The sequence below is a fragment of the Bradyrhizobium sp. Mp27 genome (assembly GCF_029953005.1).
Classification (GTDB): domain Bacteria; phylum Pseudomonadota; class Alphaproteobacteria; order Rhizobiales; family Xanthobacteraceae; genus Bradyrhizobium; species Bradyrhizobium barranii.
This window is the reverse complement of sequence record NZ_JASAUS010000002.1, coordinates 227,538-281,771: the sequence shown is the minus strand read 5'-3', so window position 1 is coordinate 281,771 and position 54,234 is coordinate 227,538. Positions and strand designations below refer to the sequence as shown.

Genomic DNA, 54,234 nt, shown 5'->3' with positions numbered 1-54,234 from the left:
GACGAATTGGCGATGCGGATCGCCGGCCTCGTAGGGTGGGCAAAGGCGCTCTTGCGCCGTGCCCACCATCTCTCCACAAATCCGGAGGAACGGTGGGCACGGCGCGAAGAGCGCGCCTTTGCCCACCCTACGGCACCGTCAGCCGCTCACCCCGCATACGCCTTGTCCAGATCCGCGATCACGATCTTCCGCATCTCCATCATCGCCTGCATGACGCGGTTCGCCCTGGTGCGGTCGGGATCGCCGAGGTAGCGTCCGAGCGCTGACGGGATCACCTGCCAGGACAGACCAAATTTGTCCTTGAGCCAGCCGCAGCGGGATTCCTCGCCGCCGTCGGCAGTCAGGCGGCTCCAGAAGTAGTCGACCTCGGCTTGCGTCTCCACGCTGATGAAGAACGAGACCGCCTAGGTGAAGCGATATTGCGGCCCGCCGTTGAGTGCGTGAAAGCGCTGGCCTCCGAGTTCGAACACCGCCATGGAATCGCTGACGGTCTCGACTTTTGCGTTGGGGAACACCGCTTTGTAGAAGGCGACGGCTTCCTGGACGTTGTTGGCGAACCAGAGGAACGGCGTGATTGACGTCATGAAATTGTATCCTTTTCGTCCTGGACCGGACGCGCGACCATCGCTCCAAGGACGAGCGGCGGAACGCTGTTCCGACACGGGCGCTGGACTTTTTGCGACGCCCCTGTCGGAACCCGAGCCGGCCATTCGTCCTTTGAATGCAACGCCGATCACCCCGGAGCCGCCAGATGCCCACCATCACAGCCTTTGAAAACTCGCCCGACCGCGGCAAGGGGCAAGCGCGCGACATGCGCGTTCGCTGGGCGCTCGAGGAAGTGGGCCTCCCCTGCGACGTCCGCCCCGTGTCGTTCGCGGCGATGAAGGACCCCGCCCATCTTGCGCTGCATCCGTTCGGGCAGATTCCGACCTATGAGGACGGCGATCTCGTCCTGTTCGAGTCGGGCGCGATCGTGCTGCACATCGCCGAGCGCCATGATGGATTGTTGCCAAAGGATGCGAATGCGAGGAGCCGCGCGATCGCGTGGATGTTTGCCGCGCTCAACACGCTGGAGCCGCCGATCGTCGAGTTCGGGATGACGATGCTGTTTGAGCGCGACAAGGGCTGGTACGAGGAGCGGCTGCCGGTCCTGAAGGATCGCGTCCGTGTCAGGCTCGGCGAATTGTCGCGTCGCCTCGGCGAGGCCGAGTGGCTCGACGGCGCGTTCAGCGCCGGCGATCTCATGATGGTGACGGTGCTGCGCCGGTTGAATGCCTCTCGCCTGCTGGAGGAATATCCCGACCTCTCAGCCTATGTCGCCCGCGGCGAAGCGCGGCCTGCGTTCCGCCGGGCGTTCGATGCGCAGCTGGCGGTGTTCACCGCCGCATCGACCAGTAGATAGAGGCCGCGCCTCTCACCGAAGCCGGTACATCTCCGATCCCATACGTCGAACGGGTGACGCCGGGCGTCCTCCGATCGAATGACGCTGCGCACAATGCGCAAGACTGTTGCCAGCCCGTCGCTCCGGCGATACGACTTGAGATGGAAGAGCCTGATATCAACCGGCCCGCATCATCCCAGGAAGGCACCGCCATGAGCGACGATCTCTCCGGCGTCTGGGATGGCAGCTACATTCAACCGGGCACCGGAATGGTCACCTTCACCGCAACTCTGGTCGAAACCGGCGGCGCGATCAGCGGAAGCGTGACCGAGCCCTGCTCGAACCCGCGTTGCCCGCTGCGAACCCACAACGCCTCGATCGCGGGCCAGCGCTCCGGCAACGCGGTCTCGTTCGTCAAACACTACGAGCCGCCCGGCTACGGCTACGACACAGTCCATTACGAAGGCACGATGAACGCCGAGGCGACCGAAATCGACGGGCGCTGGCAGCTGCAGGGCTCTTCCGGCGCGTTCCTGATGATCCGCGCCAGCAAGGCCGCGCAAGCGGCCACGACGGAGCAACACGCCAAGGTGCCATCGCGCTGAAGGGAACAACCATGCTGACGCTCTATTCCTACCCGGAACTGTTCGGCGTCGCCGACAACAACGGCTACGGCCTCAAGGTCTACGCGTTCCTGAAGCTCGCAGGCGTGCCGTTCGTGCACGAGCATGTCTTCGATGCCTCTGCCGCGCCGCGCGGGCAGCTGCCTTACGTCGTCGACGACGGCGAGACCATCGGCGACAGCGAGACCATCATTGCGCATGCGATCGCCAAATATCGCCTGAGCATCGATGCCGCACTATCGCGGGACGCACGGCGGACCAATCATTTCGTCACCCGCATGCTGGACGATCTCTACTGGGTGATGTCGTATTCGCGCTGGAAGGACGATCGGTTCTATCCGGCATTCCGCGACGCCTTCATCGCGCAGCATCCGCAACTCAATGCCGAGGGACTGGAGAAGGCGAAGGCGTACAATTCGCAGCGCTATTATTTCCAGGGCATCGGCCGCTACACGCCCGAGCAGGCTTACGCGCGGGGCCTGGCCGATCTGGAAGTGCTGGCGGAGATCGTTCCCGCCGCGGGCTTCGTCCACGGCGCGGCGCCGACCAGCTGTGATGCCGGCATCTACGGCTTCATCGCCAACATCTATTATTTTCCGATCCCGACGCCGCTGAAGGCTTTTGTCGATGCGCACAAGAATCTCGTCGCGCATTGCGAGAGGATTCATGCGGCGGTGAGATCGTAGGGTGGGCAAAGGCGCGCTCATTGCGCGCCGTGCCCACCATGCATCCGCATTTGCGGCACGAATGGTGGGCACGCTTCGCTTTAGCCACCCTACGCCTGCACTCCGCGCCCTACCGCATCGTGATCGCGAGCCCGCTCAGATCCGCATTCGCCATCAGGCCGGTCTGGTAGCCCGACAGCTCCAGCACCGCGCCCTTCTGGTTGGTCAGCACGATGGCGCGGGCGCCGCGGCCGACGGCAAGGCCGGCACCGGCCGCACCATAGACGCCGGCGACGTCGGAGGGACGGTTGATGTTGGAGACCCGGCCACGCAGCACGGTCTTGGAGCCGCCGAAGACGAGGCCGTAGTCGAGCCCGCCGGTCGAGAGCCCATAGGAGCGGCCGCGGAAGTTCAGCACGCCCGAGCCGCCCGAACCGCCGATGATCCAGCCCGCCTTGTAGATCGTCAGCACCACGGTGCCGCCGTCGGCCATCGCCGAGGTCGAAAGGCCGGCCAGTGCGGCAATGGCGACCAGCGCGGCGCGGAAGGTGGTAGCGAGCTTCATGGGGCGTCTCCGGGCGTATTTTTCAAGGGAGGATTCGAATCAGATGCAGCGAATGTATCCGATGGATCGCGGCGGCAACATAATGGAGCGATGTGGGGCGCGCGCTGCAGCAGCGCATTCGACTGTCATCGCCCGGCTCGACCGGGCGATCCAGTACTCCGAGACGGCAATGAGATGCGGAGAAGCCGCGGCGCACTGGATGCCCCGCCTGCCGCCTACGCTAAAGCTTCGGCGCCCCTGGACCTCAGCCTCGGCGAAGCCTTGGCGTAGCCGGGTCGCGGGGCATGACGGCGGAGTTTGGGGCCGCCTGCCGACACCACCGCCATGATGCCATTCTGCCCCTGTTTTGCCCGACGGAGCAAGTGAATTGTTCGGCTATACCGAATTTGAAACACTGACGATTTCTACGGTGCATGGGGTTGTTTTCGCGTTTTTGTTTTGCCTGCCTTCCCCAATGCCGATTGCAACTCCCCCGCATGTCGCTACGCTCGTGCGGGCGACGCGACCGTTCCATCCGAGGTGATCCCATGTCGATCCAGCATTTCGCACCCCCGCCGCACGTCAAGGCGCCGCCGCTGTCCTTTGCCACGCGCGTCGGCGATCTCCTGTTCGTCTCCGGCATTCCCGGCTTCGACGGCAATGGCGCGCTGCCGGACGGTTTCGAGGCCCAGTTCGCCAACGTCGCCGTCAACATCAAGCGCGTGCTCGACGAAGCCGGTGCGACGGTCCGCGATCTCGTCAAGGTCAACGTGCTGCTCACGCGCGCTTCCGACGTCGCCGCGATGAACGCACTCTATGCCGGCGCGTTCGGTCCGCCGCCCTACCCGGCGCGCACCACCTGCGTGGTGCAGGCCCTGCCGGACCCGAAAATGCTGATCGAGATCGAGGCAGTTGCATCACTGGCGAAGTGAACCACGCTTAGCGTATGTGTCTTGGCGCATGTGTCTTGGCGTATGTGTCTTGCCGGGCACTCGGCCGAACCAAGTGCACGGCTCCCTCTGACATATCCGTGAGACGGCGGCCCCTCGGCTTGCCAAGGACCTGCTTTTACCGCACGGATTTTCGGGTCCCACTTCCCCACTAGGAGATTTTTCATGCGTCGCGTGCTCGCCCTCTGTGCCGTTGCCGGCATCGCCTCTTCCGTGTTTGCCGTGCCGGCGTCGGCAGCAGCCGGCTATTACGTGATCCGCTGGGACAACACCGGCATTTGCCAGGTCTGGAACGAGGACCTGAAGTACAAGCCGTTCCAGTGGGGCGCGTCGACCTACAAGGTCGTCAGCAAGCCGGTCCCGACCTTCACCGCGGCTTCGGATCTCCAGATCAAGCTGCGCTCGGAGCGCCGCTGCACGCTCTGAGCGTCACGCGACGAATTTGATTTTGAGGGCGGGCCGCGCGAGCGACCCGCCCTTTTCCTTTGCAGGCGCGCGCTGGTTTTTTCTGGTTCAAATGACGCGTTTCCTGCGCGCACGCTTTGAACCTGATCAGCCGGCGGAACTACTCACATCTTGTCCGGGGCGCATCCCCAAAAGCGCTCCACACCATGCCTCCCCGCCATTGTCGGGAGGTGCATCACATCTTTCATTTGAGGAGCTGATCATGCGTCGTATTTCCGTGCTGTGCGCTGCTGCGGGCCTTGCCGTCACCGCCTTCGTCGCTGCGAGCCCTGCCCAAGCCAGCTATCACCTGATCCGCTGGCAGGACACCGGCTTCTGCCAGATCTGGGACGAGAGCATCCCGACCGCGCCGTGGCCCTCCGACTACGCCCGCGTCAGCACGACCGTGCCGACCTTCGTCGATGCACTCGTGCTGAAGGATCACGCGTTGAAGAGCGGCCACTGCACCTGGTAAAATTTCGATCGGCGGACGACGAGCGGGCAAGGGCGCGACGCGTCCTTGCCCGCTCTTTTTTTGGCCTGCACAGAGCGGATCGGCGAGGCGCGGCGACAGCGCGCGCTCACGCGTCCTTGTGCGCGCCGGGATGGATGAGGAGGTCGCGCGCGGCGGCGAGGTCGATGAAGGCTTGCGCGCTGCCGCCCTGGTCGGGATGCTTGCCCTTGGCGGCGCGGCGGTAGGCCTGGTTGATGTCGTCGCAGGTGAGCTGCACGGCGAGCGGCAGGCCGAGCATCCTGCGGGCACGATCTTCGCTCGAGAGCTGCTTCGGCATGGCGTTGCGGCGGCCGAAGCGCGGCGCAGTGAGATCATGGACGACCTCGAGGATCACGCCGACGCGGCGCTGGGCCGCCAGCGTGGCGCTGTGATCGTCATTGTCCACGGCCTGGCGCAGCACCGGAAGCGCCTGCTCGGCCGCCTGGCGCAGCGTGGCATCCGTGCTCATGCGCACGATCTCGGCGACGAGCCGGCCCGCGTCGGCCCAGTCGGCCGGCTGCGCCGACCGCAGGCGTTCGAGAGCGAGTTTCCAGGATTCAAGCCGTCCCATCATGCGCGCAACGTTTAGCAATGAAGATCAGTATGCCAAGGCGGCCGTTTCCGACCCCTTAATTTCGAGTTAGCCTTTCATGAAACTTCGAAACGAATCCGGGAGGAAATTGTCATGGCATTGCTCGCAAACCACGTCGCCGTCATCACGGGCGCCGGATCCGGCATCGGCCGGGCGATCGCGGCCGGCTACGCCCGCGAGGGCGCGCAAGTGGTGCTGCTCGACGTCAACGCCGATACTGTCGCAGAGGCCGCGCAGGAGATCCGCAAGGCCGGCGGCAAGGCCGAGAGCTTTGCGCTCGATGTGACCAAGCGTGACGACTGCTTTGCGCTTGCCAGGCAGGTCGCCGACAAGGTCGGGCAGGTCTCGATCCTCGTCAACAATGCGGGCATCACCCGCCGCAACGCCTTCACCGCGGACACGGAGACGGTGGCGAAGGACTGGAACGACATCATCTCGCTCAACCTCAACGGCGTCTTCAACGTAACGCAGGCGTTCCTCGCGCCGCTGCGGGCCGCCAAGGGCCGCATCGTCAATATCGGCTCGATCCAGTCCTTCGTACATCTGCGCACGCCGAGCTCGGCGGCGTATACGACCTCGAAGCACGGCGTGCTCGGCTTCACCAAGGCGCTCGCGGCCGAGCTCGGCAAGGAAGGCGTGCGCGTCAACGCGATTGGGCCGGGCTTCATCGAGACCAACATCAACGCCAACGTGCGCGCGACCAAACCGGCGCTGGTGCAGGCCTTCGTCGATCACACGCCGCTGGCGCGCACAGGCAAGCCCGAGGACATCGTGGGCCCCGCGATCTTCCTCGCGTCGGATCTGTCGGCCTATGTCACGGGGACGATCGTGATGGTGGACGGCGGGTACCGGACGGTGTGAGCGGGCGCGCAAAATCGGCCCGCATCGCTATGCATCCCGTGCCAATCGCGGCACCTTCGCGGCAATCCCAAGGTCAATTGGTGCGATCGTCCGCGATTAACCACTCGTTAACCAAACCCGCCCACCGTAGATCTACGGCTAGGGGGCCGTTGGTTCTCGATCGCTTCCAGAGATGGAAGCGGGCGTTGATCGGGAGGTGTGTTGATGACCACTGTTCATGTCGCTGCGTCCGAACCGGGCGCGCAATTTCTTGCCCCTAACGAAATCGTTCCGCTGTTGATCGGCGCGACCGTCGACGAGGTCGAGCGCGAGCTCGTGCTCCAGACGCTCGCCCGCTGCGACGGCAACCGCACGCGCGCATCGCGCGTGCTCGGCCTGTCGGTGCGCACGTTGCGCAACAAGATCAGGATCTATGCGGCGTCCGGCATCGACGTGCCCGCGTATCACGACTAGCACGCGACGTGGGCACATTGGTGTTGATCAAGCCCGGCGCAAGGCGCCGGCGGAATTGCTGCTGTCGTCAAACGCCGCTAAGTAGCTTGCTTCCTTAGAGGGAGTAGTGGCGTGGCAGACGATCAGGGACGGCAGGGTCCGCGTGGGCGGCAGGGCGAGCCGGGACGGCCGGGACCGCAGGGTCATCCGGGGAAGCGAGGGCCGGACGGCCAGCGCGGCAAGCCGGGACCGCAGGGCAAGCCCGGGGCGGCCGGAAAGGCCGGCGCGCAGGGCAAGGCTGGCCTGCCGGGCAAGCCAGGCGAAGCCGGCGCGCGGGGCGCAGCCGGGCCGCAGGGGCCGGCGGGGCCGCAAGGCCCACGCGGCGAGCCCGGACCGCCCGGCCAGCTGCCGTCGATCGAACAGGTGCTGCCGTGGCTCGATCAACTCTTCGACGCCTGGGACGAGCGCCGCCGTCAGCGCGAGCGTGAAGCTGCCGAACGCGAGGCGCTGGAAGCCGCCGTGCATGAGGTTGAAGAGGCAATCGTCGATGACGAGGCCGACGACGGCGAAGGCGACGATCACCGGAAGAAGAAGAAAAAGAAGAAGCACGGCCACAAGGACTAGCCGGGCGGAAGTTGCTTCGACGCCCCGGAGGACTCATCCTTGCGCGGCAGCATGCCCATGCGCTCGAACTGCCAGCGCATGGCGCGGTACCAGAGATAGCCGACCAGCGTGCCGAGCAGCGTGAGGATGACGAGGTTGACGCTGCTGTAGGAGCCGCTCCACCACATCATCCATGCGGTCCACAGCACAGTGAAGGTGACGGCACCTGCTCTGAGAGGAATAAGGGGGCGGCTCATGGTCGTGCTCCGGGCTGTCAAAACCCCGGCAGACATCATCGCAAGTTGAGGCCGCTCTCACCGTGAGCCAGATCACGGAATGGACGCAGCACCGCCTAACCGAACCGCAGCCGCGAACGTTCCTTGGCCTTCTCCGCCTCGATCTCACGGTCCCGCGCCGGCGCATGGGTGTGCAGCGAAGTCAGGAGCTTTCGCGCAGCCGCCGACACTTCCGCGACCGCAAGCTCGAAGGCCTCTTCATTGGCCTGCGACGGCTTGTTGAAACCGGAAAGCTTGCGCACGAACTGGAGCGCGCTGGCGTGGATCTCGTCCTCCGTCGCGGGCGGCTCGAAGTTGAACAGCGTCTTGATGTTGCGGCACATGCAGGCTCTCCCGTAGCGGTGTTCCCCTGAGGACGATCGGCGAGGCCGAAATCCTACATCCCGGGCGCAGCCGTGTCATAGGCAGGACCAGCCATATCTGATCCGCAATTATTCCCCTTGCGCGCCGCACCATCGGGGAATGTTTTTCGGGGGGCGATGATGGGTCCGGTCTCGATCCTCCGTGACCAGCTGATAAGATCGCGTCCAACGCGGCCGACCATGAGCCGCATGGGGAGAGAAACATGAAAACGTCTTGCGCAGCGCTAGCGGCCATCCTGCTGTCCATCGCAACGCCGGTTATGGCCGCCGATTATCCAGCGCCTAAGCAAGGCGACTGGATCGCCAAGGACTTCAAGTTGCACACCGGCGAGACCATGCCGGAATTGAAGCTGCACTACACCACCGTCGGTGAGCCCTCAGGCCAACCCGTGCTGGTGCTGCACGGCACCGGCGGCTCGGGCGCGAGCATGCTGTCGCCCGCCTTCGCCGGCGAGCTGTTCGGCGCGGGACAGCCGCTCGACGCGTCCAAATATTACATCATCCTCCCCGACGCGATCGGCCACGGCAAATCGTCAAAACCGTCGGACGGCATGAAGACGAGCTTCCCGAAATACAATTACGACGACATGGTCGAGGCGCAGCATCGTCTCGTAAAGGAGGGTCTCGGCGTCAAGCATCTGCGGCTCGTGATCGGCAATTCCATGGGCGGCATGCAGACCTGGCTGTGGGGCGAGAAATATCCGCAGGAGATGGACGCGCTGGTGCCAATGGCCTCGCAGCCGACCGAGATGGCCTCGCGCAACTGGATGATGCGGCGGATCATGCTCGACACCATCCGCAACGATCCCGACTACAATGGCGGCAATTACACCAGCCAGCCGCGCTTGATGAAATACGCCATCACCGCCTACGGCATCGCCAGCATCGGCGGCACGCTCGCCTATCAGCAGCAGGCGCCGACCGCGGCCAAGGCCGACAAGATCGTCGACGAGCGGCTGGCGACACCGATCACGTCCGATGCCAACGACTTCCTCTACCAGTGGGGCTCCTCGCAAGACTACAATGCCGGCGACAAGCTGGAGCAGATCGAGGCGACGCTGCTGCTGATCAACTCCGCCGACGACGAGCGCAACCCGCCGGAGACCGGCATCACGGACGCCGCGATGAAGCGGGTCAAGAACGGCAAGCTGTATCTGATCCCCGCGAGCACCGAGACGCGTGGCCACGGCACCACCGGCAACGCGAAATTCTACGTCGAGCAGATCAGGCAATTGCTGCAAACCGCGCCGCAGCGGACGATGTGAGCCGAGCAGCAAGACAGTATGTCGAACGCTCGCTTTCGCAAGGCTGCGCTGGCGCTTCCCGGAGTCATCGAGGGCGCACATCACGGCCACGCCGACTTTCGCGTCGGCAAGCGCGTGTTCGCGACGCTGGGCTATCCCAATGAAAAATGGGGCATGGTGAAGCTCACTCCTGACCAGCAGGCCGTGCTCATCGACGCGGAACCGGAGATGTTTCGTCCGGTCCCCGGCGCCTGGGGCAGGAGCGGCAACACGAATGTGAAGCTGGCGAAGATCGATCAGGTGACGTTGCGGAGCGCACTCGAGATGGCATGGCGCAATGTCGCGCCGAAATCGCTGCTTGCATCGCTCGAGACACGATAGGAAGGATCGTACGCGCAAGTTCGCGCTGTGCGTCTGGCTGGCCGATCATACCGCAACGCATCATATGCCTCTCGCGCCGCATATTATTTGAGCATGCATTGCGCTGACAGCTCGGGCTTAATCGCGTCAACGATACGAATCGAACGCGACGGAGGATCGCATGCACAGGCTCGCGCTGTGCGTTTGGCTGGCCGCGACGATGGCGCAGACGAGCGCCGCGTTCGCGTTCGACAACGGCCAATACGACCATGTGCCGCCCGACATCCGCGCCTGGTTCAAGAGCGTGATTGCGCCGAACGGCGTGCCCTGCTGCGACATCTCCGACGGCCATCGCACCGACTACGATGTGCGAGGCGGCACCTATTGGGTACCGATCGAGGGACAGTGGATGGAGGTGCCCGAGCGCGCCATCATCCGCGATCGCGGCAATCCGGTCGGCCAGGCCGTTGTGTGGTACGTCCACCACCGCGGCGCGATCATCATCAGTTGCTTCGTGCCGGCCGATGCGGTGTAGGCCACTCAGGCCTTGAGGTCTCGCCTGGGCGAGGCCTCGACATATTCGATGTCATCGCCGAAATCGTCGAGCGCGGCACGAACGGATTTGGCGTCGGCCTCGGCGACGGTGAAGATCGCGGCCAGGTTTTGCCGCTTCTGTCCCGGAAACAGGCTCTCGGCGGCGTAGCCGGCATCGCCGAGCGTCTTGATGATCTTGCGCCGTCGGCGCCGATCGACATGGTCGTGGAATTTGAATTGCACGGACATGATGCAAAGCTAGCCGCTCGCGGCACCCGATCAAGGTCGCAGAATCTATTTTCGTCCCTTTCTCGCCGGCTTTGCCTTTGCAGCTTTCTTGGCAGTCTTCCTGCCCGATTTGCTTGCAGGTTTCGCGCGGCCGAGCGCAGCGGCAACATCCAGCAGGCCGGCGCCGTACTCCGGCGTAAAATCCTTGCCTCGCATCGCCGGCAATTTGGTCGCAGTCGCGATCAGGCGCCTGGCGACCGCAAGCCCTGCCGCTCTGGATTTCGTCTTGTTGATGTAGACGAGCGCGGCGGCGCCGGTCACATGCGGTGTTGCCATCGACGTCCCGGGCCAGGAATCGTAGCTGGTATGGTCGGCGAAGCTTGCCTTGACCCGGGGCACCGTCGACAGGATGTTGACGCCCGGCGCGACCAGCTTGATGTGCTTCCCCGTATTGGAGAACGAAGCGCGCCGATGGGACTCGTCGACGGCGCCAACTCCGATCGTGTCCGGGTAGCCCGCCGGGTATTCCTTCGGATTGCCGTCCTCGAACTCGTTCCCCATCGCGGTGGAGATGATGACACCGGCCTCGATCAGTTCGGCGAAGGCCGTCGCTTCCGTCTTTGAATGTTCCTCGCCGCCAATGCTGAGATTGATGACCTTGATGTTGGAATCGAGCGCGGCCGCGAGCGCCTTGCTGTAGAAATCGAAGTTGAAATTCTCATCGTCGCCTGCGCGCTTGGGATCGTCGAACACCTTCCAGCAGTGCAACCGGCAATTGGCCAGGCCTGCGATACCGACCGAGTTATTGACCACGGCCGCGATCGTGCCGCTGACATGGGTGCCATGACCGAGAAAATCACGCGGTCCGTTGCCGTCGTGCCTGTAGTCCTCGATCGCGTCCACGAGATCGGGATGTCCGGCGTCGACACCGCTATCGAGCACAGCGACATGAACCCGCCCCGCACCTGGCCGCGGTCGATCGAACCATCTGATGGCGCGAAGCCCCCACTGCCTGATCTTCATGGGATCGGCGGCGGCATTGAGCCACCGGTTGGGAACGGGCTCGACCAGATCCACCGCCCTGGAGGCACGCAGGCGCTTCAGGACGCCTGCATCGACCTTCCCGTCCTTCAACTGCACGATCTGAAATCCGGCCAACGCCTCCCGCGGCGGCGCCGTTGCGGAGCGTGCTATCGAGCGGTGAACCGCGGCCAAAGCCATCGCCTGGGGCTGCGCGGGTGCCTCATCGCCGCCGACCACGAACAGCGGCTTCATCGACTGAAGCCCGAAATTGTCGCGCAGGAAATCGATCGGACCTCTGACGTCGTCGGGCATCGCAGCCATCAGCGCGCGTGACGTTGTCGCCTGAAGCGAGGCTGCCGCGATCTGCCGGGCAGCGGCCGGCTTCAACCGAACGATCAATTGTCCCGGGACATGCTTGCGACGGCGTGGCCGATCGCCCGCGACCCGCATTGCCTGCGTTGGGGCCATGACGAATTCCTCGCTTGAAAAGCAACAAAATACGACACCCGTTATAAGCGAAATTTCTGGTCTACGCCACCTGCGTCATGCCGTGGCTACGCTGGGCCGCACCTGCTATTTCGGGGATAGCGATCGAGCCGGAGAATGCTATCTTGTGGCCCTCAATCAGGGAGACCTTCGTGACCGATCTTTGCGCCGAAGACCTCGCCACCATCTATGCCAAGCCGAGCCTGCGCGTGATCGCAAAGGCGCGTCCCGCGATCGATGCGCATGCGAAGAAATTCATCGAGATGTCGCCGTTCTGCGTGCTTGCAACGTCAGGCGTCGACGGCAGCGTCGATGCATCGCCGCGCGGCGGAGGGGTTGGCTTCGTCCATGTCGCTGGCCCCAACCAGGTGCTGATGCCCGACCGTGCCGGCAACAACCGGATCGATAGTTTTCGCAACGTCGTCGAAGGCTCGGGCTTCGTGCATCTGTTGTTCTTCGTCCCCGGCATCGACGAGACGCTGCGCGTCGGCGGACGCGGCACGCTCTCGGCCGATCCGGACCTGCTCGCATCGATGGTGGAATTCGGCAAGCCGCCGCGCGCGGTGCTGAACGTCGCGGTCAGCGAAGTCTATTTCCACTGCGGCAAGGCGCTGATGCGCTCGAAGCTGTGGTCACCGGAGAAGGTGCAGCGCTCGGTGATGCCCAGCATCGGCCAGGTCATTCACGACCAGACGGGCCTGGGGGAGCCGGAGAGCCAGGAGATCGTGGAAGAGCGCTACAAGACGCAGTTGTAGGCGAGAGCGTTCGCCGCTCAAAAGAACCGTCATGCCCGGGCGAAGGCCCGGGCATCCACGTCTTCGTCGCGCGGCCAAACGTGGATGGCCGGGACAGGCCCGGCCATGACGAAGGAGAGAGCCGGTGCCGGAGCTTAGTGCCCCTCGCCCTCGAGCCCACCGACGTGCTTCTGCGTGTAGAGTTCGAGACCGATGCGGCCGATCAGGTCGAGCTGGGTTTCGAGGAAATCGATGTGGTGCTCCTCGTCGCCCATCAGCTTCTCGAACAGGTCACGCGTGACGTAGTCCTTGGCGCCGTTGCAATAGCCGGCGGCCTCCTGGTACAGCGCCCGCGCGCTCATCTCGGCGGCGAGATCGCACTCGATGATCTCCTTGACGTTCTGGCCGATGCGCAGGGGATCGAGCACCTGCATGTTCGGGAAGCCGTCGAAGAACAGGATCCGCTCGGTGAGCTTGTCGGCGTGCTCCATCTCCTCGATGGACTCCTTGCGCCAGACCTTGGCCATGTCCCGCAGGCCCCAATTGTCGAGGAAGCGGTAGTGCAGCCAGTACTGGTTGATTGCAGTCAGCTCGTGGCGCAGCGCCTTGTTGAGATAGTCGATGACTTTTGCGTCGCCCTGCATGATGCACTCCAAATCTTGCGTCCAAATCGGCCCTAACCGACTTTAGAACGCTTCTAAATCAGTTTAAGGACGAGAGCAACCGGCCACGGGGACGCAGCCGGGGAAAAGCTCAGCCGAAATTGCGGAAGTTTTCAGCAGGCCGCGAGGGCGAACCTGGGGAGCTCGGCCGTCTCGTCATTGGCGGCCACGGCGTGGCTGTGCGGGCAGCCCGAGCAGCAGGACTTGGCGCAGGGGCCAAGCGTTTCGTCGATGATGGTCTTGATGGTACGGGCGCAACGGCCGCATTCGGCGCTACAGCCGAGGCATCCATAGACCTGCTTGGCATGACGTACGGCGTCGTCGGACTCGGCGACCGCGGCTCGGATGTCGTCATCGCTCAGCACGTTACAGGAACAAACGATCATGGAAGCGGCAGGCCCTTCGGTGATGCGTCATCATCGATATTTAAGGGGCCGTCCGGATGCAAAGGGAAAAACCGGTATTTGAAGCTATTCCAAACTAGCCTGGAAACAGCCTAGAACGGCTCTAAAATAGGGAGTTGCGCTGGATCAAGATCTTGGCGGACCTAGTCACCGCCACCGCCTCCACCACCATCGCCGCCACCTCCGCAATCCCCGCCACTGCTACCGCTATCGCTGCTGGAACAGCTGTCGCTCGAGCTCCCCGAGCTGTCGCTCGAAAACCAACTCCCCAGCGAAAAGCCGTCGCTGGCCCCTGAATAGCCGTCGCCGCCACTTCCTCCGTCATGGCCGGCAGCCGCGCGCAAGCGCCGCCCGCGGTTCTGGAGATGGGCGAACCAGCCATAGCCAATCGCGAAAATGACCCCGGCAGCGATCAGAGTATTCATCATCGCGTTGCCCATCGTCGTCTCCCTCACGAACCTGCGATCCATTAATTGGTCGCCCCCGGCGAAGGTGCCGTTCATTGATCATTCAAACGAAGTATGGAACTTTCCCCCCCAAAGAGTTCCCGCCTGTTCGTGCGAAAGGTCACGCCAATGAAGAAGTTTTTACTGACGGTTGCCGCCGTCGCCACCCTGGCCCTCACGGCCGGGACACCGGCCCACGCTCAGCGTGGTGTCGCCGCCGGCGTGGCCGCCGGGATCATCGGTGGCGCCATTGTCGGTGGCGCGCTGGCTTCTCCGTATTATTACGGACCCGGTCCGGGCTACTCCTATGGCCCCGGCTATTACCCGCCCCGCTACTACGCACCGGGTCCCGGCTATGTCGCCGACGACTATTACGGTGACGGCTGCGTCTGGCAGAGGCAGCGCTTCTGGGATGGCTACGCCTGGCGCGTCCGTCGCGTCAGAGTCTGTGGCTGAGGCGCGCTGAACCGGTTCACGACGGACGCGCCGTTCATCTCCGGGCCCGAAAAAGACCGCTTTTTCTCGTCACAGCTCCGTGCGCGTTTACTGTGGATTGACCAATTGCGCGCTTCCTAGCTGCACGGTCGATTTCATCAGAGTGTGCGTGAACCTTTGAAACCCGGATGCTCCTAACAAGGGACGTCCATCTCCCAGGAGAGCCAAGAGCATGAAGAAGACTTTTGTTGCCGCCCTCACGGTTGCGACGATCGCCGGTTCGCTGGTGACCGCCACTCCGCCTGCCAAAGCCGGTGACAACATCGGCGCCGGCATCGCGGCCGGCCTGATCGGCGGCGCCATCGTCGGCGGCGCGATCGCATCGAGCCGCCCGGCCTATGGTGGCCCGGTTTACGTCGCCGAGCCCGGCCCGCCGCCCCCGCCCTGCTACTGGCAGCGCCAGCGTTATTGGGACGGTTACGGCTGGGTCGTCCGCCCGGTTCGCGTTTGCTACTGATCTGATCGCAAGATCCGATCGCATGGCGCATCCGCGCCGCGATCGAAGCCCGGCCGAGCACCTCGGCCGGGCTTTTTCTTTGGCGAAGAGTTAAGGCCGCTACCGCGCCGCCTGGATCGAGCGCAGCACCTCTTCGCTCGGCCAGCAATCGACCTTGAGGCCTGCCGACTTCTGGTAGGCGCCAAGCGCCGCGCGCGTCTGCATCCCGGCCTTGCCGTCGATCTTGTCCTTGTAGAGCCCGACGCGCGTGAGCCCGCGCTGCATGGTCTCGACGTCCTTGGTGCGCAACTGCTTGGAGGCCGCCCATTGTGTCGCGAACGGCAGCGGGCTCGTCATGCGGTCGCCGAGATGGCCGACGAACAGCACGTAGAGGTCGGAGAAATTGTACTCCTTGATGACGAAGTAGTTCTTCGTCGTCAGGAACGACGGGCCGTAAATGCCTTCCGGCTGCAGCAGCGAGGCCGGCTGCGCCTGCTCGGCGGCGCTCAGCTTCTCGCCACGCACCGGCACAAAACCTTCGCGCAGCCACTGGCCGATCGGCTTCGTCACCTCGGGCACGCCGCTGGTGCAATCGACCTTGGCCGGCGCCTGGACCTCGTAAGCCCAGCGCACGCCGCTCTGCCAGCCCTTGTTGACGAGCTGCTGCGCGGCCGAGGCCAGCGCATCCGGCACCGAATGCCAGATGTCGATGCGGCCGTCGCCGTCGAAGTCGACACCGTGCTTGTAGTATTCGGACGGCAGGAATTGCGTGAGCCCGGTGGCACCCGCCCAGGACGAGCGCATGTCCTTGCGCGTCACCACGCCCTCGCCGAGGATCTTCAGCGAGAGGATGAACTCGTTGCGATAGGTGTCCTTGCGTCGCCCGACATAGGCCTGCGTCGCCAGCACGCGCACGAGATCGTAAGGCAGCGTGTAGCGGCCGTAATCGGTCTCGCGGCCCCAGATCGCGAGCATGGTGGTGGCCGGCACGCCGGATTTCTTCTCGATCTCACTCAGCGCCGGGCGATATTTTTGCAGCAGCCGCTGCCCCTCGCCCGCAAGCCGCGCGATCGAGGCTTCCTTGACGTAGTCGGCCGGCACCTGCACGAACTCGGCCTGCGACGGTGCGCCAGTGGCCGGCCGCCCGGGCAGGATCAGGTCGGGGAGCTTGTAATCGGGCTCGAGCCCGCGCGTCTGCTCATCGAATGTCGCGCGCGACACGCCGGCGGCCTGCGCCTCCGGCCAGAGCGAGGCGATGAACTGCGTGAAGGCGGCGTCGGCAGCGCGGGCGGGCGACAGGCCGCAGATCATCGTGATCACCGCAGCTATGAGCGCCCGCCGCATCATGCCCTCATCACCGCGTCAGCTTCTTGTACTTCACGCGGTGCGGAATGATGCTGTCCTGGCCGAGCCGGCGCATCTTGTCCTTCTCGTAGTCCTGGAAGTTGCCTTCGAACCATTCGACGTGGCTGTCGCCTTCGAAGGCCAGGATGTGGGTCGCGATGCGATCGAGGAACCAGCGGTCATGGCTGATGATGACGGCGCAGCCGGCAAAATCTTCCAGCGCCTCTTCGAGCGCGCGCAGCGTGTCGACGTCGAGATCGTTGGTCGGTTCGTCGAGCAGCAGGACGTTGGCGCCGGACTTCAGCATCTTGGCGAGATGCACGCGGTTGCGCTCACCGCCGGAGAGCGCACCGACCTTCTTCTGCTGGTCGGCGCCCTTGAAGTTGAACGACGAGCAATAGCCGCGCGAGTTGACTTCCTTCTTGCCGAGCAGGATCAGCTCGTTGCCGCCGGAAATCTCCTCCCACACGTTCTTGTTGCCGTCGAGCGCGTCGCGCGACTGGTCGACATAGCCGAGATGCACGGTCTCGCCGACCGTGATGGTGCCCTTGTCCGGCGTTTCCTGCTTGGTGATCATCTTGAACAGCGTGGTCTTGCCGGCGCCGTTGGCGCCGATCACACCGACGATACCGCCGGGCGGCAGCTTGAAAGTGAGATCGTCGATCAGCAGGCGATCGCCATAGCCTTTGCTGAGGCCTTCGAAGTCGACGACGTTGGCACCGAGCCGCTCGGCGACGGGGATGATGATCTGCGCGGTCTGGGTCTGCTTCTCGCTCGCCTGCTTGAGCAGCTCTTCGTAGCGCTGATAACGCGCCTTGGATTTGGCCTGGCGCGCCTTCGGCGAGGACGCGACCCATTCCTGCTCGCGCGCGATCGTCTTCTGATGCGCAGCGTCCTCACGGCCTTCCTGCTCGAGCCGCTTCTGCTTCTGCACCAGCCAGGACGAGTAGTTGCCCTCGTAGGGAATGCCCTTGCCGCGGTCGAGCTCGAGAATCCAGCTCGTGACGTTGTCGAGGAAGTAGCGGTCGTGGGTGACGATCAGGATCGCGCCGGGATAGTTGCGCAGATGGCCTTCGAGCCACGACACGGACTCGGCGTCGAGATGGTTGGTCGGTTCGTCGAGCAGCAACAGCTCGGGCTGGTCGAGCAGCAGCTTGCACAGCGCGACGCGCCGGCGCTCACCGCCCGAGAGTTTCGTCACATCGGCATCGTCCGGCGGGCAGCGCAGCGCGTCCATCGCCTGGTCGACCTTGCTGTCGAGATCCCAGAGGCCCTGGGCCTCGATCTCGTCCTGCAGCTTGGTCATCTCGTCGGCGGTTTCTTCCGAATAGTTCATCGCCAGCTCGTTGTAGCGATCGAGAATGGCCTTCTGCTTGGCGACACCCAGCATGACGTTCTCGCGCACGGAGAGCGCCGGATCGAGATGCGGTTCCTGCTCGAGATAGCCGACGCGGGCGCCCTGGGCGACCCAGGCCTCGCCGTTATACTCCTTGTCGAGGCCGGCCATGATCTTGAGCAGCGTCGACTTGCCCGAGCCGTTGACGCCGAGCACGCCGATCTTGGCGTCCGGGTAGAACGACAGATGAATGTTATCGAGCACCTTCCGGGTCGGGTAGCTCTTGGTCAGGCCCTGCATGAAATAGATGAACTGGCGCGCCATCGGTCCCGTGAAACCTTCGATTTGAGGAAATTTGCTTGCCGCCGATGTAACGATCCCGCCCCCAAAGGGCAATGTTTTCCCTCCGTTCACCACGGATCAATACGGAATGGACACCATCCGGCCGCCGATCCGGACAATTGAAACCATTTTTTAATAAAGTGGGCCAAAGCTCGTCGTGGCGCCGAAAAAGACGCCACCCGCGGCAGAAGCGGCGGGGAGAACAGCGAGGCCACACCATGGCTCTGATCGAGACCAATTCCATAGCCGTTCCGGCACGAGCCGGTAGCGCTTCCGGACTCGTCACGGAGATCAAGGGCTTCTGGAAGCGCTTCTTCGCCACCGCTTTCAACCCTTACCGCCCCGAGCTGCACTACATGCGTGGTCCCGGCCCCGCCTGGCGCGCCAAGCACGGCATGGACACGCCGTTCCGCCTCAAGCCCCGCGACCTCTGAGCCCTTCTCTCCTATCGGATCTCCTATCGGATTTTTGAACACGTCAGCTGCTTGCGCGCAGGCGTGATTGCGCGCAACCATGGCCAGGTTCCGACGATGGCGCCCTCCGCCTGGCGCCGACACCTCTCGCCATGGATAAAAGCTGATGACGCGGCTGCGCTGTGCAATTCTCGACGACTATTTCAACCTCGCCCTCGACGTCGCTGACTGGCAAAAACTGTCCGACCGCGTCGACGTCACCGTGTTCAGCCATCCCTTTGCCTCGGAGCAGGCCGCGGCGAGCGCGCTGGCCGATTTCGAGATCATCTGCGCGATGCGCGAGCGCACGGCGTTCCCCAAGAGCCTGTTCGCGTCGCTGCCGAAGCTGAAGCTGCTCTTGACCTCCGGCATGCGCAATGCCTCGATCGACATGGAGGCCGCGAAGGCGCAAGGCGTTGCCATCGGCGGCACGCAATACTCCCGCGATCCGACCGCGCCGCTGACCATGGGCCTGATCCTCGAGCTGACCCGCGGTATCGGCCGCGAGAATGCGCGCATGCATGCGGGCGAGCCCTGGCAGACCTTTGCCGGTGTCGAGATCGAGGGACTGACACTCGGCGTCGTCGGGCTCGGCAAGCTCGGCAGCAAGATGGCGGGCATCGCGAAAGCATTCGGCATGAACGTGATCGCCTGGAGCCCGAACCTTACGCCGGAGAAGTGTGCAGCGGCCGGCGTCGGCTACGCCACCAAGGAGGAGCTGTTCGCCAAGGCCGATATCATCACCATCCATGTGGTGCTGAGCGATCGCTCGCGCGGACTGGTCGGGGCTGCCGATCTCGCGCGGATGAAGCCGACGGCCTTCCTCGTCAACACCGCGCGCGGCCCGATCGTGGACGAGCAGGCGCTGCTGGAAGCCTTGCAGCAGCGGAAGATCGCGGGCGCCGGCATCGACGTGTTCTCGGTCGAGCCGCTGCCGGTCGACGATCCCTTCCGCAAGCTCGACAATCTCGTGCTGACGCCGCATCTCGGCTACGCCACCGAGGACGGCTTGCGCATCCATTACGGGCAGATGGTCGAGGCGATCGACGCCTTCACCGGGGGGCGCGAGCTGCCGCGCAAGCTGGCCTGAAACGAAAAGGGCGTGCCGACGGCACGCCCTTCACTGATCTGAATTGTCTCGCAGCGCTTAGCGCACGGTGACCGGCGCGGGCAGCGGCGGCACCACGGTCGGCTGGGTGCCCGGGACGGGGCCAGCCTGGGCAGCCATCGGAGCCGGACCGGCAGCGCCCGACGTCGGCGCAGCGGAGGCAGTCGCCGTTCCCGGCGGCGGGCCCCCCGGCATCACTACCACGCGGGTGCCGACCTTGACGCGGTCGAACAGGTCGGAGACGTCCTCGTTCAGCATGCCGATGCAGCCCGACGACACGAACTTGCCGATGGTCGAAGGCTGGTTGGTGCCGTGGATGCGGTAGACGGTCGAGCCGAGATACATCGCGCGTGCGCCGAGCGGATTGCCGGGGCCGCCGGCCATGAAGCGCGGCAGATAGGGCTGACGCTCGATCATCTCGGTCGGCGGATGCCAATCCGGCCACTCGGCCTTGCGGGTGATCTTCTGCACGCCGGTCCAGGTGAAGCCATCGCGGCCGACGCGGACGCCGTAGCGGATCGCACGGCCGCCTCCGAGCACGTAGTAGAGGTAGGTGTTCGGGGTATCGACAATGAGCGTTCCGGCCGGCTCCTTGGTCGCCAGCGAGACTTCCTGGCGGCGCAGGTTCGGCGACAACTGTGCCGGGGCAGCGTCGGGCTGCTCCTCGGGCGGCAGCGAAGCGATCGCCATCGGCCGGCCATCGTTGCCCACGGGCGGCTGGCCGGACTGAACCGTTCCGGTCGCGGCGGGACCACCGATGGCCTCCGGCGGACGCAGGCCGTCCCTGCCGGGTGCCTGACCCGGGCGATCGGCATAGATCACCGCGGGCGGGCCGGCGGGGCGGCCGTAGCGGGGATCGTCGGGTGACATCACGGGGCCCTGCGGCGGCGCCGCCGAATAGACCGGCGGAGCGCCAGCCGGACGGCCATAGCGCGGATCATCGGGCGACATCACCGGCCCCTGCGGCGGCGCGGCGGAATAGACCGGCGGAGGGCCAGCCGGGCGGCCGTAGCGCGGATCGTCGGCCGGACCGGGCGGCGGCAGCGACGCCTGCGGCATCGCGTCGTCTTCATCGTCCAGCGAGTCGAAATTCGGCGTGCGGTCGCCGGGGCGATATTCGGCTGGCGCGCCATAGCTCGGCGCCTGCTGGACCGGATAGCTCTGAGCCTGTGCGAGCGAGGTTCCCGCCGCAGCGACTGTTGCGGCAGCGCATATCGTCAGAAAATGTTTGATCATCATCGCTCTTGTATAGTCCCCGAGCCCATCCGGACCGTTAACGGCCAGATGACCGAAGATAGCGGCACATTCAAGACATTACAGGCTGATTTGTGCCTGAGTTAGCGATTTGTGATGCAGGTACACACAGTTGCCCCGTTGCATCACGGGGCGGAAATCGCATCCGGCCGTGGATTGCCGGAGTCTCCGGCCCGAATTTAAGGGAACGGCGCGGAGGCGTTGCGATATGTTCGAATCAGCCTGATTCGTCTCCGCTTTGAGCTTCCGTCCCGGCGCGGCGAACGGCAATCAGTACCGTCACCGCGTTCAGATGGCTCTTGGGTCCCGGCCGCCACCCGCCGGGGCGGAAATTCGTAACCCGTCCGATGCTTCCCGGCTTTCGCTTCCTGTTTGCCGCGATCCTGCTGTCAACCTCCATCCTGGTGTTCGGCCTAGGTGCCGCCGCGCTGCTGCGGGCCACCCACGAGCAGTATGTCAGCAACCCATCCTGGCGGAACGGCCCGCAGGAGAAGGTGTTTGCGCAGGCTTCCGAGCCGGCCCAGCCGGTGCTCGCGGCGCTCCGCGCCGAGCCTGAGGCGGCCGCCGAGCCCGCGCCATCGCTGCGCGACCGGGTGCCGACCATCGGCTTGCCGGTGAACGAGCCCGAACAGGTGGCCGCCCTGACGACCGAGCCCGACGTGCCGCCGCAGGTCACCGAGGCCGCGCCTCCGGCCGCCGAACCGGTGCAGGCCGAGGCCACGACGGAAGCCATCGCGCCGGCTCCCGCCGACACACTCACCCTGGCCGACACAACGGCATCGATCCCCGAGCCCACGCCTGCCGTGACCGCCAGCGAACCGGCGCCGGCCGATCCCGGTGCGGCCCTCGCCTCCCCGGCGCCCGACATTGCCCCGGCCAAGGTGGCCGCGCTGAACGATCCGGCTGCGCCGGCCTTGAAGGATGCACCGGCGAAGGCCAAGGGGGACGCGAAGGCGGACAGCAGCGCCCCGGACAGCAAGGCGGCCAAACGCCAGGCGAAGGCGAAGAAGCGGCACCGCATGGTGCGGCGTCCTCCGCCTCAGCAGTTGCGGCAGAGCTATGATCCGTTCGGCCAGCCGCAGCAGATGCTGGCGACAACGGCCACGCGCACGCGCCAGTAAGGTTACGCCGGCCCGGTCGCGACCGGCGGGCCGCTGGCCTGGCCCCATTCCGACCACGAACCGTCATAGAGCGCGGTGTCGGTGATGCCGAGGCGATAGAGTGCGAGCGTCAACACGCCGGCGGACACGCCCGAGCCGCAGCTCGTCACGATCGGCGCATCGAGCTTGACGCCGGCGTTCGCGAAGGCGGCGCGCAAGTCCTCGAGCGGCTTCATGGTGCCGGTCGCGGCATCGAACAGCAGATTGTAGGGCACGTTGCGGGCGCCAGGGATGTGGCCGGAGCGAATGCCCGCGCGCGGCTCGGGCGCGCGGCCCTCGAAGCGATCAGCGGCGCGTGCGTCGATCACCTGCTCCTTGCCGCTTTCGACGTTGGCGATCAGCTGTTGCATGCTGCGCACGCGTTTTGAATCGTAGCTCGCCTTGAAGCTCGCCGGCTTTGGCTTCGCCTCGCCGCTCTCGACCGGACGCCCCTCGGCGCGCCACTTCTTCAGCCCGCCATTGAGGATGCGCACATTGCTGTGGCCGAAGGCCAGGAACATCCACCAGGCGCGGGGAGCAGCGACCCAGCCGCCGGCATCGTAGAGCACGACGGTGTCGGCATTGGAGATGCCGAGTTGGCCTGCGTCACGGCCGAACTGCTCGGCGCTCGGATACATGTGCGGCAGCGGGTTGGAATGATCCGACACCGCATCGACGTCGAAGAACACGGCACCCGGCAGATGCGCTGTGAGATAATCGTCCTTCGGCAGCGGCAGCACGCCCGGCAGCTTGAAGCTGGCGTCGAGGATCTTGACGTTGGAGTCGTTGATGTGGGCGGCGAGCCATTCGGTGGAGACGAGGGGGTCGGTGGTCATTGCATGCTCCGGCAGTTGTCTCAGTCGTCATGGCCGGGCTTGTCCCAGCCATCCACGTTCTTCGTCGCGGCAAAGACGTGGATGCCTTGGGTCAAGCCCGGGCATGACGGAGTATGTGGTGAGGGAGGTGTTCACCTCACCCCTTCTTCTTCGGCTCCCACTGCTCCACCGGGCCGCCGGCATCGCGCCAGGCGGCGTAGCCGCCGGCGATGTGGGCGACGGGTTTCAAGCCCATGTCCTTGGCGGTCTTGGCCGCGAGCGCGGAGCGCATGCCGCCGGCGCAATGGAAGACAAATTTCTTGTCCTCCTGGAAGATCGGTTTTGCGTAGGGGCTCTGCGGATCGATCCAGAATTCGAGCATGCCGCGGGTGCAGGCGAACGCGCCGGGGATGCGGCCGTCGCGCTCGATCTCGCGGGGGTCGCGGATGTCGACGATGACGACGTCACCGTTCTTGGAGATCTCGATGGCCTCCTTGGCGTTGAGCGTCTCGATCTCGGCATTGGCCTCGTCGATCAGCGCCTTGATGCCGCGGGTGATGGTCTGGGGCATGTGGTTCTCCCTCTTGTCGGCCGCTGCGCGGCCGTCCGGACTGACGGCGCGTGCAGCTAGTGCGTCAATTCCTTCATCGCACCCTCGAGCCCCTCGATCGTGATCGGGTACATGCGGTTGGCAAAAATGCGTTTGATGATGGTGGTCGATTCCGAATAGTCCCAATGCTTCTGCTGCACCGGATTGAGCCACACCGTATGCGGATAGGTGCGGATGATGCGGTCGAGCCAGACCGAGCCGGGTTCCTCGTTGACGTGCTCGACAGAGCCGCCCGGCACCATGATCTCGTAAGGCGACATCGATGCGTCGCCGACGAACACGACCTTGTAGTCGTGCGGGTATTTGTGCAGCACGTCCCAGGTCGGCGTGCGGTCGGTGAAGCGGCGTTTGTTCTGCTTCCACACGCCTTCATAGAGGCAGTTGTGGAAGTAGAAATACTCCATGTGCTTGAACTCGCTCTTCGCCGCTGAGAACAGCTCCTCGACCTGCTCGATATGCGAATCCATCGAGCCGCCGATGTCGAAGAACACCAGCAGCTTCACCGCATTGCGCCGCTCGGGCCGCATGTGGACGTCGAGATAGCCGTGATTGGCGGTCTCGCGGATGGTGGTGTCGAGATCGAGCTCGTCCGGCGCTCCGGTGCGCGCGAACTTGCGCAGGCGCCGCAGCGCCACCTTGATGTTGCGGATGCCGAGCTCGACATTGCCGTCGAGATCCTTGAACTCGCGTTTGTCCCACACCTTCACGGCGCGGTTGTTGCGGTTCTTCTCCTGGCCGATGCGAACGCCTTCGGGATTGTGGCCGTGGGCGCCGAACGGCGAGGTGCCGGCGGTGCCGATCCACTTCGAGCCGCCCTGGTGCCGGCCCTTCTGCTCCTCGAGGCGCTTCTTCAGCGTCTCCATGAGCTTGTCCCAGCCCATCGCCTCGATCTGCTTTTTTTCCTCCTCGCTGAGGTATTTCTCGGCGAGCTTCTTCAGCCATTCCTCGGGGATCTCCGCCTTCTCCATGGCGTCGAGCAGGCTTTCCAGCCCCTTGAACACCGTGCCGAAGACGCGGTCGAACTTGTCGAGGTTGCGCTCGTCCTTCACCAGCGAGGTGCGCGACAGATAGTAGAAATTCTCGACCGAATAGTCCGACAGATCAGCGTCGAGCGCCTCCATCAGCGTGAGGTATTCGCGCAGCGTCACGGGGACCTGCGCATCGCGCAGAGAAGTGAAGAATTGCAGGAACATGGGTGACAGATTGCCCGTCGGGGGGCCAACGTCAAGGGGCGGAGCCCGCCGCGGGACGCTGGACCGGTCGGCTTTTTGCTCTAGAATTGACCGTCTCACGGGGTTGTTTTGGGGACGTTTGCAATGGGAATTCTCGCAGCGCTCATCATTGGCGCGATCGCCGGCTGGCTTGCCGGCAAGATTGTCCATGGGGCGGGATTTGGCCTGATCGGCAACATGGTGGTCGGCATCATCGGCGCGCTGGTGGCGAGCTGGGTGCTGCCGCAACTGCATATTGCGCTGGCCACCGGCACGATCGGCGCCATCGTGGACGCCACCATCGGCGCGGTGATTGTGCTCGTCATCCTTTCGCTGATAAAACGGGTCTGAAAGCCTGACCGAACCAGGAACGGCCGCCATGAGCGGCCGTTCCCATGTCGCGACCGGGGCAATGAAATTGGCAACGCCCGGGACGACGACCAACAAGGACGCGCGATGAAATTTACCGGCACCAAGGACTATGTTGCGACCGACGATCTCAAGGTCGCCGTCAATGCCTCGATCGTGCTGGAGCGCCCGCTGCTCATCAAGGGCGAGCCCGGCACCGGCAAGACCGTGCTGGCGGAGGAAGTGGCGAAGGCGCTGAACGCGCCGCTTTTGACCTGGCACATCAAGTCCACCACCAAGGCGCAGCAGGGCCTCTACGAATACGACGCGGTGTCGCGCCTGCGCGACAGCCAGCTCGGCGATGCCCGTGTCTCCGACATCAGGAACTACATCAAGCGCGGCAAGCTGTGGGAAGCCTTCACCGCCGAGCAGCGCCCGGTGCTGCTGATCGACGAGATCGACAAGGCCGACATCGAGTTTCCGAACGACCTGCTGCTCGAGCTCGACCGCATGGAATTCCATGTCTACGAGACCGGCGAGACGATCAAGGCCAAGCAGCGCCCGATCATGATGATCACCTCCAACAACGAGAAAGAGCTGCCGGACGCCTTCCTGCGCCGCTGCTTCTTCCACTACATCAAGTTCCCCGACGCCGACACCATGGGCCGCATCGTCGACGTCCACTTCCCCGGCATCAAGAAGCGCCTGGTCGAGGAAGCGCTGCGCATCTTCTTCGAGGTGCGCGAGGTCCCGGGGTTGAAGAAGAAGCCGTCGACCTCCGAGCTGCTCGACTGGCTCAAGCTGCTGCTCAACGAGGACATGAGCGTGGAGCAACTGCGCGAACGCGACCCGCGCAAGCTGATCCCGCCGCTGCACGGCGCGCTGCTCAAGAACGAGCAGGACGTGCATCTGTTCGAGCGGCTGGCGTTTTTGAGCCGGAGGGAGGTTTGATCTGCCAGCGCGCAGAGACAACCTGACCGCAATTCCTACCGCTACTCCGGGCCGCGCTTCCTCGCGTCATCTCGGATTCGGATGACCGTCAAGGCGGAGCTGATAAACGAAATAGGTTGGGGTACAGAACCCGATTTCTCGGCTTCTCAAGTTATTCAACGCCGGGGCACTGACGTTGAACCTTGCACTCGTGACAAAATCCGGCATCTGCTGGCAAATATAGTCCTCGCGGCAAAACCGCGACGGCGAGCATGTGTTCAGGAGGCCGCGGCCGACGCCAGCGGCGAAAATGCCGCTGTCGAAATATCCCTTGGCCATCTGCTCAAAGCCCTTGCCTCCGACGATCGCGCAGATTTCCTCGGGCACGCTGCCGGGCCGGATCACCGCCAGCGACGCCTCCTCGGGCCTGCAGGGACGCGTGACGCGGCCCAGTGGCACGCCGATCTTGGTTGGACGGCAGTTGTAGCCATAGCCGCTCAATTTTCCTTCCGGCAGCTTGTAGACGAGTTCTTCCTTGCTGACGCGGTCGCCGAACGCGCGCAGGTTGAAGCCGAGCGGGTTGTTGGCGGCGGTCTTCGCTGTGGAGTCCTCGATGACGTTTGAGCGGCAGCTCAAACCCGCGACGACATTCTGTGCCGCGGCCACGCATTGGCCGAGATTGGAGGAGGTCGCGGCGTTCGTCACCAACGCCTGACAAGTGAGGTTGCGCGCGGCATTGCAGCTCCATTTCGCGGCATGCGCCAGATCCGCATTCAAAGGGCACGGCATGTTGTCGCCGGCGACAACATAGGCCGGATTTCCGCTTTCCCAGGCCGCCGGGGGCGCCGAAGGATGCGGACGAAAACTGTTCGGCGCCTGACCGAGCGAAACCCGCTCGACATAGTCCTTGCGGCGAACAAGTTCCGCGTAGACATGGGGCGAGAACGGCAATTGCAACTCGTTACCGTCAAGCGCGCTCCTGATCGCGTCCGCGTCGCGGCCGAAATCGAACCGGTCCACGCCGAGAAAATGGAATCCGGCGGTCGAGGATGATTGATGGCAGCCCATGCAGGACGACGTGTTCAGGCGTTCGAGCAGACCCGCGCCGGATTGCACGAATTTTGGTGACCTCCCGGGGACACCCGCCGCCGCGACGATCCGTGCCGCCTGCTCGCCGCTGATTGCGAGATCGAAGGGACGATTGGCCATGCGCGCGCTGCCGGCAGTGGAAAAACTCAGCGCGATATCGGCCTCCAGGCTCTCCGGTATCCTGAAGGTCCCGTTGTCGATCTCGGCGATGTGGCCGGCGAGATAGTCCTGCAACTGCTTCTGCTTGGCGGGATCCTTCAGGATTGCCTGCACATCAGGCGTATTTTCCAGCCGTGTCGGCTGAAACTTGCCATCCCTCAGCGCGAAGATCCGCATCCAGTAGATCGCCTGTCCGGCGAATTTGCGGTTCTCCATGTTTTCGAGGTCTGATGGGAAGCGCACCACCTGCGCATTGATCTCCATCTGCTTGAAGATGAGTCGCGAAAGATCCAGCGGCCCCTGCAGCAGGCGTTGGGCAACTACTGCCGGATCGTCAGTATCGATCCCGGCGACGCGCCACAGCGAGGCGACGTCCTGGCAATTCCTGCCGTCATCCGCGTAACTGAACACCATGTTCACGGTGAACGGCATGCGCGACGCGTAAGTCTTGCCGTTCATCCTCACTTCGTAGCCGAGCCGGTAGATGAAGCGCAATTCGCCGCAATGCGCGGAATCGAAATCGCGGCGGTCCATCCGATTGACGACGCCCGACAGGAGAAACAATCCGTCGCTGGAACCGAGCCATCTCTCGTTAAACACGCGCGCAACGTTGCCATTCAGCCGCAGCGTCTTGCCGGCGTCCGTTCTGGCCGACCTCGGGTCGTAGGTTTTCAGGATCTCCTTTTCCCAATCGATGCCGAGTCCCGCTGTGATACGCGTGATGTCGGCGGACATCACGGCAGCGAACTGCGCGTAGGTCCCACTGAATTGAGACAAATCGCTCGCCCGCGTCGGGCCGGTGGCGACCGCCGGCTGCGGCAGCTTTTGCGCGGCGTGAATTTTCCTGAACAGGGTCACCAGCGAAAGCGCGGATGAATTGTCATGATCGAGCACCGCGAGCAGCGGCCCCTGGCTGATCAGGGTCGTCACCTCTGCGGAAACCCGGGGAGACTGGGCAAAGCAGGGAGAGATCGTGAGGATCAAGAGGCAGAGTATTGAGATGAAGCGCATCTGCTGTTTCTACTACGTCAAGGCGCATCCTGCAATTTAAGGGTGAATGTCCCGAGGAGCCGCGCTCGAGGAAAGAGGGAAAGCGCACGCTCTCCACATCGTCATTGCGAGCGCAGACACGCCGCAGCATCCTCGCGGCGCATTTCGCCCGAGCTTCGCCGTCTCCGTCACGCCCTCCAGGAAAGAGGGCGCAGGGAAGGCCGGGTGCCGGCTGGCACCCACGGTCCGCTGTGCGAAAGCACACGCAGAAGAACTGCACAGCGGCATACAGGTGAAGCCAAACACACGGCCTTCCCTGCGCAGTGGTTGGACGGCTTATGCCGTGCTCTCCCGGGAGCCGAATTCGTTCTGGCCTCCCTCACCCCTGCGAAAGTCGCCGACACCGCGCCGGTTGACGCAAATGCCACATCCGCCGCATGACCTGCGCCGGACAGCGGCAACCCTGGCCGGCGACCTCGGCTTCGACGATGCGTGGATCGCGAAGTGCCTCGATCATGCCGTCAGCAAGAAGGGTGACGTGATCGTGCCGACCGTCACCGGCAAGATCTACAATCACTCCAAGCGGATGAAGGAAAAGCGCGCGGTGTTGGATGGCGTAGCCGCGGAGTTGAGGCGGATCATAAAGGACCCGCAAAGGCGCGTCCGCCAGGAGCCGTCGGACCGAACGTAATGACGATGGTGAAGCAGGCCGTTGCGGAGAGAACGCCAGGGATGTCGATTGGAAGCTCCGCCGGATGATGAACAAGTAGGCCACCGCGCGCGTCGAGCAAGACACTTTCATCTGCGGCATGCGTCAATGTGCCTGTCTTTCTCGAAACAGTAACGCATTCGCTGCATTCTCGAGGAATGCCCGCGCCCCGTCGTCGATGGTCAAGGTTGGCGCGTTAAGCCGTGCAAAATGGTGTATACTCGCAAACCGGTAGTGTTTCAGCCTGACGAAGAAGACGCCCCTCGGAGCAAATGCAACGCAGCGTCCTACGTTGGAGGACGTCGCGATGCAATTGTGCATCACAACCAGAGGGGAAGTTGTTATGAAGCGACGTTCATTGCTCTTGGCATTGTGTTCTTCCGCTTTCATCTCTGCACCGGCGCTGGCCGATGAGGTCAAGCAGGAGGCTGAAAAAATAGCCGTCGCCTACACCGACTGCGTCGCCAAGAAAGACGCGGCCTGTGTTGCTGCGCTCTATACAAAGGACGGGGTCCAGATCAACCCGGGCGGTGTGTTTTCCGATCTCAAGACCGTATACGAAAACAACTTCAAGAACGGCACCGATCATATTGAGATCAGAGTCGGCAACATGTCGGTCATCAACAACGATCTGGTCGTTGCCAACGGCGAGACGGACATCTTCGGCAAGGATCCTAAGAGCGGTGACGCCACTAAGGTCACGGTGTTCTGGGGTTCCATCAACATCCGTGAAGGCGGCGCTTTAAAAATCCGCCAGTTGACCGTCGGCATAAAGCCGCCCCCAGCTAAGGAAGCCAGCGCCGAGAAGAAGTAGGACGTCATCAAGTCATAAGTCACCGCGCGCCCATCCTCTTTCCTCTTTTGAGGGTGGGCGTTTGATCTTGTTGCACGACGGGTGGCGGGGTGTTTTGCCTGACGGGTCACGTCTGTAGCCCGGGTTGCGCTTCGCTCAATCGGGCTACGTCAGATCAGCCCCTGTCCGCCACTTGTCCATCGAATCAAAAATGGCGGTTCTGGGCCAGCTTGGATGAGCCTCCTTCCTGCCGGACCAAGTCAAGTGAACTTCGGCCACTCTTCCATCTTCCGGCGAGGCAAGGACGTCGTCACGGTCATCTCGCCTACCAAGCACCTTGATCTCCAAACCGACAAGCGGGTGCCGGTCGCCAATCTCCTTCCTTAACTCCTCTTCCAGAAGAAGGCGCTCCCGTTCATCGATGACTTGACGCCAGGGCTCAAGTACCTCACGCCACCGCCGCATCCGGCACGCGCGCGGCTTCCATCGGCTGCTTGCCGCGGATGAGGTCGGAGGCACGATCGGCGATCATCATGGTGGATGCGTTCAAGTTCGCCGAGATCATACGCGGCATCACGGAGGCGTCGATGACGCGGAGGCCCTCCAACCCATGGACGCGGAGCTGGTCGTCGACCACCGCCCATGTGCTGTCCGCCGGGCCCATGCGGCAGGTGCAGCCGGGGTGGAAGGTGGTGGTACCGCGTTCGGTGGCGGCGGCGAGGAATTCGTCGTCGGCGTTGATGTTCGGACCCGGGAAATCCTCGTAGGCGTAATAGGGCGACAGCGGCGCGCTCTTCAAAAGCCTGCGCGCGAGCTTCATGCCGCCGACGATGACGCGGCGGTCGAGCTCGGCGTCGAGATAGTTGGTCTGGATGATCGGCGGCGCGAACGGATCGTTGGAGCGAATGCGGACATAGCCGCGGCTCTCGGGACGCTGCTGCCAGGACGCCACCGTCATGCCGGGCTCGTCCTCGAGCTGGCCCTGCACGCCTTCCTTGTAGCTCGCCGGCGTGAAGGTGAGTTGCAAGTCGGACGAGTCCGCGCTCTCGCCGGAATGCCAGAAGCAATAGACCATGGTCGGCGACAGCGAGAGCAGCCCGCGGCGCGCCGTCGCCCATTTCAGCGCCTCGATCCACAGCGAGAAGCCGCGGCGGAGCTCGTTGATGGTCTTGATGTCCTTCACGCGCGCTACGGTGCGCGGGGCGTAATGATCCTGCAGACCTTCGCCGACCGGCAGCGCGTGGCGCACCGCGATGCCGTGCGCGCCGAGCAGATCGGGTGAGCCGATTCCGGAGAGCTGAAGCAGCTGCGGCGAATTATAGGTGCCGCCGGAGAGGATCACTTCCTTGTTGGCACGCACTTCCACCGACGTGCCGCCACGTCCGCCCTTGGTGTAGCGCACGCCGACGGCGCGCTTGCCTTCAAAAATGATCTCGGTCGCGTGCGCGTGGGTGTGCACATGCACGTTCGGCCGCTTCATCGCGGGCTTGAGGAACGCGGTCGAGCCGGAGACGCGCAGGCCGTTGTTGATGGTACGCTGGCAGTAGGAGACGCCTTCCTGCTTAGCGCCGTTGTAATCGGGGTTGCGGGGAATGCCGAGCGAGACCGCGCCTTCCATGAAGGCCTCGCAGAGCGGATCGCGCCAGTCCATCGTGGTAACGGTGAGGTTGCCGTCACGGCCGCGATAGGTGTCCTCGCCCTCGCCGACCCGCTTTTCCAACCGCTTGAAGTAAGGCAGCACGTCAGCATAACCCCAGCCGCGATTGCCCATCTGCGCCCAGGTGTCGAAATCCATCCGCTGGCCGCGATTGTAGATGTGGCCGTTGATCGAGGACGAGCCGCCGAGCGTCTTGCCGCGCGGCGCATAGATGCTGCGCCCGCCGGTGTAGGGCCCCGGCTCCTGCTGGTAGGCCCAGTTGATGCTCTTCATGTGGAACGTCTTGATGAAGCCCGCCGGCAGATGGATGTAGGGATGCCAGTCGCTCGGGCCCGCTTCGAGCACGCAGACGCTCACGTTCGGATCTTCGCTGAGCCGGCTGGTCAGTACGCAGCCGGCGGAGCCCGCGCCGACGATCACATAATCGAATCTGTCCATGGTGCCTCGGCCGCTCAGCGCGGCTTGTCGTTGAGTTGATAATTCAAATGCGTCCGCACCGTCGGCCATTCGGCGGCGGTGATGCTGTAAACCACGGTGTCCCGCAGCGTGCCGTTGGGCGTGACCTGGTGGCTGCGCAGGATGCCGTCCTGCTTGGCGCCAAGGCGCTCGATGGCGCGGCGGCTCTGATGGTTGAAGAAATGCGTGCGGAATTCGACCGCGATGCAGTTCAGCGTCTCGAAGGCGTGGGTCAGCAGCAGAATCTTGCACTGCGTGTTGAGCGGCCCGCGCTGCGCGCTCTTCGCATACCAGGTCGAGCCGATCTCGACGCGGCGATTAGCGGCATCGATGTTCATATAGGTGGTCTGGCCTACGATCTTGCCGCCGGCATCGAACACGGTGAACGGCAGCATCGAGCCTGCGGCCTGGAGGCCCAAGCGGCGGTCGATCTCCTTGGCCACGTTCTCCGGCGTCGGGATCGCGGTGTACCAGATCGTGTAGAGCTCGCCGTCCTTCACGGCCTCCACCAGCCCCTCGCGATGCTCTTTCGACAGCGGCTCGAGACGGGCGTGCTGCCCACGCAGGGTGACGGGATCAGGCCAGGGCATTGAAGTCTCTCCTTAACGTCATTGCGAGGAGCGAAGCGACGAAGCAATCCAGACTGTCATCGCGGACGCATTCCTGGATTGCTTCGCTTCGCTCGCAATGACGGTCACTAGCACCGTTTACTTGTTTAGGAAATTGAGCGGCAAACCGCCGCGCGGCCAGTCCATGGCGATCAGTTCGCCCTTGCCTGAGAGCGTGATGTAGGCGGTCTTAAGCTCGGGGCCGCCGAAGGCGATGTTGGTGGTGACGCGATCGCCGGTCGGGACCTGCTCGACCAGCGTACCGTCAGGCGCGATCACCGAGATGCAGCCGGAGACGAGGGTGGCGACGCAGACATTGCCGTTCGCCTCCACCGCGAGCGAGTCGAACATCTGGTAGCCGCCGAGGCCGCAGATCGGCTTGCCGCGCTCGCCGCGGTAGATCACCTCGCGCGGCTTGAGCGCGCCGGGCGCGGAGAGCTCATAGGCCCAGAGCCGCCCCGTGGGCGTCTCCGCGATGTAGACGGTGTTCTCGTCCGGCGACAGGCCGATGCCGTTCGCCGGCAGCACGCCATGCACGACCTCGACGATCTCGGTCATGCCGGGCTTGAGATAATACATGCCACCGACATCCATCTCGCGGGCGCGGCGCTTGCCGAGATCGGAGAACCAGAGGCCGCCGTGCTTGTCGAAGACGAGGTCGTTCGGCCCGCGCAGATCGTGCTCGCCGCATTTGGTCACGACGGTCTCGACCTTGCCCGATTGCAGATCGACGCGCTGGATCGAGCCACCGAGATAGCTGTCCGGCTGCGGGCCGGGCATGATCATCTTGCCGGTCGGAATCCAGGAGAAGCCGCCATTGTTGCAGATGTAGATCTTGCCGTCGGGGCCGAGGGCTGCGCCGTTCGGGCCGCCCGGCACCTTGGCGACGACCTCCTTGCGGCCGTCGGGATAGATTCGGGTCAGGCGCTGGCCGCGAATTTCCACCAGCACGACCGAGCCGTCCGGCATGACCACCGGCCCTTCGAGAAATTCGAGGTCGGTGGCGAGAACGTGAACGTTGGACATGGGGACCCTCCCGGCTGCTTGTTATGGCTTGCACGGGATGTCCGGCACGGGCCCCACACGCAAGATTTGCCTGCGGTTATGACAAAGTCGCCGGGGCTTGCCAAGCAAGCGGGATGGTATGCCAGCGTTGCAACGTAAAGCGCGATGACATATCGCGCTTTAGGTCTTGCTTGGGCATGATCTCTTCGGAAAATCGCTGCGCACTTTTGCGCGAACGCGGCCCTTCGGGTCCGGATCGTACTTACTCCCGCACTGGTATCCAAATCTCGAAGCCGCCATTCCCGGTCGCGGGATCGAATTTCGCGTCATAGCGCTCGAAGTTCGGCGCATCCGCAGCCTTCAGGCCGAACGCCGGCAGCCACTGATTCCAGATCGTGTTGACGGTGCGGCGGATCGAGGCGACGTGCTCGGCGTGGGTGAACACCGCGTAGCGCTGCTCGGGAATGCGGATGCGACCGAAGCGGCGCGGCAAGTCGGAGAAATCGGCGACCTCGACGCCGGCGATGTAGTCGAAATTGCCGGAATCATCGCCGTTGCAGCAGACGCCATAGGCGACTTGAGATTTTCCCTGGCCGACGCGCGCGGGAATGTCGGCGACTTCCTGATGGAAGCGGTGCCACAGTCCCGGAATGGCGGCGCCGTTGTCGCAGGAGATGCGCTCGGCGGGGCCGGCGACGAGGAAGGCCTTCGCGGTTTCGAAACGCGGCGGGACCAGATGGTCGAGCATGGTGGAGTCCATGAGGATCGGCTCCTGAAGCTTGAGTTGGTCGAGGCACGTTGCCGCCCGCACCGTTTCGGGTGTGGTGCCAAACTGGTCGCGGAACGCGCGGGTGAACGCTTCGTGCGAGCCGTAATCCGCCTCCAGCGCCAGCGACAGGATGTCCGGCGCGCCGTTCGCGAGACTGCGCGCCGCTTCCGTCAACCGCCGCGCGCGCACGTAGCGCATCACCGGAAGTCCGGTGGCTGCGGCAAACGCCCGCACGATGTGGAACCGCGACACGCCAGATATCGCAGCAATCTCGTCGAGCGTCATCGGCTCGGCCAGATGGCTCTCGATATACCAGAGCGCGCGCTGGGCTGGGTTCATGCGTCAAGGGCCCTCGTTCGAAGCCTGGCGATGATGCGCTGGCGGCCACCGCCTCGCTTGATCGGCATTGCTGTCCTCGCATGAGAATAGTTCCGGAATAGCCACTGGCAACGCCCCGGCATTCGCAGCTACACTCATTGCAACCGCTCACCAGAAAGAGGAACCGCGTCATGGAAATCACCGATGTGCGGGCGCACCATATCCGCATCCCCTATGACGCCGGTGTCGCGAGCTTTCGCCAGGGCGCGTCCGCAATCTCCGCGCTCGACATGGTGCTGGTCGAGGTCACGACCGATGCCGGACTGACCGGTTGGGGCGATGCCTTTGCCTATGTCTCCCCGCGCACCACGCGAAGCGCCGTCGAGGAGATGATCGCGCCGCAGGCCCGCGGGCTGAAGGTTCCCGACGCCGCCGGCATTCCCGCGGTGATGGAACAGATCCAGCGCAACCTGCATCTGTTCGGCCGCTACGGCATCACGATGTTCGCAATATCAGGGCTCGACATCGCGCTGTGGGACCTGGCTGCGAAGATCGAGGGCGCGCCGCTGCATCGCCTGCTCGGAGCAAGCAAGCGCTCGAGCATCCCCGCTTATGCAAGCCTGCTGCGGATCGGCTCGCCTGAGAACATCACCGGCGAATGCAAGAAGGCGCTCGCGCTCGGCTATGGCGCCATCAAGCTGCACGAGACCACGACGCCGGCGGTGTTTGCCGCGCGCCAGGCGATCGGGCCCGGCATCCCGCTGATGGTCGACATGAACTGCCCGCTCACAGGCGAGCAGGCGATCGCATTCGCGAAGGCGTGCGAGGACGCGCAGCCGATGTTTCTGGAGGAGCCGGTCTGGCCGCCGGAGGATTTTGCCACGCTCGCCGAGGTCCGCCGCAAGGGCGGGCTGGCGTCGCCGCCGGCGAGAACGCCTGCACGGAGTATCAATTCCGCCAGATGATGAATGCAGGCGCGGTGAGCCATGCCCAGCCGTCGGTGACCAAGGTCGGCGGCATCACGGAATTCCTGAAGGTCGCCGCGCTCGCCGATCAGCTCGGCGTCAAGATCGTCCCGCACTCCCCGTATTTCGGTCCGGGCCTGCTGGCGACATTGCACCTGCTGGCGACGCGCGAGGACGGGTTGGTCGAGATGTTCTATCTGAAACGCGAAGCGTGTCTGTGGGGCGGCCGCGCCGATGTCGATGCCACCGGCCACGTCGCGGTGCCCTCGGAACCCGGGCTCGGCTATGAGCCCGATCGCGGCGTGATGGAGCGCTATCGCGTGGCGTGACCGCGACGCCTATTTCGCCGCGTCCTTCGGTGGCGGCGCGTCCTGCTTCTTCTTCAGATCGTCCGCGATCTTCACCTGTGCAGCCTGGAGATCGCCCACCGTCTTCTGCAGGCCGGCCACAAGCGTCTTCAGCGCGTCGATCTGGCGGCTGGCGGCGTCGAGCTTCTGCTGATGATCGAGCGTCAGCTTGGTGATCGTCTTCTGCAGGAAGTCGACGTTGCTCTGCAGGCAGCTCGTGCGCCGCTCCATGGTCTTCTCGACGGTGCAGATCTCGATGCCGGGCACGTCTTGCGCGCGGACCGGCCCAATCGCCAGCGGGGCGAGCAACAACATCGCGAAACAAACGCCGGCGCTTCGAAGCCGCATGCAGGTTCCTCATCCAAATCAATCACGGCAATGTGCGCTTTTTGCTCGCCGACGCCGGAGGCTACCACACTCGTACCGCATTCTCGCGTTGAGCTTGGCTTGTTCCCTTGGACGGGGAGCAGTGAACCGTGCGCGGAAGAAGAAGTGGGCGCTCTTTCCGCGACTTTGATTAGGGGAGATTTTTGGAATGGCAACGCGCGATAGACGTCTGGCAGAATTCGATGGCGCCGGAGAACCGCCCCCTGGCCTGCCGGTCGAAGTGCTGTGTGAGGACCATAGCGGAACGTATCAGCTGCCGTTCGCCTGCCGCTATGTCGAGGGCCGATGGCAGAACGATGCGGCCGGCGTCCCGGTGGAGGCCACCGTCATCGGCTGGCGCGTGCCGCGCGTCAAGCACTCGGGCTTCGCCTGACGAGCGGCGTCTGTCTCAAAATGCGACGGGGCCGCGCTCTGCCTTAACCAACGGAACGCGGCCCGAACGAATCACGTCCGAATCAGCCGAAACCCCGTGTACGCGGCTGTTCACGGCTAGATGTCGCAACAAGCCCGCACGCGTATACAATATCTGCGCAGCACGTGGGCCGGTCCAAGCCGGCTAGGGCTGCTAAAAGTTAACGGCTTCAATGACATGGCGGCCGGGTGCGGCAGCCCGGACCTCGCTCCCAAAACAGGCAGGCAGGCGTCAGGCCTGCCTAATATTCGACCTCGAGCTCCTCGATCTCGGCCGGCTCATCCCTGGCCGCCGCGATCCATTCCATCATCTCGGGCATGGCCATGATGGTATCGGCATAGGCCTTCAGCAGCGGCTCGAGCTTGACGTCATAGGTCACGAAGCGCGTCACCACGGGGGCATACATCGCATCCGCCATGGTGCGCCTCGCGCCGAACAGGAAGGGACCGCCTGATTTCTCCAGGCAGTCGCGCCAGATGGACCAGACGCGGTCGATGTCGGCCTGCGCGCGCGACCAGATCTTGAAGCCGGGGAAGTGCCCCTTCAGATTGACCGGCAGCGAAGCGCGCAGCGTTGTGAAGCCGGAATGGATTTCGCCGCAGATCGAGCGGCAATGCGCCCGCTGGACGCGGTCATCAGGCAACAGACCGGCATCCGGCATCGCCTCGTTAAGGTATTCGGCAATCGCCAGCGTATCCCAGACCACGGCGCCGTCGTGGCGCAGGCACGGCACCAGGATCGACGACGACAGCAGCAGGATTTCCGCGCGCGCCGACGCGTCGTCCGGCGCGGTGACGATCTCCTCGAAATCGAGCCCGGAAAATTTCGTCAGCAGCCAGCCGCGCAGCGACCAGGACGAATAGTTCTTGCTGCTGATGGTCAGTGTCGCCTTCGCCATGTGGCCTCTTCCCTACGCCTGTGACTTGCACGCCGCCCGGCCCGCGGGAGTGCTCATGACCTGTGCTTCCCGCAAAAGGAGGAGCAAGCGATGTGCCAGTTTTGAGGGCGGTAGGGCTCCCGTTTGGCTTCGATATTGCATGACAGCACGGGAAGGTGGGCGTTTCAGTATGATGTCGATGTATTATCAGGCCTTTCAGAACCATATGGACCTCACCGCGCCGTGGCGGGCGGGAGCTTCATCCGCGCTCAGATTCCTCAATCTGGTGCCGCAGGGCCTATCGGATCAGGTCGTCGGCCGGCTCTCGGCCGCGCTGGAGCTGATCTCGCGCTCCACCCTCACCTACGACCGCCCGGCCTACGGCATCGACAGCGTGATGGTGGGCAACCGCGAAGTCGGCGTCACCGAGGAGGTCGCCTACGCGACGCCGTTCGGCTCGCTGCTGCACTTCAGGAAGGACGGCGCGCCGGAGCAGCCGCGCATGCTGCTGGTGGCGCCGATGTCGGGCCATTTCGCCACGCTGCTGCGCGGCACCGTGAAAACGCTGCTGCAGGACCACGACGTCTACATCACCGACTGGCACAATCCGCGCGACATTCCACGCCGCGAAGGCCGCTTCGGGCTCGACGATTACACCGATCATCTCATCGACTTCCTCGGCCAATTGGGCCCGCGTCCGCATATGGTCGCGATCTGCCAGCCCTCGGTCTCGGCACTCGCGGCCGCCGCGGTCATGTGCGAGGGCAACCACCCCTCGCGGCCTGCGACGCTGACGCTGATGGCAGGCCCGATCGACACCCGCATCCAGCCGACCAGGGTCAACGAGTTCGCCAAGAGCAGGCCGATCGACTGGTTCGAGCAGAACCTGATCAACTACGTGCCGATGCAATGCCGCGGCGCGCTTCGCAAGGTCTATCCCGGCTTCGTGCAGCTCACGGCGTTCGTCTCGATGAATCTCGAGCGCCACATCAAGCAGCACATGGATCTCGCCAACCATATCGCCAAGGGCGAGAAGGAGAAGGCCGCGAGCATCAAGACCTTCTACGACGGATATTTCGCCGTGATGGACCTGCCGGCCGAGTTCTACATCGAGACCGTGCGTGACGTGTTCCAGGAGCACCTGTTGCCGCAAGGCAAGTTGATGCACCGTGGCCGTCCCGTGAACACCAAGGCCGTCAGCCGCATGGGACTGATGACGGTCGAAGGCGAGAAGGACGACATCTGCTCGATCGGCCAGACGCTCGCCGCCCAAGACCTCTGCACCGGTGTGCGCGCCTATCGCCGCGTCCACCACATGCAGGCCGGCGTCGGCCATTACGGCGTATTCTCGGGCAAGCGGTGGAATAACGAGATCTATCCGCTGCTGCGGGATTTCGTGCACGTGAATTCCTGACGGTCATTCCCTGCCCCCAGACTGGGGGAAAACGGCACGTGCCTAATGCACTTGCTCGAGCAGCTCTTTCGCTTCCACGACTTCAGAAAGATTTCGCTCCACATCGAATTCGGCCAGCACGGGAGCGAGCACTTCGGATACCCCGCCTGCTCGGCCATTTCTCTTGTGCAGGCGTGCAAGTCCAAGGGCGCTGCGGAGCTCGAAAGTCTTCGTCTGCTGGTGTCGTGCGATCTCAATCGCTCGCTTGAGGGAAGCTTCGGCACTGGATTCGTCCGAAGGATCAAGACGCGACAAAAGCTCGCCGCGGGCGCGATGCAGCTCGGCATCAAGCCAATGCTGGCCGGATTGCCCGGTCCATGCGATCAATTCGCTCAAGATTTCCAGCCCGGTTTCGAGTTGGCCCGACGCTGCGTTCGCCAAGGCGACATGCATCCCCCAAAACGGCTCGCAGAGATAGCAGTCATTCTCGTGCAGCAAGGTCCAGCCGCGACGCATTTCCGTCAGTCCGGTCATTTGGTCGCCGGCACGCCACTTGGCGAGGCCATCCAGGTAGGTGCCGGCGGCCACATACAACGGCATCGTGTGGTCGCGCGCGAGACCGAGCGCCAGGATCGTCTCCGTTTGCTGCAACATGCCTCCGCATAGTCCGTCGAACACCGCACGATGAACCAGCGCGTTGGCCTGGGACAGCGCCCGTTTTTCTCCCGAAGCACTCACCGCTTCGGCGGCGAGGCGGCGTGCGCGCGCGATCTTGCCAAGTGGCCAAAGCACCAGGGCAAGAAACCTCATGATCACGAACGGGAGATCCAGTGCCGAAGCCCTGAACGTCGCGGGATCCGGCTCGGCACCATAGATCTCGAGTGCCTGCTCGAGATGCATCCTCGCGTTCAAATAGTCACCGCCGAACCAGCAGGTCACCCCGCCCGTCCAATGTGAAACGACGGCGGCTACCGGTGAGTCCGGTCGTCGGTCAGCGGCGCTCCTGATGGAATCCGCCAGCTCCAGCATCGGAGCGAGTTCGCCGTGTGTCAGGCAAGCATTGAAGAGACCCGAATGGACCGGCGCGAGTTCAACAGGATCATTGATGTCGGCAGCGAACTGTCGGGCACGCGTCCATGCGGCTACCGTTTCGGGAGCGCTGTGGCCGAGGCTGCCTCGCAATGCACGGCCATACTCAATTTGAAGATGCAACCTGCTCATCATCCGGCGGGGATCATCCGGCACCTCATCGGCGGACGCAATCGCCTTGCCGAGATGCGCGATCGCCTCGGAATAGGCAGAGCGCTTCAGCGCTTGCTGGCCCGCCTTGCGCCACCATTCGAGGGCGATCTCGCTCAGCCCCGCCTCAGTGAAGTGGTGCGCCAGAACTTCCGGCTCAGTCTCGGCAACGACGGGAAACTTCTCGCGCAGGACATCGCCGATGCGCTTGTGAAGCACCTGCCGTTTGCTCTTGAGCAGGCCTTCATAGGCCGCTTCCTGAACGAGAGCGTGCCTGAAGCTATAGTTTGCCTCGGGCGGTGTCCCGCGACGCACCAGCAGTTCCGCCTCTTCGAGTTGCCCCAGCGCAGCGCTCAGCGTCAGATCATCGCGTCCTGTCACATATCTTAGCAGCGCGTATGAAAAGTCGCGGCCGATGGCGGCGCCTATCTGCGCCACCTCCTTGACGGGAGCCAGCCGGTCGAGCCGCGCCATCAGCGAATCCTGCAGCGTCGCGGGAATGGCGAGCGGCGGGAGCGGACTATCGAGGCGGTAGCGCCCGGAATCCTCGACGAGCAGTCCGGACTCCAGCACCATCTTGGTCAGTTCCTCGACGAATAGCGGGATGCCGTCCGTCTTGTCGACGATCTGCTCCATCATCTCGCGCGGCAGCTGGCGGCCAACGGTCACCTGCTCGACCAGCGCACGCGTGTCCTGCCGGTCGAGCCGGTCGAGCCGCAACAGGCTGACGTTGGCGAGGCCCGACCAGGAGGGCTCGAACTCTGGCCGGGATGTCATGAGCATGAGTATCGGCAGCCCCCTTATCCGGTCGACCCCGAGATCGAACAGTTCAAGTGTCGTGGCATCGGCCCAATGCATATCCTCGCAGATAACCAGCAGGGGTTGCTCTCGTGCCAACCCCTCGAGCTGATCGAGAAGCGAGGCAAATGTCTGTCGCCGCTGCTGCGCCGGGCTCAAACCAAGCGGCGGATAATGGTCGCCGGTTGGAATCGAAAGGAGAGCCGCAATGAGCGGTGTCGCCCGGGCGACCTGTTGCGTTCCAAGCGCCAGCATTGCTTCAAGCTTGTCGAGCTTCTGCTCCGGCGTATCGTGCGAGCGGATACCGGCTGCGCGCTCCAGCTGCGCGACAAAGGGATGAAGCGCGCTGTTGGTGTGATAGGGCGAACACTGATATCGCACCCGGCGGTGCGCCCCCAACGCGGGGTTTTCGGACAGCGTTGCGACGATGCGCGACTTGCCGATGCCTGCTTCGCCGGAGATCAACACCATCTGGCCCTGCCCCTGCCATGCCAACTGCTGGCGCGAGAGCGTGAAATCGATCTCATCCTTGCGACCGACAAAGCCGATCGAACGCGCTGCGCGGACCGCCTCGAAGCGACTTTCCGATGCGGCCGCCCCCTCGACCGCCCAGACCGCGATGGGTTCGGCTATCCCCTTGACCTCGCGGCGGCCGAGATTGTGAAAAGTGAAGAGATCGCCAAGCAGCCGGCGCGTCGACGAGGCGACGACGACCACTCCCGGTTCCGCCAGGCTCTGAAGCCTGGCAGCAAGGTTTGGTGTATCGCCGACCGTTGCGTGCTCCTCCGAAGCATCGCCGCTGATGAGGTCGCCGACCACCACAAGCCCGGTCGCGATTGCGATCCGAAGTTCAACCCGTTCGGTGGCGCCCGTCCTCAGTCGCCCGACCGCAGCGATGGTGTCGAGGCCCGCTCGCACTGCGCGCTCCGCATCGTCCTCGTGGGCGCGGGGATAGCCGAAATAGACCAGTATTCCGTCACCGACGAACCTGGCGATCCTGCCGTCATAAGCAGCGATGACGCTCGCACAGGCGGCGCGGTAGGCCCGGATCACTTCCCACATATCCTCAGGATCGAGACGCGCGGAGAGCGCAGTCGAGCCGACCAGGTCGCAAAACATAACGGTCAGGTGACGCCGCTCGGCGTCGTGAGGAGGAGCCGGCGACGCGATCAACGCGGCTGGATCGAGGTCGGCAATGGCGCGCAGAATTTTGCGGCGATGGCCAAGCAGGACTCCGAGCTTATCGAAGTCCTCGGCCATCAGCTCGGGAAGGACGCCCATGTCGATCCCATTTTGGACAAAACGCTCTGCGTATTGTCCAAGCCCCAGCTTCTCGAGCCACTCCGCGATCTGCATTGGCTCCACCGATCGTGCGGTTGGCGGTTAGCAGAATTTTGGACCACGGCGCGAGGACAATATCTCAACGCCACCATGATGGCACGTCTTGTTTGTTGCGCGATAACTTAGGTTGCTCAATACCGATACCGCCTTCAAGCAGGCACATCGCTCGATGCGAGCGACTGCGCTACCAAAAATCGTCTGCACGCAGCGTTGAACGACAGAAGTTGCGATGAGCCGTCAGCTACTCACTTTCAGACCTGAAGCCAGATTCGGCACTGCTGCTCGTACCCACGTCACGACGCCAAGCAAACGTCCTTCCGCGAGCACAGTTGTCTTCATTCCTTGTCCATGGGCACTTCGTAGTTGCGCGCCATCGCTCCCGCCGCAACTTGAAGCGAAGACCCGACGACCCAACAGCCGGCGAGAAAGGCTATCAGCCCATTGGGGAGGCTTTGATCAAGGACAAGGATGCTGACGGACAGAGTTGCTGCAATCGCCGCGCCGAACGTCCCGGCCGCACTCATGATCTCAGCAACCTCAGAGCCGTTGTATTCTTCCGAGGTGCTCGAAATCGACTTCCGAGCGACAGACCGGGACAAATCAATTCCAACATAATAGCTGAGAGCTCCGTAGAGCATCGTTAGCAGCACGATCCAACCGCTTTCAAAAAGCCCGCCTTTCTGACGCAACAGGGTCGCACCCACATAGAGGCCGCAAGAGGCCCCAACGGCTGCGAGCCCAATTCTTTCGAGGAGATGGGCCGACTTGATAAGACTGGAACGGGCGATCCCAAGATTACCGGCGTACCTCGTTAGGGAAAATGCGCTGGAAACTGCGTTGCCTATCTTCATTGGGGGCTCCTCAATAAGTAGCAGCCTACCGGCCGACCCCGATTAGAAGCTGCGTGGACGCGCTTCGCGATGCCCTTGATTCCAATTTCCAAAAGATGTGGCTGAGTGATGGGGCTGGCTTGCTCGTAGCCAAGACGAGAGCCAGTCCAAAGCTGCGAGCTCGCGGCTTCGCAGGCATTGCATCTCACCCGTGTCTGTCAGTCAGCTCCGGGTGCAGCAATTTCTTGGGGGAGAGTTAGCTCGAAAAGAGAGTGATGGACTATGAGACTGTTCACATACTCCTGTGCGCTGTCGCTCCATCCAGTCACGATTTCAGGAGGACTAAGTTTGCGTCGTTGCATACTCGGGAGCGCGGAAGCGCGAACTGACAGGCGCCGTGAGTTCGCAAGCTGTCCCGCGTTTCGCCACGTCAGATCGATTCGCGTCGTGTAGGCCGCGGCGCGCCGCAAAAATCTCGTCAGGCGGATGGCCGATGCCGCCGCGAGAACTCCTCGTGCAGGAAATCGGCGGACTTCACCCTGGCTTCGTCGTCCCTCAGCGTGATGTCGCCGCCTGCTGACGGAATGGCCGGGATGCTTGCCCTGAAGCGCAACGCCTCACGAATTCAGGAGCACGAAGCAGGCGATCTCGCTGGCGAAGCGGCACTGATTTGGATTCTGATTTTGACGCGAAAACGCTCTACGCGTCCTGCCCGCCATGGGTTTCGCGGCGCCATGCGCCCGGACTGACGCCGACCATCTGCGTGAACACCCGCGTGAAATGGCTTTGATTGGCAAATCCGGCCGAGATCGCAATCTCGGACAACGGCAGGTTGCGGACGGTCATCAGCTGCGTGGCCGCCTTCACGCGCTGGCGCAGCAGCCATTGATGCGGCGGCAGGCCGGTGGAGATCCGGAATGCGCGTGAAAAGTGGCTGACCGAAAGGCCGAGCTCGGTCGCGATCTGCTCCAGCGCGACCTTGCCTGAGAGATCGGAGTCGAGCCGGTCGCAGGCGCGCTTCACCTGCCATGGCGCGAGCCCGCCGCGGTTAGGCTCAGCGACAGGCTTCAGCCCGCCATAGGTCTGGGCGACGTGGGCGGTGAGCGCGAGCATCATGTGATCGACGAAAAGCTGGTTGGTCTCGTCAGGCCGACGCAGTGCTTCCTGCAAGCTGGCGCCGATATGACGGATGACCCCGTCGTCATGGCCCACACCGGGCTCGTAACTGAGCTCGCCAATGCGCGGCGCGCCGGGTTGCCTCGCCATGTCGTGAAGGGCCGAGCGCGGCAAATAGAAGAAGAGCGAATGAAACGGCTTGTCGATCACATAGCGCGGGTCGCGCTTGAGGTCGTACAGATAGGTCGCGCCCGCACAAATATCCTCCTTGGTGACGTAGCGGCCTTCCTCCCAACATTCGCAGGCGGGATAGTCGCGGAGCTTCAGGCTGACGAGGTAAGCATCTTCAGCCGGCAACGAGCCGGAAAGTTCGGACGTCGGCTTGTCATTGCGGACTTCGGTGACCGCAAGCTCCGCGCTGCGCAGCGAGCGCGTGATCAGAACCGGAGCTTCCTTCACGTGAAGGCCCCGCCCGAGCCTCTGCCCGTAGACGCCTGCTTGTGTCATTTCAATATTCCATCCGTGAAATTCACGTCTGCGTCGGCCTTTCCGAGTCGATGCATTATCGAAGATCGACGGCCGACGGTCCAGATTCCCCGGATTAGCATATAGATTGTGGCAGGCGGTCGCACTTCGTCGCGACGAGGTGAATTCATTGTGATTTCAGCACGATTTCACAGGCTTGGCATCGCGAAGGACAACACCGTTAACGTGTGCGGCAGATCATGGCACGACTTTATCGTGCTTTCTCGAAAGCATCCGCGGCGCGCCTTCGCGCCCTAGGCCGACCATTCCTCGCCCCAGACCTGGACGACGTGACCGGGCGAGACTTCACGATACTGCCGGACCGGCGGCTGATAATCCGGCGCGCGCACCGGGCTTCTGATCTCGTCGTTCGAGGTCTCGCGCTTCGTGCCGCGGCGCGATGGATCGGGCACCGGCACCGCGGCCATCAGCTTCTTCGTGTAGGGATGCTGCGGATTGCCGAACAAGGCTGCGCGCGGGCCGGTCTCGACGATCTCGCCGAGATACATCACCGCGACACGATGGCTCATGCGCTCGACCACCGCGATGTCGTGCGAAATGAAGAGATAGGCAAGGCCCATGCTGGCCTGGAGGTCGAGCATCAGGTTGACGACCTGCGCCTTGACCGAGACGTCGAGGGCGGAGACCGCTTCGTCCGCAACGATCAGCTTCGGCCCGAGCGCGAGCGCGCGCGCGATGCAGATGCGCTGGCGCTGGCCGCCGGAGAATTCGTGCGGAAAGCGCGCGGCCATATCCGCGGTCAGGCCGACGCGCACGAGGAGGTCGGCGACCTTGTCGCGCGCCTGCGATGCCGTGGCGAGCCCGTTGGCGAGCAGCGGCGCGGCTATCGCCGTCCCCACCGACATTCGTGGGTTGAGGCTGGCGAACGGATCCTGGAAGACGATCTGCATCTGCTTGCGGAAGTCGCGCAAGGTACGGGCGCTCATGGCGAGGACGTCCTGACCGTCGACCAGGACGGTGCCGCTATCCGGCTCCGTCAGCTTGAGGATGGAACGGCCGGTGGTCGACTTGCCGCAACCGGATTCGCCAACCAGCGCCAGCGTCTCGCCGGCGCGCAGGGTGAAGGAGATGTTCTCGACCGCGTGGACGCGGCCCGAAACCTTGCCGAACAAGCCGGAGCGGATCGGAAAGCGCGTGGTGAGGTTGGCGACTTCGAGCAGCGGCCGCTCGGCGGTTGAGACCGTCTCAGGTGTCTCCGTCGGCTCGTCAGAGGTGCCCGTCACCTTGTCGACGATCGGAAACCGCATCGGCCGCGTCCGCCCACCCATCGAGCCGAGACGCGGCACAGCCGCGAGCAGCGCGCTTGTGTAGGGATGCGAGGGTGCAGCGAAGATGCGCGCGGTCGCATCGGTCTCGACCGCCTGCCCGCCATACATCACCACGGTACGATCGGCGATCTCCGCGACCACGCCCATGTCGTGGGTGATGAAGAGGATCGACATCCCCTCCTCCTGCTGGAGCTCCTTCAGAAGCTCCAGGATCTGCGCCTGGATGGTGACGTCGAGTGCCGTCGTCGGCTCGTCGGCGATCAACAGCTTCGGCTAGCAGGCGAGCGCCATCGCGATCATCACACGCTGGCGCATGCCGCCGGAGAAACGATGCGGATGCTCGTGGAAGCGTGATGCCGCCGCGGGAATGCGGACACGATCGAGCAGACGGATGGTCTCGGCCTCCGCCGCCGCGCGCGACAGGCCGCGATGCTGGATCAGCGCCTCGGCGATCTGGAAGCCGATGGTGAGCACCGGATTGAGGCTCGTCATCGGCTCCTGGAAGATCATGGCGACATCGTTGCCACGAACATCCGTCATGCTCGCTTCGGACAGCGTCAGCAGATCGCGGCCCGCGAGCGTGACGCGCCCCTCGACCCGGCCGCTCTCCTTCGGAATGAGCCGCATGATGGAAAGCGCGGTGACGCTCTTGCCCGAACCGGACTCGCCGACGATCGCCACGGTTTCTTTGGCCGCGATATCGAACGACACGTCGCGGACGACGGGAATCCATTCCCGCTCGCGCAGAAAGGACGTGGTCAGGCCCGCGACCGACAACACGGGCGCCTGCGCTTCGGCAACGATCGGATCAGGCCTGCGTGCGCCGATGCTCATGCGATTGCCCTAATAGCCACGACTACGATCGACGCGCCCCGGCAGATCTTCGCCGCGGCGATGGCGTGCGATGACGTCGAGCACGAAATCGACGGCCGTATCAGGCGTCGTCATGCTGGCATTGTGCGGCGTCAGCAGGATGCGCGGGTGGCTCCAGAACGGATGGCCCGCCGGCAGCGGCTCGGGATCGGTAACGTCGAGCACCGCACCGGACAGCGCGCCGCTATCGAGCGCCGCGAGAAAATCGGCTTCGACGAGATGCGGGCCACGCCCGACATTGACGAGCCCTGCTCCGCGCGGCAAGCGCGCGAACAGATCGGCATTGAGGATGCCGCGGGTCTCGTCTGTCAGCGGCAGCAGGCAGACGAGGATGTCAGCCTGCGCGAGAAACTCTGGCAAGGTGTCCGTACCGGCGTAACAGGTGACGCCTTCAATCTCGCGCGGCGAGCGATTCCAGCCGAGAAGCGGAAAGTCGAACGCCTTGAGCCGGTCGAGCACGGCCTGGCCGAGCTGGCCCAGCCCCATCACGCCGACACGCCGGCGTTTGGCCGGCGTGATCCGGATCTCGCGCCAGACCTGCTCCTTCTGCTGGCTGATGAAGTGCAGGAGATCGCGATGCAGGGCGAGCACCGCCATGGTGACGTATTCCACCATGGTCTCGGCGATGCCGGGCTCCAGCATGCGGACGAGCGGTATGTGCGGCGGGACCTTGGTGGTATCGAACTGGTCGACGCCGGCGCCGACCGAGAAGACCAGCTCAAGATTGGGAAAGGTCGTCGCGATGTCGTCCGGCGGCACCCACGCCACCAGGTAGCGCACCTCTGCGGGATCGCCGGTGTCGGGCCAGAGCCGGAACGGCACATCGGGCGCGCGCTCCGCGAAGAAGCGCGCCCATTCGGCGCCGCGAACCATGTTGGCTTTGTAGAGAACCGTCATGCCACCAGCACTCTCAGAACGGGCTGACCGGCGCGAGACGCCGGCCGTCGATCATGCGCTTGTGGCTGTAGGCCGCGGGATCGACCAGCGGCGTCGCGCCGGTCACGATGTCGGCGGCGAGCTTGCCGGCCGCAGGACCAATGCCAAAGCCGTGGCCGGAGAAGCCGGTCGCGAGGAAGAAGCCGGGCAAGGCATCGACCGGCGAGATCACGGGAATGGTGTCCGGCGTGCAGTCGATCGTGCCGCCCCAGGCTTCCGCGATCTCGATGTCCTTCAATTCGGGATTCGACTTGATCAGCGAAGCCAGCGCCGCGTTGACCAGCGACATGTCGGGTGCCGGATCGCGCACCCGCTCGGTCTCGAACGGCGACAGCTTGTCGAAGCTCCAGCTCGTACCGCGCACGATCTGGTCGAAGAACGACTTGCCGAACGACAGTTTCAGCCCGTTCTTGCGATGCAGGTAGGTCGGCCAGAAGGTGCGCGCGTAGCGGAACAGGTCTGGCGACAGCTCGACCGTGCCCCGGTTGCGCAGCGCCAGTGTAAAGCCGCCGTCGAGGCGACGGCGGATACAGTAGAAGTCGGTGCCGAGCGCGCCGGACGTGATCTCCGGTCCCGGCGTGGTTCGGCATGCGGTGGCGTTGACGAGACCGATCGGCAGCTCGATGCCGTGGCGGCGGCAGAACAGCGACGACCACGCCCCGCCCGACAGCAGCACGGACTGGGTGCGAATGGTGCCCTTCTCGGTGACGACGGCGCTGACCCGTCCGCCCTGCGTTTCCAGCCCGCGTGCAGCGCAGCCCTGGTGGATGGTCACGCCGTGCTTGCGTGCGGCGGTGGCGAGCGCCGGCACGGCCATCGACGGCTCTGCGCGCCCATCGCTCGGTGTGTGCAGGCCGCCGACCCATTTCTCGGAATTGCCGGGCAGGCGCTCAGCGACTTCCGCCGGCGTCAGGACGGTCGAGTGGACCTGCATCTCGCGCGCCGTTGCGGCCCATCGCTCCCAGCTGGCCAGCTCGTCCTTGCTCTTGGTCAGGAACAGCACGCCGGTGCGGCGGAAGCCGGCATCGACACCGGCGTCGTTCTGCATGTCCTCCCACAGCCGGAGCGCCTCGCGGGCCAGCGGGATCTCCTCACGGGCGCGGCCCTGCTGGCGGCACCAGCCCCAATTGCGGCTCGACTGCTCGCCGCCGACATGGCCTTTCTCGACGAGGGCAACGGAGAGACCCTTCCTTGCCAGATGGTAGGCCGCGGACACGCCGATGACGCCGCCGCCGATGACGACGACGTCCGCCTGCGCCGGCAGGCGTTCGTCGCTGTTTATACGGGTGAGCGGCGGGGACATGGGACACTCCAGCTATTCAGGTCGATCGAAGCAGGTCGGCTCGGGGTCGGGCTCGTCATGGGATGTTCATTCGCGGGTCGAGCGCGTCGCGCAGGCCGTCGCCGAGGAAATTGAAGCTCGTCACCGCGAGCGTGATGGCGACGCCCGGCACGATCGCAAGCCACGGCGCGCTGGTGAGATAGATCTGCGCGTTGTTGAGCATGTTGCCCCAGCTCGCGGCCGGCGGCTGGATCCCGTAGCCGAGATAGCTGACATAGGATTCGAGCAGGATCGCCTTGGCGACGTTCAGTGTCGCCGCCACCACGATCGGCGCGATCGCGTTGGGCACGAGCTCGCGGAACATGATCCGCAGGTTCGACGAGCCGAAGGCGAGCGCAGCAACCGCGAATTCGCGCTCGCGCAGCGATCGCACCTGGGCCTCGACGACGCGGGCAACGCTCATCCAGGCGGTCGCCGCGATCAGCACCGTCGTGGTGATCAGGCCAGGTTCGGTGAGGGCGGCCAGCGCAAGCAGGAGGAAGATCGTCGGAAAGCACAGCACGGCGTCGACCAGCCGCATCAGGACCGCGCCGACCACGCCGCCATAGAAGCCGGCGAAGGCGCCGACGGCGATTCCGACCGCCATCGCGATTACCATCGCGATTACCATCGCGACGATGCCGATCGAGAGCGAGATCCGCCCGCCCATCATCAGCCGCGCCAGCACGTCGCGGCCGAGCTCGTCGGTGCCGAGGATGTGCGCGCCCGACAACGGCGGGGCGAACCGCTTCATGATGTCGATATAGGTGTCGTCGAACGGCAGCAGATAAGGACCCAAGGCCGAGCCGAGGACGAGAACCAGAATGATGACAGCCCCCGCAAGCGCAAGCCGGTGCCGGCGGAAGCGCCGCCATGCGGCCTGGCCGGGCGCGAGCTGAGCGGTCGAGAGGGTCGCAGCCGTCATTCCTAGCCCACCCGGATGCGCGGATCGACGACGGCGTAGAGGATGTCGGCGAGCAGCGAGCCGATCAGCACCATGGTCGCCGAGAACATCAGGATGCCCATCACCACGGGATAGTCGCGGTAGCCGATGGAATCCAGAAACAGCCGGCCCATGCCGGGCCAGGTGAACACGGTCTCGGCGACCAGGGCGCCGCCGAGCAGCGTCGGAAACTGGAGGCCGGCCACCGTGATCATCGGCAGCAGGGCGTTGCGCAGCGCGTGTACGGTGAGGATGCGCCATTCCGGCATGCCCTTGGCGCGCGCGGTGCGGATGTAATCCTGGTTGATCACCTCGAGCATGGAGGAGCGCATGAAGCGGCCCCACATCGCGGTCTCGACCAGCGCCAGCACCAGCGCCGGCGCAATCAGATGATGCAGCAGGTCTAGGAAGGAGCCATCGCCGACGGTTTGGCGATTGCCGGCCGGCAGCCAGCCGAGCTTCACCGAGAACACGTAGATGGTGACGAGGCCGAACCAGAAGGTCGGGATCGACAGCGCGATCATGGCGCCGACGGTCGCCAGCGTATCGAACAGCGAATAGCGGCGCAGCGCGCCCAACACGCCGATCCAGCAGCCGAGCAAAACCGCGATGATCGTCGCCGTCGCCATCAGCTCCAGCGTGGCGCCGAGATGGGAGGAGATCACCGACAGCACCGCCTCGCCGTCGCGATAGGACTTGCCCCAATCGCCTTTCAGCATGCGGCCGAACCAGTCGAGATACTGGATCGGCAACGGGCGATCGAGGCCGAGCTGCCTGGTGACGCGGTCGAGGTCCTCCTGCGTCATCTGCGCGGACGCCGCGTATTGCGACAGCGGACCGCCGGGGGCCAGATGCAGGATGGCAAACCCGATCGCGGAGACGATCACCAGCAGCATGATCGCCTGCGCCAGGCGGTTGGCGACGTAACGGGCCATCTCAGGCGATCCCGCGAGCCTGAGGCATCAGGCCCAGTACCATTCGCGGATGTTCCAGCAATTGATCGAGGTGTTGATGTTGGGGCGGAAGCCTTGCAGCCCCTCCTTCACGCCTTCGGCGATAAAACCCTGGAACAGCGGCAGGATGGCGAGGTCGTTGCGGATCAGCTTTTGCAGATCGCCGTAGGTCGTCTTGCGCTGGGCGAGATCGAACTGCTTGGCGCCCTCGGCAAGGAGACGATCGGCCTCCGGGCTCTTGTACTGATAGGTGTTGTAACCGCGGCCGCCCTTGGCAGGGATAGCGCCGGAGCCGAAGCGCGGCGTCACGTCGGGGTCGCTGCCGAGCATGAAGTTCACGGACACCAGCACCGAATTGAACTTCGACTGCTGCCAGAAATCGCCCCAGATCACGGCGGCCGGCATGTTGTTGACCCGCATCGCAGCACCGATCGCGCGCCAGTCCTGAATCAGGAGCTGCTGGGTCTGCTCGCGCACCGCATTGCCCGACGTCGTCGAGTTGGTGAATTCGAGCTTGACACTACCCTTCTCGCGAATGCCGCCGGAACCGCGGGTCCAACCGGCCGCGTCGAGCAGCGCGTTGGCCTTGGCCGGATCGTATTTGTGCTGCGGCAGGCCCTGCTGGAACGACCAGGCCTGCTGCGGCACGAAGCTCTCGGTCTGCGTCGGCAGGCCGTAGTTCAGCGCATCGATGATCGCCTGCTTGTTGATGGCAAGGTAGAGCGCCTCGCGCACCGCGCGATCGGCGAAGGGACCGAATTCGAGGTTGGGCGCGACGTGCTCCACCGACGACGTCGCGGAGACGAAGATCTTGCGGCCCTTCAGCGTCTTCGCCTCCTGCACGAAGTTCGGCAAGATGCCTTGCAGGCCGGTGTAGTCGACCTGCCCCGTGCGGAACTGGGTGTAGAGGACCGTGAGATCGGGAATGTATTTGAAGACCACGCGTTCGACGTAAGGTCCCTTGCCGTGATAGCCGGCGTGGGCATTCAATTGAATGTGGTCGCCGGGCACGCGCTCGCCCCAGCGGAACGGCCCGGTGCCGACAGGCGCATTGTGGAACGGCGAGGCGTTCGGATCCGACAGCTTCTCCAGGATGTGCTTTGGCACGATGAAGGTGAGCGACAGGATCGACATGTAGGGCGAATAGGGAGCCTCCATGCGCCAGTGGATCTCGTCGGGCGCGACGACCTTAATGTCCTTGACGAGGTTGTGGCCGACGCGGTTGCGGACGCGGAAATCGGGATTGTTGATCAGGTCCAGCGAGAACTTCACGTCCTCGGCCGTGAACGGCGTGCCGTCGTGCCATTTCACGTCGCTGCGCAGCTTGATCTTCCAGGTCAGGCCGTCGGCCGACAGGCCGCCATTCTCGACGGTCGGGACTTCGCGCGCGAGATCAGGGACGAACTTGCCGTCGGGTTCGATGAACCAGAGCGGCGAGAACACCTGCCACCAGATGCCCTGATCGACCTCGATCCTCGGCATCAGCGGATGGAAGACGGTCGGCTCCTGCGACAGCGCCGCGATCACCTGCCCGCGCGGCTTGTCCGGCGGATTGGTCGGGCGTTCGGTCTGCGCAAAGGCGTTGCCTGCAAGGCTCCATCCCGCCGCGGCGCCCGCGCCGAGCTGGAAGAATTGTCGGCGATTCGGAATGCCGAGATGACGCAGTCCCCCAACGCCGAACTTGCCGGTGCTGTCTGCCATGACCAGTCTCCGTTCCCGCACACGGCACCGTCTCCCGCGCCCCCGGGACCCGGCAAAGGGACAGGAGTGGGCTTTAGTGCTTCTAAATTTTTCAGTCAAAAGTTCATCATGACTAAATACAGCTGTCAATCACATTGCTAGGATGCGCGACCTTTTCACACCGCCGGCCATTCCGGCGGCGAGGCAATGCATGGGAGAGCGACATGGATGGTCGCGGCGAGACCAACGGCCCGAAGGACGCCCCGGCGATCGAGGCTGACGATGCGGTCGACCAGCGGCTCGGCGAAACCGTGCGGCTGCTGCGGCAGCGTGCCGGCCTCTCGATCCAGGACGTCGCCACCAAGACCGGGCTCTCCAACGGCATGATCAGCCAGCTCGAACGCGCGCGCGCCATGCCGTCGATACGGACGCTGCGCCTGCTCAGCATCGCGCTCGACGTTCCCATCTCCTATTTCTTCGAGACCACCGATCCCGCCGATGTGCAGCGCTACATCGTGCGCAAGAACAGCCGGCGCCTGCTGCGGCTCACCGCCAGCGGCGTCGTCAAGGAGGCGCTGACGCCGGCGGACCAGGGCCAGCTCGAGCTCTACGAGCTGACGCTCAACCCCGGCGCCTCGTCCGGCACCGACTTCTTGCAGCACACCGGCGAGAAGGCCGGCTACATCCTCTCCGGCAGCCTGCGGCTGTGGCTCGACAACCAGGCTCATCTGCTCGAGGCTGGCGACAGTTTCCGTTTTCCGAGCATCGTGCCGCACATGTTCGACAACCCGACTCAGCAGGCCGCGCGTGTGATCTGGGTCACGACGCTGCGCCAGACCGATTCGCCGGCAGGTTGAGCGCGAGGAACGCCGGCGCCCCGCCGGAAATTGCCCCTCGACGCAGGCTCGCGGAGACTGTAGCTGACGTGAAGCCGGAGCAATCTACAGCGCGAACGCGAGGGTCCCGCGATTGACGTCGCTGGTGTGAGACCATGAAACTCAGACCGCTTCTGACACTCGCGCTGGCCGCGCAGGTCGCCGTGACCGCCGTGGCCCTCCTCGCCTCCCATGCCGCGACCGGGACCGGGTTCGGCTTTGCCCAGGTCGTCGCCTTCCTGGCAAGCGGCGCCGTTGCGGTCCTGCTCGCACGGCTATGCACGCGCGCGATCGAAACGGCGCAGGACAAACGCGCCGCCGCGCAACTGGCCGAGCAGGCCCAGGCCAGCGCACAGATGACCCAGGCCGTCATCAAGACCGCGCTCGACGCCTT

The 54,234-nt window shown here is 64.1% G+C and carries 55 protein-coding genes and 4 pseudogenes (1 of these 59 cut by a window edge); 27 read left to right on the top strand and 32 right to left on the bottom strand.

The window, feature by feature from the left end; all coding sequences use genetic code 11:
* Positions 1-146: 146 nt before the first annotated feature.
* Positions 147-584 (bottom strand): annotated as a pseudogene (locus QJT78_RS02920) (VOC family protein).
* Positions 585-751: 167 nt separating this feature from the next.
* Between QJT78_RS02920 and QJT78_RS02915 the strand changes: the two are divergent.
* From QJT78_RS02915 to QJT78_RS02905, 3 genes are all read left to right on the top strand, one after another.
* Positions 752-1,402: a glutathione S-transferase family protein gene (locus QJT78_RS02915; RefSeq protein ID WP_028152300.1), complete on the top strand. Its 651-nt coding sequence runs from the start codon at positions 752-754 to the stop codon at positions 1,400-1,402.
* A 191-nt stretch (positions 1,403-1,593) separates the two neighbouring features.
* Complete coding sequence (locus tag QJT78_RS02910) at positions 1,594-1,986, top strand: hypothetical protein (protein WP_028152301.1); 393 nt, start codon at positions 1,594-1,596, stop codon at positions 1,984-1,986.
* An 11-nt stretch (positions 1,987-1,997) separates the two neighbouring features.
* Positions 1,998-2,690, top strand: a complete 693-nt coding sequence (locus tag QJT78_RS02905) for a glutathione S-transferase family protein (protein ID WP_028152302.1) — start codon at positions 1,998-2,000, stop codon at positions 2,688-2,690.
* A 109-nt stretch (positions 2,691-2,799) separates the two neighbouring features.
* Here the strand turns inward: QJT78_RS02905 and QJT78_RS02900 are convergent, their stop codons facing one another.
* A complete protein-coding gene (locus tag QJT78_RS02900; RefSeq protein ID WP_028152303.1) occupies positions 2,800-3,234 on the bottom strand; it encodes a hypothetical protein in 435 nt (144 codons plus the stop codon).
* A 527-nt stretch (positions 3,235-3,761) separates the two neighbouring features.
* Between QJT78_RS02900 and QJT78_RS02895 the strand changes: the two genes are divergently transcribed.
* The 3 genes from QJT78_RS02895 to QJT78_RS02885 all read left to right on the top strand — a co-directional run bounded on the left by QJT78_RS02895 (position 3,762) and on the right by QJT78_RS02885 (position 5,082).
* Positions 3,762-4,145 (top strand): RidA family protein, encoded by a 384-nt coding sequence (locus QJT78_RS02895; RefSeq protein ID WP_038941868.1) that lies wholly within the window; start codon positions 3,762-3,764, stop codon positions 4,143-4,145.
* Between the two features lie 183 nt (positions 4,146-4,328).
* Complete coding sequence (locus QJT78_RS02890) at positions 4,329-4,589, top strand: hypothetical protein (protein ID WP_028152305.1); 261 nt, start codon at positions 4,329-4,331, stop codon at positions 4,587-4,589.
* A 241-nt stretch (positions 4,590-4,830) separates the two neighbouring features.
* Positions 4,831-5,082, top strand: coding sequence for a hypothetical protein (locus QJT78_RS02885; RefSeq protein WP_028152306.1), 252 nt, complete (start codon positions 4,831-4,833; stop codon positions 5,080-5,082).
* Positions 5,083-5,188: 106 nt separating this feature from the next.
* Here QJT78_RS02885 and QJT78_RS02880 read toward each other — a convergent pair whose 3' ends face one another.
* Complete coding sequence (locus QJT78_RS02880) at positions 5,189-5,674, bottom strand: molecular chaperone DnaJ (RefSeq protein WP_028152307.1); 486 nt, start codon at positions 5,672-5,674, stop codon at positions 5,189-5,191.
* A gap of 111 nt (positions 5,675-5,785) precedes the next feature.
* Here QJT78_RS02880 and fabG point away from each other — a divergent pair, with 111 nt between their 5' ends.
* The 3 genes from fabG to QJT78_RS02865 all read left to right on the top strand — a co-directional run bounded on the left by fabG (position 5,786) and on the right by QJT78_RS02865 (position 7,609).
* Entirely contained in the window at positions 5,786-6,553 is a 768-nt protein-coding gene (gene fabG, locus QJT78_RS02875) for a 3-oxoacyl-ACP reductase FabG (protein WP_038941867.1), read from the top strand.
* A gap of 204 nt (positions 6,554-6,757) precedes the next feature.
* On the top strand, positions 6,758-7,006 hold the full coding sequence (locus QJT78_RS02870) for a helix-turn-helix domain-containing protein (RefSeq protein ID WP_028152309.1): 249 nt from the start codon (positions 6,758-6,760) through the stop codon (positions 7,004-7,006).
* Positions 7,007-7,117: 111 nt separating this feature from the next.
* The gene (locus QJT78_RS02865; RefSeq protein WP_038953275.1) at positions 7,118-7,609 is read left to right on the top strand and encodes a collagen-like protein; all 492 of its coding nucleotides are present in this window, start codon (positions 7,118-7,120) and stop codon (positions 7,607-7,609) included.
* Here the strand turns inward: QJT78_RS02865 and QJT78_RS02860 are convergent.
* Together QJT78_RS02860 and QJT78_RS02855 are read right to left on the bottom strand one after the other, a co-directional pair.
* Complete coding sequence (locus QJT78_RS02860; RefSeq protein ID WP_028152311.1) at positions 7,606-7,845, bottom strand: hypothetical protein; 240 nt, start codon at positions 7,843-7,845, stop codon at positions 7,606-7,608. The genes QJT78_RS02865 and QJT78_RS02860 overlap by 4 nt on opposite strands.
* Before the next feature lie 95 nt (positions 7,846-7,940).
* Positions 7,941-8,207 (bottom strand): DUF2277 domain-containing protein, encoded by a 267-nt coding sequence (locus tag QJT78_RS02855; RefSeq protein WP_028152312.1) that lies wholly within the window; start codon positions 8,205-8,207, stop codon positions 7,941-7,943.
* A 242-nt stretch (positions 8,208-8,449) separates the two neighbouring features.
* On the opposite strand from QJT78_RS02855, the gene QJT78_RS02850 reads away from it, so the two are divergent.
* The 3 genes from QJT78_RS02850 (at position 8,450) to QJT78_RS02840 (ending at position 10,385) form a co-directional block, all read left to right on the top strand.
* Positions 8,450-9,511 carry an alpha/beta fold hydrolase gene (locus QJT78_RS02850; RefSeq protein ID WP_028152313.1) on the top strand — a complete coding sequence of 354 codons (1,062 nt, stop codon included), beginning with the start codon at positions 8,450-8,452 and terminating at the stop codon, positions 9,509-9,511.
* Between the two features lie 18 nt (positions 9,512-9,529).
* Positions 9,530-9,871 (top strand): MmcQ/YjbR family DNA-binding protein, encoded by a 342-nt coding sequence (locus tag QJT78_RS02845; protein ID WP_028152314.1) that lies wholly within the window; start codon positions 9,530-9,532, stop codon positions 9,869-9,871.
* Between the two features lie 160 nt (positions 9,872-10,031).
* Positions 10,032-10,385, top strand: coding sequence for a hypothetical protein (locus QJT78_RS02840; RefSeq protein WP_028152315.1), 354 nt, complete (start codon positions 10,032-10,034; stop codon positions 10,383-10,385).
* A gap of 5 nt (positions 10,386-10,390) precedes the next feature.
* Here the strand turns inward: QJT78_RS02840 and QJT78_RS02835 are convergent, their stop codons facing one another.
* Both QJT78_RS02835 and QJT78_RS02830 read right to left on the bottom strand, forming a co-directional pair.
* Positions 10,391-10,633 carry a hypothetical protein gene (locus QJT78_RS02835; protein WP_028152316.1) on the bottom strand — a complete coding sequence of 81 codons (243 nt, stop codon included), beginning with the start codon at positions 10,631-10,633 and terminating at the stop codon, positions 10,391-10,393.
* A 45-nt stretch (positions 10,634-10,678) separates the two neighbouring features.
* Positions 10,679-12,103, bottom strand: a complete 1,425-nt coding sequence (locus QJT78_RS02830) for a S8 family serine peptidase (protein WP_080586464.1) — start codon at positions 12,101-12,103, stop codon at positions 10,679-10,681.
* Between the two features lie 170 nt (positions 12,104-12,273).
* Here QJT78_RS02830 and QJT78_RS02825 point away from each other — a divergent pair, with 170 nt between their 5' ends.
* The gene (locus QJT78_RS02825; RefSeq protein WP_028152317.1) at positions 12,274-12,876 is read left to right on the top strand and encodes an MSMEG_1061 family FMN-dependent PPOX-type flavoprotein; all 603 of its coding nucleotides are present in this window, start codon (positions 12,274-12,276) and stop codon (positions 12,874-12,876) included.
* A gap of 134 nt (positions 12,877-13,010) precedes the next feature.
* Here the strand turns inward: QJT78_RS02825 and bfr are convergent, their stop codons facing one another.
* From bfr to QJT78_RS02810, 3 genes are all read right to left on the bottom strand, one after another.
* Positions 13,011-13,499 (bottom strand): bacterioferritin, encoded by a 489-nt coding sequence (gene bfr, locus QJT78_RS02820; protein ID WP_038941864.1) that lies wholly within the window; start codon positions 13,497-13,499, stop codon positions 13,011-13,013.
* 131 nt (positions 13,500-13,630) lie between these two features.
* Positions 13,631-13,903: a (2Fe-2S)-binding protein gene (locus QJT78_RS02815; protein WP_028152318.1), complete on the bottom strand. Its 273-nt coding sequence runs from the start codon at positions 13,901-13,903 to the stop codon at positions 13,631-13,633.
* Between the two features lie 161 nt (positions 13,904-14,064).
* The gene (locus tag QJT78_RS02810; RefSeq protein ID WP_028152319.1) at positions 14,065-14,361 is read right to left on the bottom strand and encodes a hypothetical protein; all 297 of its coding nucleotides are present in this window, start codon (positions 14,359-14,361) and stop codon (positions 14,065-14,067) included.
* A gap of 135 nt (positions 14,362-14,496) precedes the next feature.
* Here QJT78_RS02810 and QJT78_RS02805 point away from each other — a divergent pair, with 135 nt between their 5' ends.
* Positions 14,497-14,823, top strand: coding sequence for a hypothetical protein (locus QJT78_RS02805; protein ID WP_028152320.1), 327 nt, complete (start codon positions 14,497-14,499; stop codon positions 14,821-14,823).
* A gap of 211 nt (positions 14,824-15,034) precedes the next feature.
* Entirely contained in the window at positions 15,035-15,319 is a 285-nt protein-coding gene (locus QJT78_RS02800) for a hypothetical protein (protein ID WP_028152321.1), read from the top strand.
* 99 nt (positions 15,320-15,418) lie between these two features.
* Here the strand turns inward: QJT78_RS02800 and QJT78_RS02795 are convergent, their stop codons facing one another.
* Positions 15,419-16,645, bottom strand: coding sequence for a lytic murein transglycosylase (locus tag QJT78_RS02795; RefSeq protein ID WP_028152322.1), 1,227 nt, complete (start codon positions 16,643-16,645; stop codon positions 15,419-15,421).
* Between the two features lie 7 nt (positions 16,646-16,652).
* On the bottom strand, positions 16,653-18,302 hold the full coding sequence (ettA, locus tag QJT78_RS02790; protein WP_028152323.1) for an energy-dependent translational throttle protein EttA: 1,650 nt from the start codon (positions 18,300-18,302) through the stop codon (positions 16,653-16,655).
* A gap of 236 nt (positions 18,303-18,538) precedes the next feature.
* Here ettA and QJT78_RS02785 point away from each other — a divergent pair, with 236 nt between their 5' ends.
* Positions 18,539-18,754 (top strand): hypothetical protein, encoded by a 216-nt coding sequence (locus QJT78_RS02785; RefSeq protein ID WP_028152324.1) that lies wholly within the window; start codon positions 18,539-18,541, stop codon positions 18,752-18,754.
* A gap of 145 nt (positions 18,755-18,899) precedes the next feature.
* Complete coding sequence (locus tag QJT78_RS02780; protein ID WP_028152325.1) at positions 18,900-19,862, top strand: D-2-hydroxyacid dehydrogenase family protein; 963 nt, start codon at positions 18,900-18,902, stop codon at positions 19,860-19,862.
* A 57-nt stretch (positions 19,863-19,919) separates the two neighbouring features.
* Here QJT78_RS02780 and QJT78_RS02775 read toward each other — a convergent pair whose 3' ends face one another.
* Positions 19,920-21,116 (bottom strand): L,D-transpeptidase, encoded by a 1,197-nt coding sequence (locus QJT78_RS02775; protein WP_028152326.1) that lies wholly within the window; start codon positions 21,114-21,116, stop codon positions 19,920-19,922.
* Between the two features lie 365 nt (positions 21,117-21,481).
* Here QJT78_RS02775 and QJT78_RS02770 point away from each other — a divergent pair, with 365 nt between their 5' ends.
* The gene (locus tag QJT78_RS02770) at positions 21,482-22,255 is read left to right on the top strand and encodes a hypothetical protein (RefSeq protein WP_028152327.1); all 774 of its coding nucleotides are present in this window, start codon (positions 21,482-21,484) and stop codon (positions 22,253-22,255) included.
* A gap of 2 nt (positions 22,256-22,257) precedes the next feature.
* Here QJT78_RS02770 and sseA read toward each other — a convergent pair whose 3' ends face one another.
* The 3 genes from sseA to QJT78_RS02755 all read right to left on the bottom strand — a co-directional run bounded on the left by sseA (position 22,258) and on the right by QJT78_RS02755 (position 24,891).
* The gene (sseA, locus tag QJT78_RS02765; protein ID WP_028152328.1) at positions 22,258-23,109 is read right to left on the bottom strand and encodes a 3-mercaptopyruvate sulfurtransferase; all 852 of its coding nucleotides are present in this window, start codon (positions 23,107-23,109) and stop codon (positions 22,258-22,260) included.
* A gap of 136 nt (positions 23,110-23,245) precedes the next feature.
* On the bottom strand, positions 23,246-23,659 hold the full coding sequence (locus tag QJT78_RS02760; protein ID WP_028152329.1) for a rhodanese-like domain-containing protein: 414 nt from the start codon (positions 23,657-23,659) through the stop codon (positions 23,246-23,248).
* Between the two features lie 56 nt (positions 23,660-23,715).
* Positions 23,716-24,891: a VWA domain-containing protein gene (locus QJT78_RS02755; RefSeq protein ID WP_028152330.1), complete on the bottom strand. Its 1,176-nt coding sequence runs from the start codon at positions 24,889-24,891 to the stop codon at positions 23,716-23,718.
* Between the two features lie 123 nt (positions 24,892-25,014).
* Between QJT78_RS02755 and QJT78_RS02750 the strand changes: the two genes are divergently transcribed.
* Positions 25,015-25,260, top strand: a complete 246-nt coding sequence (locus tag QJT78_RS02750; RefSeq protein ID WP_028152331.1) for a GlsB/YeaQ/YmgE family stress response membrane protein — start codon at positions 25,015-25,017, stop codon at positions 25,258-25,260.
* Positions 25,261-25,365: 105 nt separating this feature from the next.
* A complete protein-coding gene (locus QJT78_RS02745; RefSeq protein WP_028152332.1) occupies positions 25,366-26,208 on the top strand; it encodes a MoxR family ATPase in 843 nt (280 codons plus the stop codon).
* 66 nt (positions 26,209-26,274) lie between these two features.
* Here QJT78_RS02745 and QJT78_RS02740 read toward each other — a convergent pair whose 3' ends face one another.
* Entirely contained in the window at positions 26,275-28,446 is a 2,172-nt protein-coding gene (locus QJT78_RS02740; RefSeq protein WP_155258002.1) for a hypothetical protein, read from the bottom strand.
* A 400-nt stretch (positions 28,447-28,846) separates the two neighbouring features.
* Between QJT78_RS02740 and QJT78_RS02735 the strand changes: the two genes are divergently transcribed.
* Together QJT78_RS02735 and QJT78_RS02730 are read left to right on the top strand one after the other, a co-directional pair.
* Positions 28,847-29,116, top strand: coding sequence for a hypothetical protein (locus QJT78_RS02735; protein ID WP_028152334.1), 270 nt, complete (start codon positions 28,847-28,849; stop codon positions 29,114-29,116).
* A 361-nt stretch (positions 29,117-29,477) separates the two neighbouring features.
* On the top strand, positions 29,478-29,948 hold the full coding sequence (locus QJT78_RS02730; RefSeq protein ID WP_028152335.1) for a nuclear transport factor 2 family protein: 471 nt from the start codon (positions 29,478-29,480) through the stop codon (positions 29,946-29,948).
* A gap of 427 nt (positions 29,949-30,375) precedes the next feature.
* Here the strand turns inward: QJT78_RS02730 and QJT78_RS02725 are convergent, their stop codons facing one another.
* The 4 genes from QJT78_RS02725 to QJT78_RS02710 all read right to left on the bottom strand — a co-directional run bounded on the left by QJT78_RS02725 (position 30,376) and on the right by QJT78_RS02710 (position 34,761).
* Positions 30,376-32,022 carry a GMC family oxidoreductase N-terminal domain-containing protein gene (locus QJT78_RS02725; protein ID WP_028147002.1) on the bottom strand — a complete coding sequence of 549 codons (1,647 nt, stop codon included), beginning with the start codon at positions 32,020-32,022 and terminating at the stop codon, positions 30,376-30,378.
* 14 nt (positions 32,023-32,036) lie between these two features.
* Positions 32,037-32,630 (bottom strand): GNAT family protein, encoded by a 594-nt coding sequence (locus tag QJT78_RS02720; protein ID WP_028147003.1) that lies wholly within the window; start codon positions 32,628-32,630, stop codon positions 32,037-32,039.
* Positions 32,631-32,747: 117 nt separating this feature from the next.
* Complete coding sequence (locus tag QJT78_RS02715) at positions 32,748-33,674, bottom strand: SMP-30/gluconolactonase/LRE family protein (protein WP_038941856.1); 927 nt, start codon at positions 33,672-33,674, stop codon at positions 32,748-32,750.
* Between the two features lie 241 nt (positions 33,675-33,915).
* Complete coding sequence (locus QJT78_RS02710) at positions 33,916-34,761, bottom strand: AraC family transcriptional regulator (RefSeq protein WP_281460175.1); 846 nt, start codon at positions 34,759-34,761, stop codon at positions 33,916-33,918.
* 170 nt (positions 34,762-34,931) lie between these two features.
* On the opposite strand from QJT78_RS02710, the pseudogene QJT78_RS02705 reads away from it, so the two are divergent.
* A pseudogene (locus QJT78_RS02705) lies at positions 34,932-36,034 on the top strand (mandelate racemase/muconate lactonizing enzyme family protein).
* A gap of 9 nt (positions 36,035-36,043) precedes the next feature.
* On the opposite strand, the gene QJT78_RS02695 reads toward QJT78_RS02705, so the two are convergent.
* A complete protein-coding gene (locus QJT78_RS02695; protein ID WP_028147007.1) occupies positions 36,044-36,400 on the bottom strand; it encodes a hypothetical protein in 357 nt (118 codons plus the stop codon).
* A gap of 187 nt (positions 36,401-36,587) precedes the next feature.
* Here QJT78_RS02695 and QJT78_RS02690 point away from each other — a divergent pair, with 187 nt between their 5' ends.
* Positions 36,588-36,812, top strand: a complete 225-nt coding sequence (locus QJT78_RS02690; protein ID WP_014492853.1) for a hypothetical protein — start codon at positions 36,588-36,590, stop codon at positions 36,810-36,812.
* Between the two features lie 280 nt (positions 36,813-37,092).
* Here QJT78_RS02690 and QJT78_RS02685 read toward each other — a convergent pair whose 3' ends face one another.
* The gene (locus tag QJT78_RS02685) at positions 37,093-37,749 is read right to left on the bottom strand and encodes a glutathione S-transferase family protein (protein WP_028147008.1); all 657 of its coding nucleotides are present in this window, start codon (positions 37,747-37,749) and stop codon (positions 37,093-37,095) included.
* A gap of 169 nt (positions 37,750-37,918) precedes the next feature.
* On the opposite strand from QJT78_RS02685, the gene phaZ reads away from it, so the two are divergent.
* Entirely contained in the window at positions 37,919-39,142 is a 1,224-nt protein-coding gene (phaZ, locus tag QJT78_RS02680; protein ID WP_028147009.1) for a polyhydroxyalkanoate depolymerase, read from the top strand.
* A 42-nt stretch (positions 39,143-39,184) separates the two neighbouring features.
* Here the strand turns inward: phaZ and QJT78_RS02675 are convergent, their stop codons facing one another.
* From QJT78_RS02675 to QJT78_RS02635, 9 genes and pseudogenes are all read right to left on the bottom strand, one after another.
* Entirely contained in the window at positions 39,185-42,514 is a 3,330-nt protein-coding gene (locus QJT78_RS02675; protein WP_028147010.1) for an adenylate/guanylate cyclase domain-containing protein, read from the bottom strand.
* A 320-nt stretch (positions 42,515-42,834) separates the two neighbouring features.
* On the bottom strand, positions 42,835-43,350 hold the full coding sequence (locus QJT78_RS02670; protein ID WP_028147011.1) for a hypothetical protein: 516 nt from the start codon (positions 43,348-43,350) through the stop codon (positions 42,835-42,837).
* Positions 43,351-44,028: 678 nt separating this feature from the next.
* On the bottom strand, positions 44,029-44,952 hold the full coding sequence (locus QJT78_RS02665; RefSeq protein WP_028147012.1) for a helix-turn-helix domain-containing protein: 924 nt from the start codon (positions 44,950-44,952) through the stop codon (positions 44,029-44,031).
* Positions 44,953-45,224: 272 nt separating this feature from the next.
* Positions 45,225-47,093: pseudogene (locus QJT78_RS02660) on the bottom strand (ABC transporter ATP-binding protein).
* 9 nt (positions 47,094-47,102) lie between these two features.
* A complete protein-coding gene (locus QJT78_RS02655; RefSeq protein WP_038941854.1) occupies positions 47,103-48,029 on the bottom strand; it encodes a glyoxylate/hydroxypyruvate reductase A in 927 nt (308 codons plus the stop codon).
* Positions 48,030-48,042: 13 nt separating this feature from the next.
* Positions 48,043-49,371 carry an FAD-binding oxidoreductase gene (locus tag QJT78_RS02650; protein WP_038941853.1) on the bottom strand — a complete coding sequence of 443 codons (1,329 nt, stop codon included), beginning with the start codon at positions 49,369-49,371 and terminating at the stop codon, positions 48,043-48,045.
* A 55-nt stretch (positions 49,372-49,426) separates the two neighbouring features.
* Positions 49,427-50,314 carry an ABC transporter permease gene (locus QJT78_RS02645; protein ID WP_038941852.1) on the bottom strand — a complete coding sequence of 296 codons (888 nt, stop codon included), beginning with the start codon at positions 50,312-50,314 and terminating at the stop codon, positions 49,427-49,429.
* Between the two features lie 2 nt (positions 50,315-50,316).
* Positions 50,317-51,267 carry an ABC transporter permease gene (locus QJT78_RS02640; RefSeq protein ID WP_028147015.1) on the bottom strand — a complete coding sequence of 317 codons (951 nt, stop codon included), beginning with the start codon at positions 51,265-51,267 and terminating at the stop codon, positions 50,317-50,319.
* Positions 51,268-51,294: 27 nt separating this feature from the next.
* Positions 51,295-52,986 carry a peptide ABC transporter substrate-binding protein gene (locus QJT78_RS02635; protein ID WP_038941851.1) on the bottom strand — a complete coding sequence of 564 codons (1,692 nt, stop codon included), beginning with the start codon at positions 52,984-52,986 and terminating at the stop codon, positions 51,295-51,297.
* A gap of 203 nt (positions 52,987-53,189) precedes the next feature.
* On the opposite strand from QJT78_RS02635, the gene QJT78_RS02630 reads away from it, so the two are divergent.
* Together QJT78_RS02630 and QJT78_RS02625 are read left to right on the top strand one after the other, a co-directional pair.
* Positions 53,190-53,822 (top strand): cupin domain-containing protein, encoded by a 633-nt coding sequence (locus QJT78_RS02630; RefSeq protein WP_028147017.1) that lies wholly within the window; start codon positions 53,190-53,192, stop codon positions 53,820-53,822.
* A 134-nt stretch (positions 53,823-53,956) separates the two neighbouring features.
* Positions 53,957-54,234 (top strand): annotated as a pseudogene (locus QJT78_RS02625) (PAS domain S-box protein); it runs 1,452 nt beyond the window's last position.

What these genes read in the sequence shown, in the direction of transcription:
- QJT78_RS02915 (WP_028152300.1), top strand. Translation starts at nt 752, where the DNA reads ATGCCCACCATCACAGCCTTTGAAAACTCGCCCGACCGCGGCAAGGGG.
- QJT78_RS02910 (WP_028152301.1), top strand. Translation starts at nt 1,594, where the DNA reads ATGAGCGACGATCTCTCCGGCGTCTGGGATGGCAGCTACATTCAACCG.
- QJT78_RS02905 (WP_028152302.1), top strand. Translation starts at nt 1,998, where the DNA reads ATGCTGACGCTCTATTCCTACCCGGAACTGTTCGGCGTCGCCGACAAC.
- QJT78_RS02900 (WP_028152303.1), bottom strand. Translation starts at nt 3,234, where the DNA reads ATGAAGCTCGCTACCACCTTCCGCGCCGCGCTGGTCGCCATTGCCGCA.
- QJT78_RS02895 (WP_038941868.1), top strand. Translation starts at nt 3,762, where the DNA reads ATGTCGATCCAGCATTTCGCACCCCCGCCGCACGTCAAGGCGCCGCCG.
- QJT78_RS02890 (WP_028152305.1), top strand. Translation starts at nt 4,329, where the DNA reads ATGCGTCGCGTGCTCGCCCTCTGTGCCGTTGCCGGCATCGCCTCTTCC.
- QJT78_RS02885 (WP_028152306.1), top strand. Translation starts at nt 4,831, where the DNA reads ATGCGTCGTATTTCCGTGCTGTGCGCTGCTGCGGGCCTTGCCGTCACC.
- QJT78_RS02880 (WP_028152307.1), bottom strand. Translation starts at nt 5,674, where the DNA reads ATGATGGGACGGCTTGAATCCTGGAAACTCGCTCTCGAACGCCTGCGG.
- fabG (WP_038941867.1), top strand. Translation starts at nt 5,786, where the DNA reads ATGGCATTGCTCGCAAACCACGTCGCCGTCATCACGGGCGCCGGATCC.
- QJT78_RS02870 (WP_028152309.1), top strand. Translation starts at nt 6,758, where the DNA reads ATGACCACTGTTCATGTCGCTGCGTCCGAACCGGGCGCGCAATTTCTT.
- QJT78_RS02860 (WP_028152311.1), bottom strand. Translation starts at nt 7,845, where the DNA reads ATGAGCCGCCCCCTTATTCCTCTCAGAGCAGGTGCCGTCACCTTCACT.
- QJT78_RS02855 (WP_028152312.1), bottom strand. Translation starts at nt 8,207, where the DNA reads ATGTGCCGCAACATCAAGACGCTGTTCAACTTCGAGCCGCCCGCGACG.
- QJT78_RS02850 (WP_028152313.1), top strand. Translation starts at nt 8,450, where the DNA reads ATGAAAACGTCTTGCGCAGCGCTAGCGGCCATCCTGCTGTCCATCGCA.
- QJT78_RS02845 (WP_028152314.1), top strand. Translation starts at nt 9,530, where the DNA reads ATGTCGAACGCTCGCTTTCGCAAGGCTGCGCTGGCGCTTCCCGGAGTC.
- QJT78_RS02840 (WP_028152315.1), top strand. Translation starts at nt 10,032, where the DNA reads ATGCACAGGCTCGCGCTGTGCGTTTGGCTGGCCGCGACGATGGCGCAG.
- QJT78_RS02835 (WP_028152316.1), bottom strand. Translation starts at nt 10,633, where the DNA reads ATGTCCGTGCAATTCAAATTCCACGACCATGTCGATCGGCGCCGACGG.
- QJT78_RS02830 (WP_080586464.1), bottom strand. Translation starts at nt 12,103, where the DNA reads ATGGCCCCAACGCAGGCAATGCGGGTCGCGGGCGATCGGCCACGCCGT.
- bfr (WP_038941864.1), bottom strand. Translation starts at nt 13,499, where the DNA reads ATGCAGGGCGACGCAAAAGTCATCGACTATCTCAACAAGGCGCTGCGC.
- QJT78_RS02815 (WP_028152318.1), bottom strand. Translation starts at nt 13,903, where the DNA reads ATGATCGTTTGTTCCTGTAACGTGCTGAGCGATGACGACATCCGAGCC.
- QJT78_RS02810 (WP_028152319.1), bottom strand. Translation starts at nt 14,361, where the DNA reads ATGGGCAACGCGATGATGAATACTCTGATCGCTGCCGGGGTCATTTTC.
- QJT78_RS02805 (WP_028152320.1), top strand. Translation starts at nt 14,497, where the DNA reads ATGAAGAAGTTTTTACTGACGGTTGCCGCCGTCGCCACCCTGGCCCTC.
- QJT78_RS02800 (WP_028152321.1), top strand. Translation starts at nt 15,035, where the DNA reads ATGAAGAAGACTTTTGTTGCCGCCCTCACGGTTGCGACGATCGCCGGT.
- QJT78_RS02795 (WP_028152322.1), bottom strand. Translation starts at nt 16,645, where the DNA reads ATGATGCGGCGGGCGCTCATAGCTGCGGTGATCACGATGATCTGCGGC.
- ettA (WP_028152323.1), bottom strand. Translation starts at nt 18,302, where the DNA reads ATGGCGCGCCAGTTCATCTATTTCATGCAGGGCCTGACCAAGAGCTAC.
- QJT78_RS02785 (WP_028152324.1), top strand. Translation starts at nt 18,539, where the DNA reads ATGGCTCTGATCGAGACCAATTCCATAGCCGTTCCGGCACGAGCCGGT.
- QJT78_RS02780 (WP_028152325.1), top strand. Translation starts at nt 18,900, where the DNA reads ATGACGCGGCTGCGCTGTGCAATTCTCGACGACTATTTCAACCTCGCC.
- QJT78_RS02775 (WP_028152326.1), bottom strand. Translation starts at nt 21,116, where the DNA reads ATGATCAAACATTTTCTGACGATATGCGCTGCCGCAACAGTCGCTGCG.
- QJT78_RS02770 (WP_028152327.1), top strand. Translation starts at nt 21,482, where the DNA reads ATGCTTCCCGGCTTTCGCTTCCTGTTTGCCGCGATCCTGCTGTCAACC.
- sseA (WP_028152328.1), bottom strand. Translation starts at nt 23,109, where the DNA reads ATGACCACCGACCCCCTCGTCTCCACCGAATGGCTCGCCGCCCACATC.
- QJT78_RS02760 (WP_028152329.1), bottom strand. Translation starts at nt 23,659, where the DNA reads ATGCCCCAGACCATCACCCGCGGCATCAAGGCGCTGATCGACGAGGCC.
- QJT78_RS02755 (WP_028152330.1), bottom strand. Translation starts at nt 24,891, where the DNA reads ATGTTCCTGCAATTCTTCACTTCTCTGCGCGATGCGCAGGTCCCCGTG.
- QJT78_RS02750 (WP_028152331.1), top strand. Translation starts at nt 25,015, where the DNA reads ATGGGAATTCTCGCAGCGCTCATCATTGGCGCGATCGCCGGCTGGCTT.
- QJT78_RS02745 (WP_028152332.1), top strand. Translation starts at nt 25,366, where the DNA reads ATGAAATTTACCGGCACCAAGGACTATGTTGCGACCGACGATCTCAAG.
- QJT78_RS02740 (WP_155258002.1), bottom strand. Translation starts at nt 28,446, where the DNA reads ATGCGCTTCATCTCAATACTCTGCCTCTTGATCCTCACGATCTCTCCC.
- QJT78_RS02735 (WP_028152334.1), top strand. Translation starts at nt 28,847, where the DNA reads ATGCCACATCCGCCGCATGACCTGCGCCGGACAGCGGCAACCCTGGCC.
- QJT78_RS02730 (WP_028152335.1), top strand. Translation starts at nt 29,478, where the DNA reads ATGAAGCGACGTTCATTGCTCTTGGCATTGTGTTCTTCCGCTTTCATC.
- QJT78_RS02725 (WP_028147002.1), bottom strand. Translation starts at nt 32,022, where the DNA reads ATGGACAGATTCGATTATGTGATCGTCGGCGCGGGCTCCGCCGGCTGC.
- QJT78_RS02720 (WP_028147003.1), bottom strand. Translation starts at nt 32,630, where the DNA reads ATGCCCTGGCCTGATCCCGTCACCCTGCGTGGGCAGCACGCCCGTCTC.
- QJT78_RS02715 (WP_038941856.1), bottom strand. Translation starts at nt 33,674, where the DNA reads ATGTCCAACGTTCACGTTCTCGCCACCGACCTCGAATTTCTCGAAGGG.
- QJT78_RS02710 (WP_281460175.1), bottom strand. Translation starts at nt 34,761, where the DNA reads ATGAACCCAGCCCAGCGCGCGCTCTGGTATATCGAGAGCCATCTGGCC.
- QJT78_RS02695 (WP_028147007.1), bottom strand. Translation starts at nt 36,400, where the DNA reads ATGCGGCTTCGAAGCGCCGGCGTTTGTTTCGCGATGTTGTTGCTCGCC.
- QJT78_RS02690 (WP_014492853.1), top strand. Translation starts at nt 36,588, where the DNA reads ATGGCAACGCGCGATAGACGTCTGGCAGAATTCGATGGCGCCGGAGAA.
- QJT78_RS02685 (WP_028147008.1), bottom strand. Translation starts at nt 37,749, where the DNA reads ATGGCGAAGGCGACACTGACCATCAGCAGCAAGAACTATTCGTCCTGG.
- phaZ (WP_028147009.1), top strand. Translation starts at nt 37,919, where the DNA reads ATGATGTCGATGTATTATCAGGCCTTTCAGAACCATATGGACCTCACC.
- QJT78_RS02675 (WP_028147010.1), bottom strand. Translation starts at nt 42,514, where the DNA reads ATGCAGATCGCGGAGTGGCTCGAGAAGCTGGGGCTTGGACAATACGCA.
- QJT78_RS02670 (WP_028147011.1), bottom strand. Translation starts at nt 43,350, where the DNA reads ATGAAGATAGGCAACGCAGTTTCCAGCGCATTTTCCCTAACGAGGTAC.
- QJT78_RS02665 (WP_028147012.1), bottom strand. Translation starts at nt 44,952, where the DNA reads ATGACACAAGCAGGCGTCTACGGGCAGAGGCTCGGGCGGGGCCTTCAC.
- QJT78_RS02655 (WP_038941854.1), bottom strand. Translation starts at nt 48,029, where the DNA reads ATGACGGTTCTCTACAAAGCCAACATGGTTCGCGGCGCCGAATGGGCG.
- QJT78_RS02650 (WP_038941853.1), bottom strand. Translation starts at nt 49,371, where the DNA reads ATGTCCCCGCCGCTCACCCGTATAAACAGCGACGAACGCCTGCCGGCG.
- QJT78_RS02645 (WP_038941852.1), bottom strand. Translation starts at nt 50,314, where the DNA reads ATGACGGCTGCGACCCTCTCGACCGCTCAGCTCGCGCCCGGCCAGGCC.
- QJT78_RS02640 (WP_028147015.1), bottom strand. Translation starts at nt 51,267, where the DNA reads ATGGCCCGTTACGTCGCCAACCGCCTGGCGCAGGCGATCATGCTGCTG.
- QJT78_RS02635 (WP_038941851.1), bottom strand. Translation starts at nt 52,986, where the DNA reads ATGGCAGACAGCACCGGCAAGTTCGGCGTTGGGGGACTGCGTCATCTC.
- QJT78_RS02630 (WP_028147017.1), top strand. Translation starts at nt 53,190, where the DNA reads ATGGATGGTCGCGGCGAGACCAACGGCCCGAAGGACGCCCCGGCGATC.